This window comes from Ralstonia sp. GX3-BWBA (genome assembly GCF_003290055.1).
In the GTDB taxonomy this organism is placed as follows: domain Bacteria; phylum Pseudomonadota; class Gammaproteobacteria; order Burkholderiales; family Burkholderiaceae; genus Ralstonia; species Ralstonia holmesii.
Genome location: NZ_QMKS01000009.1, coordinates 55,463 through 113,133 on the forward strand (window position 1 = coordinate 55,463; position 57,671 = coordinate 113,133).

51 protein-coding genes (2 of these 51 running past the window's edge) are annotated in these 57,671 nt (G+C 64.3%); 21 read left to right on the plus strand and 30 right to left on the minus strand.

All coding sequences use genetic code 11. The features are described from left to right. The 3 genes from pyrH to rpsB all read right to left on the minus strand — a co-directional run. Nucleotides 1-311, minus strand: partial view of a UMP kinase gene (pyrH, locus tag DOD19_RS07760; protein WP_009238238.1) — the 5' portion only. The gene continues 400 nt to the left of window position 1, outside the view; the window shows 311 of its 711 coding nt (coding positions 1-311); its start codon is at nt 309-311; the stop codon falls past the left edge of the window. A 293-nt stretch (nt 312-604) separates the two neighbouring features. Then, nucleotides 605-1,483 (minus strand): translation elongation factor Ts, encoded by an 879-nt coding sequence (tsf, locus tag DOD19_RS07765; RefSeq protein ID WP_024975795.1) that lies wholly within the window; start codon nt 1,481-1,483, stop codon nt 605-607. 250 nt (nt 1,484-1,733) lie between these two features. After that, entirely contained in the window at nt 1,734-2,477 is a 744-nt protein-coding gene (rpsB, locus tag DOD19_RS07770) for a 30S ribosomal protein S2 (RefSeq protein WP_004626667.1), read from the minus strand. Nucleotides 2,478-2,781: 304 nt separating this feature from the next. Between rpsB and map the strand changes: the two genes are divergently transcribed. From map to DOD19_RS07785, 3 genes are all read left to right on the plus strand, one after another. Next, nucleotides 2,782-3,606 (plus strand): type I methionyl aminopeptidase, encoded by an 825-nt coding sequence (gene map / locus DOD19_RS07775; protein ID WP_024975796.1) that lies wholly within the window; start codon nt 2,782-2,784, stop codon nt 3,604-3,606. A 103-nt stretch (nt 3,607-3,709) separates the two neighbouring features. Beyond that, entirely contained in the window at nt 3,710-6,298 is a 2,589-nt protein-coding gene (locus DOD19_RS07780) for a [protein-PII] uridylyltransferase (RefSeq protein ID WP_112184984.1), read from the plus strand. Between the two features lie 25 nt (nt 6,299-6,323). After that, a complete protein-coding gene (locus DOD19_RS07785) occupies nt 6,324-8,522 on the plus strand; it encodes a pseudouridine synthase (RefSeq protein ID WP_112184987.1) in 2,199 nt (732 codons plus the stop codon). Between the two features lie 75 nt (nt 8,523-8,597). Here DOD19_RS07785 and DOD19_RS07790 read toward each other — a convergent pair whose 3' ends face one another. The 7 genes from DOD19_RS07790 to DOD19_RS07820 form a co-directional block, all read right to left on the minus strand. Further along, nucleotides 8,598-9,719, minus strand: a complete 1,122-nt coding sequence (locus DOD19_RS07790) for a hypothetical protein (RefSeq protein ID WP_112184989.1) — start codon at nt 9,717-9,719, stop codon at nt 8,598-8,600. A gap of 68 nt (nt 9,720-9,787) precedes the next feature. After that, complete coding sequence (gene def, locus DOD19_RS07795) at nt 9,788-10,321, minus strand: peptide deformylase (protein WP_024975800.1); 534 nt, start codon at nt 10,319-10,321, stop codon at nt 9,788-9,790. Continuing rightward, nucleotides 10,318-12,759 (minus strand): NAD-dependent DNA ligase LigA, encoded by a 2,442-nt coding sequence (gene ligA, locus DOD19_RS07800; RefSeq protein WP_112184991.1) that lies wholly within the window; start codon nt 12,757-12,759, stop codon nt 10,318-10,320. Before ligA ends, def begins: the two co-directional genes overlap by 4 nt. 10 nt (nt 12,760-12,769) lie before the next feature. Continuing rightward, complete coding sequence (locus DOD19_RS07805) at nt 12,770-13,984, minus strand: cell division protein ZipA C-terminal FtsZ-binding domain-containing protein (protein ID WP_024975802.1); 1,215 nt, start codon at nt 13,982-13,984, stop codon at nt 12,770-12,772. After that, nucleotides 13,985-17,500, minus strand: coding sequence for a chromosome segregation protein SMC (gene smc, locus DOD19_RS07810; RefSeq protein WP_112184993.1), 3,516 nt, complete (start codon nt 17,498-17,500; stop codon nt 13,985-13,987). A 249-nt stretch (nt 17,501-17,749) separates the two neighbouring features. Continuing rightward, complete coding sequence (locus DOD19_RS07815; RefSeq protein WP_024975804.1) at nt 17,750-18,796, minus strand: alpha/beta hydrolase; 1,047 nt, start codon at nt 18,794-18,796, stop codon at nt 17,750-17,752. Between the two features lie 37 nt (nt 18,797-18,833). Next, on the minus strand, nt 18,834-19,763 hold the full coding sequence (locus tag DOD19_RS07820) for a DMT family transporter (protein ID WP_112184995.1): 930 nt from the start codon (nt 19,761-19,763) through the stop codon (nt 18,834-18,836). Between the two features lie 152 nt (nt 19,764-19,915). Between DOD19_RS07820 and dapC the strand changes: the two genes are divergently transcribed. The 9 genes from dapC (at nt 19,916) to DOD19_RS07865 (ending at nt 27,220) form a co-directional block, all read left to right on the plus strand. Continuing rightward, nucleotides 19,916-21,115, plus strand: coding sequence for a succinyldiaminopimelate transaminase (dapC, locus tag DOD19_RS07825; RefSeq protein WP_112185975.1), 1,200 nt, complete (start codon nt 19,916-19,918; stop codon nt 21,113-21,115). Nucleotides 21,116-21,157: 42 nt separating this feature from the next. Beyond that, nucleotides 21,158-21,985 carry a 2,3,4,5-tetrahydropyridine-2,6-dicarboxylate N-succinyltransferase gene (gene dapD, locus DOD19_RS07830; protein WP_024975807.1) on the plus strand — a complete coding sequence of 276 codons (828 nt, stop codon included), beginning with the start codon at nt 21,158-21,160 and terminating at the stop codon, nt 21,983-21,985. A 60-nt stretch (nt 21,986-22,045) separates the two neighbouring features. Continuing rightward, nucleotides 22,046-22,459: a hypothetical protein gene (locus tag DOD19_RS07835; protein WP_112184997.1), complete on the plus strand. Its 414-nt coding sequence runs from the start codon at nt 22,046-22,048 to the stop codon at nt 22,457-22,459. Between the two features lie 14 nt (nt 22,460-22,473). After that, nucleotides 22,474-22,818, plus strand: a complete 345-nt coding sequence (locus DOD19_RS07840; RefSeq protein WP_112184999.1) for an arsenate reductase — start codon at nt 22,474-22,476, stop codon at nt 22,816-22,818. A 37-nt stretch (nt 22,819-22,855) separates the two neighbouring features. Beyond that, nucleotides 22,856-24,007, plus strand: a complete 1,152-nt coding sequence (gene dapE, locus DOD19_RS07845; RefSeq protein WP_024975810.1) for a succinyl-diaminopimelate desuccinylase — start codon at nt 22,856-22,858, stop codon at nt 24,005-24,007. A gap of 10 nt (nt 24,008-24,017) precedes the next feature. Continuing rightward, entirely contained in the window at nt 24,018-24,536 is a 519-nt protein-coding gene (locus DOD19_RS07850) for a class IV adenylate cyclase (protein ID WP_112185001.1), read from the plus strand. Nucleotides 24,537-24,555: 19 nt separating this feature from the next. Further along, nucleotides 24,556-25,458, plus strand: a complete 903-nt coding sequence (prmB, locus tag DOD19_RS07855; RefSeq protein ID WP_112185003.1) for a 50S ribosomal protein L3 N(5)-glutamine methyltransferase — start codon at nt 24,556-24,558, stop codon at nt 25,456-25,458. 329 nt (nt 25,459-25,787) lie between these two features. Further along, entirely contained in the window at nt 25,788-26,432 is a 645-nt protein-coding gene (locus DOD19_RS07860) for a DUF1326 domain-containing protein (protein WP_112185005.1), read from the plus strand. Further along, on the plus strand, nt 26,429-27,220 hold the full coding sequence (locus DOD19_RS07865; RefSeq protein WP_112185007.1) for a DUF2182 domain-containing protein: 792 nt from the start codon (nt 26,429-26,431) through the stop codon (nt 27,218-27,220). Before DOD19_RS07860 ends, DOD19_RS07865 begins: the two co-directional genes overlap by 4 nt. A 66-nt stretch (nt 27,221-27,286) precedes the next feature. Here the strand turns inward: DOD19_RS07865 and DOD19_RS07870 are convergent, their stop codons facing one another. From DOD19_RS07870 to DOD19_RS07910, 9 genes are all read right to left on the minus strand, one after another. Next, the gene (locus DOD19_RS07870; protein WP_024975815.1) at nt 27,287-27,646 is read right to left on the minus strand and encodes a chitin-binding domain-containing protein; all 360 of its coding nucleotides are present in this window, start codon (nt 27,644-27,646) and stop codon (nt 27,287-27,289) included. A 172-nt stretch (nt 27,647-27,818) separates the two neighbouring features. Next, complete coding sequence (locus tag DOD19_RS07875; protein ID WP_024975816.1) at nt 27,819-28,634, minus strand: M55 family metallopeptidase; 816 nt, start codon at nt 28,632-28,634, stop codon at nt 27,819-27,821. A gap of 9 nt (nt 28,635-28,643) precedes the next feature. Further along, nucleotides 28,644-29,669 carry a P1 family peptidase gene (locus tag DOD19_RS07880; RefSeq protein ID WP_112185009.1) on the minus strand — a complete coding sequence of 342 codons (1,026 nt, stop codon included), beginning with the start codon at nt 29,667-29,669 and terminating at the stop codon, nt 28,644-28,646. Nucleotides 29,670-29,678: 9 nt separating this feature from the next. Continuing rightward, nucleotides 29,679-30,578, minus strand: a complete 900-nt coding sequence (gene gsiD / locus DOD19_RS07885; protein ID WP_112185011.1) for a glutathione ABC transporter permease GsiD — start codon at nt 30,576-30,578, stop codon at nt 29,679-29,681. Nucleotides 30,579-30,588: 10 nt separating this feature from the next. Beyond that, nucleotides 30,589-31,512 (minus strand): glutathione ABC transporter permease GsiC, encoded by a 924-nt coding sequence (gene gsiC, locus DOD19_RS07890; protein ID WP_112185013.1) that lies wholly within the window; start codon nt 31,510-31,512, stop codon nt 30,589-30,591. A gap of 70 nt (nt 31,513-31,582) precedes the next feature. After that, complete coding sequence (gene gsiB / locus DOD19_RS07895; RefSeq protein ID WP_024975820.1) at nt 31,583-33,148, minus strand: glutathione ABC transporter substrate-binding protein GsiB; 1,566 nt, start codon at nt 33,146-33,148, stop codon at nt 31,583-31,585. A 50-nt stretch (nt 33,149-33,198) separates the two neighbouring features. After that, the gene (locus tag DOD19_RS07900; RefSeq protein ID WP_112185015.1) at nt 33,199-35,088 is read right to left on the minus strand and encodes a dipeptide ABC transporter ATP-binding protein; all 1,890 of its coding nucleotides are present in this window, start codon (nt 35,086-35,088) and stop codon (nt 33,199-33,201) included. Between the two features lie 39 nt (nt 35,089-35,127). Further along, complete coding sequence (locus DOD19_RS07905; protein ID WP_024975822.1) at nt 35,128-36,090, minus strand: isoaspartyl peptidase/L-asparaginase; 963 nt, start codon at nt 36,088-36,090, stop codon at nt 35,128-35,130. 17 nt (nt 36,091-36,107) lie between these two features. Next, nucleotides 36,108-37,097 (minus strand): MurR/RpiR family transcriptional regulator, encoded by a 990-nt coding sequence (locus DOD19_RS07910; protein WP_112185016.1) that lies wholly within the window; start codon nt 37,095-37,097, stop codon nt 36,108-36,110. Nucleotides 37,098-37,337: 240 nt separating this feature from the next. Between DOD19_RS07910 and DOD19_RS07915 the strand changes: the two genes are divergently transcribed. Together DOD19_RS07915 and DOD19_RS07920 are read left to right on the plus strand one after the other, a co-directional pair. Further along, on the plus strand, nt 37,338-39,275 hold the full coding sequence (locus DOD19_RS07915; RefSeq protein ID WP_204360045.1) for an ATP-binding cassette domain-containing protein: 1,938 nt from the start codon (nt 37,338-37,340) through the stop codon (nt 39,273-39,275). 31 nt (nt 39,276-39,306) lie between these two features. Then, nucleotides 39,307-40,413 (plus strand): CaiB/BaiF CoA-transferase family protein, encoded by a 1,107-nt coding sequence (locus DOD19_RS07920; protein ID WP_112185020.1) that lies wholly within the window; start codon nt 39,307-39,309, stop codon nt 40,411-40,413. Here the strand turns inward: DOD19_RS07920 and DOD19_RS07925 are convergent. The 4 genes from DOD19_RS07925 to alr all read right to left on the minus strand — a co-directional run bounded on the left by DOD19_RS07925 (nt 40,396) and on the right by alr (nt 44,084). Then, the gene (locus DOD19_RS07925; RefSeq protein ID WP_024975826.1) at nt 40,396-40,914 is read right to left on the minus strand and encodes a DUF523 domain-containing protein; all 519 of its coding nucleotides are present in this window, start codon (nt 40,912-40,914) and stop codon (nt 40,396-40,398) included. The two genes, DOD19_RS07920 and DOD19_RS07925, sit on opposite strands and share 18 nt — an antisense overlap. 16 nt (nt 40,915-40,930) lie before the next feature. Beyond that, nucleotides 40,931-41,410 (minus strand): disulfide bond formation protein B, encoded by a 480-nt coding sequence (locus DOD19_RS07930; protein WP_024975827.1) that lies wholly within the window; start codon nt 41,408-41,410, stop codon nt 40,931-40,933. A 110-nt stretch (nt 41,411-41,520) separates the two neighbouring features. Further along, on the minus strand, nt 41,521-42,891 hold the full coding sequence (radA, locus tag DOD19_RS07935; protein ID WP_024975828.1) for a DNA repair protein RadA: 1,371 nt from the start codon (nt 42,889-42,891) through the stop codon (nt 41,521-41,523). Between the two features lie 68 nt (nt 42,892-42,959). Continuing rightward, entirely contained in the window at nt 42,960-44,084 is a 1,125-nt protein-coding gene (gene alr, locus DOD19_RS07940; protein WP_024975829.1) for an alanine racemase, read from the minus strand. 646 nt (nt 44,085-44,730) lie between these two features. On the opposite strand from alr, the gene lplT reads away from it, so the two are divergent. Continuing rightward, nucleotides 44,731-46,047 carry a lysophospholipid transporter LplT gene (lplT, locus tag DOD19_RS07945; RefSeq protein WP_024975830.1) on the plus strand — a complete coding sequence of 439 codons (1,317 nt, stop codon included), beginning with the start codon at nt 44,731-44,733 and terminating at the stop codon, nt 46,045-46,047. Between the two features lie 27 nt (nt 46,048-46,074). Here the strand turns inward: lplT and DOD19_RS07950 are convergent, their stop codons facing one another. Genes DOD19_RS07950 through tsaB form a run of 3 tightly spaced genes read right to left on the minus strand, consistent with a single transcriptional unit; the run spans nt 46,075 to nt 48,139 of the window. Continuing rightward, nucleotides 46,075-46,878 carry a uracil-DNA glycosylase gene (locus DOD19_RS07950; protein WP_112185022.1) on the minus strand — a complete coding sequence of 268 codons (804 nt, stop codon included), beginning with the start codon at nt 46,876-46,878 and terminating at the stop codon, nt 46,075-46,077. Beyond that, nucleotides 46,875-47,402, minus strand: coding sequence for a ribosomal protein S18-alanine N-acetyltransferase (gene rimI / locus DOD19_RS07955; protein ID WP_024975832.1), 528 nt, complete (start codon nt 47,400-47,402; stop codon nt 46,875-46,877). Before rimI ends, DOD19_RS07950 begins: the two co-directional genes overlap by 4 nt. Then, nucleotides 47,399-48,139 (minus strand): tRNA (adenosine(37)-N6)-threonylcarbamoyltransferase complex dimerization subunit type 1 TsaB, encoded by a 741-nt coding sequence (gene tsaB / locus DOD19_RS07960; protein ID WP_112185024.1) that lies wholly within the window; start codon nt 48,137-48,139, stop codon nt 47,399-47,401. The genes rimI and tsaB overlap by 4 nt, the downstream gene beginning before the upstream one ends. A 173-nt stretch (nt 48,140-48,312) precedes the next feature. Between tsaB and DOD19_RS07965 the strand changes: the two genes are divergently transcribed. Next, nucleotides 48,313-48,582 carry an acyl-CoA-binding protein gene (locus tag DOD19_RS07965; protein ID WP_004626591.1) on the plus strand — a complete coding sequence of 90 codons (270 nt, stop codon included), beginning with the start codon at nt 48,313-48,315 and terminating at the stop codon, nt 48,580-48,582. Between the two features lie 45 nt (nt 48,583-48,627). On the opposite strand, the gene DOD19_RS07970 is transcribed toward DOD19_RS07965, so the two are convergent. The 4 genes from DOD19_RS07970 to DOD19_RS07985 all read right to left on the minus strand — a co-directional run bounded on the left by DOD19_RS07970 (nt 48,628) and on the right by DOD19_RS07985 (nt 53,245). Continuing rightward, on the minus strand, nt 48,628-50,085 hold the full coding sequence (locus DOD19_RS07970) for a DHA2 family efflux MFS transporter permease subunit (protein ID WP_024975834.1): 1,458 nt from the start codon (nt 50,083-50,085) through the stop codon (nt 48,628-48,630). Between the two features lie 84 nt (nt 50,086-50,169). Further along, on the minus strand, nt 50,170-50,640 hold the full coding sequence (locus tag DOD19_RS07975; protein WP_024975835.1) for an SRPBCC family protein: 471 nt from the start codon (nt 50,638-50,640) through the stop codon (nt 50,170-50,172). 240 nt (nt 50,641-50,880) lie between these two features. Continuing rightward, on the minus strand, nt 50,881-52,461 hold the full coding sequence (aceB, locus tag DOD19_RS07980) for a malate synthase A (RefSeq protein WP_045204146.1): 1,581 nt from the start codon (nt 52,459-52,461) through the stop codon (nt 50,881-50,883). A gap of 85 nt (nt 52,462-52,546) precedes the next feature. Next, nucleotides 52,547-53,245 (minus strand): haloacid dehalogenase type II, encoded by a 699-nt coding sequence (locus DOD19_RS07985; protein WP_012761859.1) that lies wholly within the window; start codon nt 53,243-53,245, stop codon nt 52,547-52,549. Nucleotides 53,246-53,463: 218 nt separating this feature from the next. On the opposite strand from DOD19_RS07985, the gene DOD19_RS07990 reads away from it, so the two are divergent. From DOD19_RS07990 to DOD19_RS08010, 5 genes are all read left to right on the plus strand, one after another. Next, entirely contained in the window at nt 53,464-54,393 is a 930-nt protein-coding gene (locus DOD19_RS07990; RefSeq protein ID WP_112185027.1) for a LysR family transcriptional regulator, read from the plus strand. 83 nt (nt 54,394-54,476) lie between these two features. Continuing rightward, nucleotides 54,477-54,911, plus strand: a complete 435-nt coding sequence (locus DOD19_RS07995) for a universal stress protein (RefSeq protein ID WP_024975839.1) — start codon at nt 54,477-54,479, stop codon at nt 54,909-54,911. 174 nt (nt 54,912-55,085) lie between these two features. Next, nucleotides 55,086-56,576, plus strand: a complete 1,491-nt coding sequence (locus DOD19_RS08000) for an NCS1 family nucleobase:cation symporter-1 (protein WP_112185029.1) — start codon at nt 55,086-55,088, stop codon at nt 56,574-56,576. A 25-nt stretch (nt 56,577-56,601) separates the two neighbouring features. Beyond that, on the plus strand, nt 56,602-57,336 hold the full coding sequence (locus tag DOD19_RS08005) for an aspartate/glutamate racemase family protein (RefSeq protein ID WP_112185031.1): 735 nt from the start codon (nt 56,602-56,604) through the stop codon (nt 57,334-57,336). Nucleotides 57,337-57,364: 28 nt separating this feature from the next. Then, nucleotides 57,365-57,671: the 5' end (the start) of a GntR family transcriptional regulator gene (locus DOD19_RS08010; protein WP_239497979.1), read on the plus strand. The gene runs 437 nt beyond the window's last position; only the first 307 of its 744 coding nucleotides appear in the window; the start codon lies at nt 57,365-57,367; its stop codon lies beyond the right edge, outside the window.

The window sequence follows — 57,671 nt, forward strand, 5'->3', positions numbered from 1 at the left end:
CGCAGCGCCGATTGCACGCGACCCTCGAGGTTGGCATGACGCATGGCGTCTTGCAGGGCCAGCGCATTCATCATGGTGGCCAGCATGCCCATGTAGTCGGCCGTGGCGCGATCCATGCCGGCGGCTCCGCCCGCAACACCGCGGAAGATATTGCCACCGCCGATCACCACTGCCACCTGCACGCCCAGCTTCACGATTTCGGCGATGTCGTTGACCATCCCTTCGATGGTGCTGCGGTTGATGCCAAAGGCATCGTCGCCCATCAGGGCTTCGCCGGAAAGTTTGAGTAGAACGCGCTTATAGGCAGGCATGGAGATCCTCGTGACGATTCCTGGTACGGGAAACAGGAAAGGGGGAAATGACGCTGCGGATATGACAACGACGAGCAAAGCGGGGACTTCGCACATCCCGCAACCTTCTTGCGCGGAAGCCGTCAGGAAATCCTCCCAACGATACCCGCGCAAGCAGGCTGCACCTGCAAACAGGGCACCTTTCGGTGCCCTGTTTGTTCGGCATTATACGGCTGCGCCAAGGGTGGAAACGACACCTCCCGGCCTGCGCCGGAGGGCGAATCGCCGCACCATCGGAAACGGCCGTCGCAGCATTACGCCTGTTGCTTGGCAGCGGCCACCTGGGCAGCCACTTCAGCAGCGAAGTCGTCTTGCTTCTTCTCGATGCCCTCGCCCACCACGTACAGCGTGAACGCCTTCACAGTCGTGTTGGCAGCCTTGAGCATCTGCTCAACGGTCTGCTTGTCGTTCTTCACGAACGGCTGGTTCAGCAGCGAGACTTCCTTCAGGTACTTCTGCACGCTGCCTTCCACCATCTTGGCAACGATTTCAGCCGGCTTGCCCGATTCCGCAGCCTTCTGCTCAGCAACGCTGCGCTCCTTGGCGACCAGCTCGGCCGGCACGTCGTCAGCCGACAGCGACACCGGCTTCATGGCGGCAGCCTGCATTGCTGCGTCCTTAGCCGCCACTTCGTTGCCCTCGAATGCCACCATGACGCCAATGCGGGTGCCGTGCAGATACGAAGTCAGCTGGGTGCCTTCGAAACGCTGGAAGCGGCGGATCGTCATGTTCTCGCCGATCTTGCCGATCAGGCGGGTACGCACGGCTTCAACCGTTTCGTCACCGATCGACAGGGCCGACAGGGCCGCCACGTCAGCCGGGTTCTTCTGAGCGATCAGCTTGGCAACATCGTTCGTGAAGGCCAGGAAATCGTCATTCTTCGAAACGAAGTCGGTTTCGCAATTCACTTCGACCAGGGCGCCCGTGGTGCCCTCGACGAACGCTGCGACCACGCCCTCAGCGGTGACGCGGCTGGAAGCCTTGCCGGCCTTATTGCCCAGCTTCACACGCAGGATCTCTTCGGCCTTTTCCAGGTTGCCTTCGGCTTCGGTCAGGGCCTTCTTGCATTCCATCATCGGCGCGTCGGTCTTCGCGCGCAGCTCTGCAACCATGCTTGCGGTAATTGCCGCCATTCTCATGCTCCTTGTTTCAGATCGTCGTCCGGTCGCAAGCGGATTTCTCGCCTCGCGCCGGCCTGTCGTCCGGTTTCCATCCGGCCGCCCCACGAAATACGACGCGCGTGGGGCATCCGCATGACAAATTTCAAAAAAAAGGGGCGTTTGTTACGCGCCCCTGTCTGGCCATCGGCCCTGATGCGTTTCATCAGGTGCGGCCTGGCACGCGTCCCGCGCAATCAAGCTGCGGGCGCACGCCTTCTTGTCTTTAGCCTTCTTGGACTTCGACGAAGTCGTCGCCACCGCGAGCGGCTTCAACCACTTCCTGGACCGCGTTGGCACGGCCTTCCAGGATCGCATCGGCCACGCCGCGCACGTACAGTGCAACAGCCTTGCTCGAGTCGTCGTTACCCGGGATGACGTAGTCGATGCCTTCGGGCGAGTGGTTCGTGTCAACCACGCCGATCACCGGAATACCCAGCTTGGCTGCTTCGGTCACGGCAATCTTGTGGTAGCCGACGTCCACCACGAAGATGGCGTCAGGAATGCCGCCCATGTCCTTGATGCCGCCAATGGACTTCACCAGCTTGTCCATTTCGCGCTCGAACATCAGCGCTTCCTTCTTGCTCATGGTTTCGGTCGCGCCGGCTTCCTTGGCGACTTCCATGTCCTTCAGGCGCTTGATCGAGGTCTTGACCGTCTTGAAGTTGGTCAGCATGCCGCCGAGCCAGCGGCTGTCGACGAACGGCATACCTGCGCGAGCCGCTTCTTCAGCCAGGATCTCGCGCGATTGACGCTTCGTGCCGACGAACAGAATGGTGCCCCGGTTGGCTGCCAGTTGGCGCACGTACTTCAGTGCGTCCTGGTACATCGGCAGCGTCTTTTCCAGGTTGATGATGTGAATCTTGTTGCGATGGCCGAAGATGAAGGGGGCCATCTTGGGGTTCCAGAAGCGGGTCTGGTGGCCAAAGTGGACACCGGCTTCCAGCATTTCGCGCATGGTCACGGACATGAAATTCTCCAATCGGGTTAGGTCTGAAGCCGCCTCAGACATCCGTTGCATGCGTTACGACGGACACCCGCGGTGAAGCGGCTCGCGATTTCAAGCGTCACCGGCCACACGACCAGCGACTGCTTAGCCAGCGATTATAGCGGCAAAAACCCAATCGACTCAAGACCTTCCGAGCATTCGCAGCAAACGGGCCGGGACTGGCGCCCGGCGCCCGAAAACCCCGGCCGGGGCGCTTTGGTGCGATAATTCACACTTTAGCCACGACGCGGCGCCTCGCGCGCCTGCGTGCAGAAAGAGTCACAGCATGGCCGTTACCATTCACACCGCCGAAGACATTGCGCAAATGCGCGTGGCCTGTCGGCTTGCGTCCGAAGTTCTGGATTACATCACCCCGTTCGTAACGCCCGGCGTGACCACGGGCAAGCTGGACCAGCTGTGCCACGCCTATATGCGTGACGTGCAAGGCACTGTGCCGGCACCGCTGAACTATGCGCCCCCTGGCTATCCGCCTTTCCCGGCATCGATCTGCACGTCCGTCAACGACGTGATCTGCCACGGCATTCCCGGCGACAAGGTGCTCAAGAGCGGTGACATCGTCAACCTAGACATCACCGTCATCACCAAGGAAGGCTATTACGGGGACACCAGCCGCACCTTCGTCGTGGGCGAAGGGTCGATCCTGGCCAAGCGCCTGACGCAGGTCACATTCGAATGCATGTGGAAGGGTATCGCGGCCGTGCGTCCCGGCGCACGCCTGGGCGACATCGGCCACGTGATCCAGCAACATGCTGAAGCCGCCGGCTATAGCGTGGTTCGCGAATATTGCGGCCACGGCATCGGCAAGAAATTCCACGAAGATCCGCAGATCCTGCACTACGGCCGCCCCGGCACCGGGATGGAACTGAAGGCAGGCATGATCTTCACGATTGAACCGATGATCAACGCGGGCAAGCGCGACATCCGCACGATGCCCGACCAGTGGACTGTCAAGACGCGCGATCGCAGCCTGTCTGCGCAGTGGGAACATACGCTTCTGGTGACGGAAACCGGCCACGAAGTGCTGACCGTGTCAGCATTGACGCCGCCGGCACCGGAATTCGTACACGAAGGCGCGCCGGCCACGGCCTGATCCTCGCGGGCGAGCCGCACCGTCACGCTGATCTCGCCCCGCACCGGCTCAACTCTTGCAGCGACCGGCTCGATCCGGTCGCTGTTTCATTCACGCTCCACTCATGCCCTCCGCTGCTGCCGCCCCTGCCGAAGAAGCCCACCCGCGCGACGCCCTGAAAGCTGAGCGCGCACACCTGTTCGCGCAGTTCGACCAGCACGCCAACGTTCAACAACTCGTGACCAAGCTGGCGCGCGCGGTGGACCGTGCGCTGGTGCGGCTCTGGCAGGAAGAGCAGATGCCCGCAACCTGCGCGCTCATTGCGGTGGGCGGCTACGGGCGCGGCGAGCTGTTTCCGCATTCCGATGTGGACATCCTCCTGTTGCTGCCGGGCACCGCAGACAAGGCATTGGAGACCCGGCTGGAGGCCTTCATCGGCCGCTGTTGGGACATGGGGCTGGATATCGGCTCGTCGGTGCGCACGGTCGACGAATGCATCAATGAAGCCGCACAGGACGTCACGGTGCGTACGTCGTTGCTGGAAGCGCGTCTGCTGACCGGCGACGAGGGCTTGTACCGCACGTTTGAGACGCACTATCAAGGCCACCTCGACGCGGCAGATTTCTTCCAGTCGAAACTGCTGGAAATGCGCCAGCGGCATGCCAAGTACCAGGACACGCCCTATTCGCTTGAACCAAACTGCAAAGAAAGTCCCGGCGGCCTGCGCGACCTGCAGGTCATTCTGTGGATGACGCGCGCGGCCGGCTTCGGTTCGAGCTGGAACGAGCTGCTTGCCAACGGCTTGCTCACGCGCCGTGAAGCCCAGGAGCTGGTGAGCAATGAGCGCCTGCTCAAAACCGTGCGGGCGCGCCTGCACCTGCTGGCCGGGCGTCGCCAGGACGTGTTGGTGTTCGACTTGCAGACGCAATTGGCCGAATCGTTCGGTTACCGCCCGACCACCGCCAAGCGCGCAAGCGAACAGCTCATGCGCCGCTATTACTGGGTGGCCAAGGCGGTCACGCAGCTCAATACCGTGGTGCTGCAAAACATCGAGGCAAAGCTGTTCCCGAGCGAGCTGGGTATCACGCGCAAGATCAACGATCGCTTTGTCGAACGGCAAGGCATGCTTGAAATTGCCGACGCCGATCTCTACCAGCGCGAGCCGACGGCCATTCTTGAAACGTTCCTGCTGTACGAGCAAACGCGTGGCATCAAGGGACTGGCGGCCAGCACCTTGCGCGCCCTCTACAACGCACGGACGTTGATGGACGCGAAATGGCGTAAGGATCCGGACAATCGCGCGCTGTTCCTATCGATCCTGCAGCAGCCGCAGGGCATCACACACGCACTGCGCCTGATGAACCAGACGAGCGTGCTCGGCCGCTACCTGGTCAACTTCCGCCGTATCGTGGGACAGATGCAGCATGACCTGTTTCACGTCTACACGGTCGACCAGCACATCCTGATGGTGGTGCGCAACATCCGCCGCTTCGCCATCGTGGAGCACACGCACGAGTTTCCGTTCTGCAGCCAGTTGATGGCGAACTTCGACAAGCCGTGGGTGCTGACCGTCGCCGCGCTGTTCCATGACATTGCGAAAGGACGCGGCGGCGACCACTCGGTGCTCGGCATGTCCGACGCGCGACGCTTCTGCAAGGAACACGGCATTGCCAAGGAAGACGCCGACCTGGTCGTCTGGCTCGTCGAACACCACCTGACCATGAGCCAGGTCGCGCAGAAGCAGGACCTGGGCGATCCGGAAGTCATCCGTCATTTCGCCGACTTGGTCGGCACCGAGCGTCGGTTGACCGCGCTGTATCTGCTGACCGTTGCCGACATCCGCGGCACCAGCCCGAAAGTGTGGAATGCCTGGAAGGGCAAGCTGCTGGAAGACCTGTATCGCATGACGTTGCGCGTGCTCGGCGGTGCCACCACGGACCCGCACGCCGTGCTCGAAGGTCGCAAGGAAGAAGCGCGCGCCCTGCTGCGCCTGGCCGCGCTGGACGACACCGCGCACGAGGCACTGTGGAAACAGCTCGACGTGGGTGTGTTCCTGCGCCACGACGCACGCGACATCGCCTGGTTCACGCGGCACTTCTACAACCGCGTCAACACCACGATCCCCATCGTGCGTGCGCGCATTTCACCGGCGGGCGTCGGCCTGCAGGTGGCGGTGTACTCGCCGGATCGGCCCGATCTTTTCGCACGCATCTGCGGCTACTTCGAGCGCAAGAGCCTGACGATTCTTGACGCCAAGATCCACACCACCAAACACGGCTACGCGCTCGACACCTTCCAGGTGGCCGACCCCAGCAGCGGCTTGGTGGAGCCCGGGCATTACCGCGACATCATCACGCTGGTCGAACACGAACTGGCTGAACAGATCTCGCGCGAAACCGCCCTGCCCGAGCCGCCGCGTGGGCGTATCTCGCGCCAGTCGCGCAGCTTCCCGATCAAGCCTCGTGTCGACCTGCGGGCGGACGAGCGCGGCCAGTATTACCTGCTCTCCATTTCTGCGACAGACCGCACCGGTCTGCTCTACGCGATTGCCCGCGTGCTCGCTCACCGTCGCGTGTCGGTGCACACCGCGCGTATCAACACGCTCGGCGAGCGCGTGGAAGACATCTTCCTGGTCGACGGCACCCGCCTGACCCAGGACAACAAACTGCAGCTCGAGCTTGAAAGCGAGCTGCTTGATGCGCTCGCCATCTGAGCGCCAGCCTTACCGGTCTAGATTCATGACTACCGATTCCGATGATTTCCCCGGCGACGACGACAAGCGCGGCGCCAGCGACCCGACTCAGCGCGCCACCCGCCCGGGCAAGCGTGCCACGCTCGGCGTGCGCCGAGACGACGAAGGCAATGCCGTACGTTCCACAGGCAAGCCGCTGCGCTCGTCTGACCTGAACCGCGAGCGCCAGCCGCTGCGCCAGCCGCTGCGCCCGTCGCAGCGCCGCCCCAAGCCGGAAGATGGTGCCGGTAAGCCGCCCCGCCCCGCACGTCCTCCGCGCCGCGACGACGACGGCCAGACGCGCGACGCCAAGCCGCGCCGCGTACAAGGCGATCGCCCACCGCGTCGTTTTGATGACGAGCGTCCTCCGCGTCGATTCAACGACGACCAGCGGCCGCCGCCCCGTCGCGCTGACGACGAGCGCCCGCCGCGACGCTTCGAAGATCGGCCGCCTCGCCGGTTCGACGACGAGCGCCCTCCACGCCGATTCGACAATGACCGCCCACCGCGACGCTTTGACGATCAGCGCCCGCCCCGTCGTTTCGATGACGAGCGCCCGCGCCGCCAAGGCGACGATCAACGCGCGCCCCGTCGTGAGGGCGATCAACGCCCGCCGCGACGCTTTGACGAGGCGCGCCCGCCGCGACGCTACGGTGACGACCCGCGCCCGCCGCGCCGATTCGACGATGAGCAACGCCCGCCGCGCAAGTTCAGCGACGATCAACGGCCGCCCCGTCGTTTCGACGACGAACGCCCGCGCCGCCAAGGCGACGATCAACGCGCGCCCCGTCGTGATGGCGACCAACGTCCTCCGCGACGCTTTGACGAGGCGCGTCCGCCGCGCCGTTACGGTGACGACCCGCGCCCGCCGCGCCGATTCGACGATGAGCAACGCCCGCCCCGTCGTCGTTTCGACGACGAACGCCCGCGAAGCTACGGCGATGATCAACGCGCGCCCCGTCGTGATGGCGACCAACGGCCTCCGCGACGCTTTGACGAGGCGCGCCCGCCGCGCCGTTACGGTGACGACCAGCGCCCGCCGCGCCGATTCGACGATGAGCAACGCCCGCCCCGTCGTTTCGACGACGAACGCCCGCGACGCTATGGCGATGATCAACGCGCGCCCCGTCGTGATGGCGACCAACGTCCTCCGCGACGCTTTGACGAGGCGCGTCCGCCGCGCCGTTACGGTGACGACCAGCGCCCGCCGCGCCGATTCGACGATGAGCAACGGCCGCCGCGCCGCTATGGCGATGACCGTCCTCCGCGTCGTTTCGATGACGAACGCCCGCCGCGACGCTTTGACAACGACCAGCCGCCGCGCCGCTTCGAAGATCGTCCGACACGTCCGCAACGGCCAGAGCGTGAACGCGAGGAACGCGCTCCGCGCCATGCTGAAGAGCGCGCACCCCGTCAGGCACCGCAAACGGAGTCGAGTGGTTTGGTCCGCCTGTCCAAGCGCATGTCCGAACTGGGTCTGTGTTCGCGCCGCGAGGCCGATGAATGGATTCCGCGCGGCTGGGTGCTGGTGGATGGCGAGCCCGTCACCGAGCTGGGTTCGCGCGTCAAGCCGGATGCGATCATCGAAATCCATCAGTCGGCGCGCTCCGAGCAAGGCGAGCGCGTGACCGTGCTGATGCACAAGCCGGTCGGCTACGTTTCGGGCCAGGCAGAAGACGGCTATCAGCCTGCCGTTTCGCTATTCGTGCCGGAAAACCAATGGGAAGGCGACCCCACGCGCAAGCGCTTCGCGCCTTGGCAACGCCGGGCGTTGGCGCCGGCCGGCCGACTGGATATCGACTCCACCGGCTTGCTGGTGTTGACGCAGGACGGACGCGTGGCGCGCCACCTGATCGGCGAGGATTCGACGGTCGAGAAGGAATACCTGGTGCGCGTGGTGTGGGATTCGCCGAACGGCCTGGTTGAGCGCGATATCTCCAAGGTCTTCCCGGAAGAGCTGATGGAGAAGCTGCGCTTTGGCCTGTCGCTCGACGGCGAAGAACTCAAGCCCGCGAAGGTGAGCTGGCAGAACGAAGAGCAGTTGCGCTTCGTGCTGCGCGAAGGCAAGAAACGCCAGATCCGCCGCATGTGCGAACAGGTGGGACTGGAGGTGGTAGGCCTCAAGCGCATCCGCATGGGCAGCATTGTGCTGGGCGACCTGCCGGTCGGCCAGTGGCGCTTCCTGGGGCCGTTCGAGAAGTTCTGAGGCTGCCTCTGCCCCAATGAAAAAACCGGTCAACGCATTGCGCGCTGACCGGTTTTTTTATGCCTGCCGTCCAGGTTACAGACGCGGAGCCTGGCAGGCGGCCCCGGTGGTGTTGGCCGATGCGGGCATGCCAAACACCGCTTGCGCGCCGCAGCGCGAGCCGAACATCTTCGCTTGGTCGTGGCCAACGCCAACCACTTCGTGCGCCTGGTGGTTGACGCGCCTGCGCCCCGCCATGTGGTGCTCGTAGCGCCAGTAGTTGCGTGCGCGATCCAGGCGCGTCGGGCCTTCGGCCTCGGCACCGCAGAGCTTGTCGAGCACGCGGTGGTTCGGATCGTTGTCGCTCGTGCCGGCCAAGTAGGTCACGTGGCGCTGCGCATATCGGTTGAACAACTGCCGGCCGGTCTTGCCAGCGGCATACGGGACCATGTCGACCATGCCGTACTTGTAGTGGTCATAGTCCGGACAAACGCTGGTGCTGTAGCGTGCAAAGCCCTTGCCGCGCGGACGCTCCGGCGTGAAGTACAGATATGACGACGGATTGGCGACCACGTAGCGCAGATCGATGCCACGCTTGCGGATCGCTTCGTCCACGTTGTTGAGGACGGCGTAGCGTTGCACGATCTGGCCACCGCCCGAATGGCCTGCCACCGTTACGCGCTTGACGTTGGGCGCACGCGCCGGGTCCGTCACGTAGCCGATCAGGTCATCAAGTACCTGGAGCGAACTCAGGTCCGTGTACGGCGCGTTGGTGGCGTTGAAGCCGCCGATCCAGCCATCCACCGACCACACCGGCATGCCGTCGAAACCCTTGCCCTCATCGGGCGTACCGGGAAAGTTCGGGGCAATCAAAAGGACTTCGTCGGGGTTGCGGCCGCTGGCCTGGAGCAGATCGGCGCCCGCGGTGTAGTAATCGTTGCCGTTGCGCTGCAGGCCGTGCTGCATGAATACGACTTCGCGGATGCCGCTCAGATCGCCATCGAGCGGATGGTTGGCGTAGACGAGGAAATCGTAGGCCACGGCATCCGCGCCCAGATGCACGCGTTGCCAGACCGGACCCTGAGGCTTCTGGGCAGCCGGTGCGGCCGCCGTGGTTTCGGGTGCCTGCGGCCCCGCGCACGCAGCCAACCCCAGCATCGCCGTCATGGCGACCCCAAGCGCCAGCCGGCGCCAGCCCCTCAAACCATCGCGCTTCATATCGTCTCCGTGGTGGATGAAACATGCGTCCACCCGCCCCCGCAGGTGCGACGCTCCCGCAGTCTCGATCAGTCGTCGTGATTGGCGGGCAATTCCGGGAACAGCACTTCGGTAAAGCCGAAGCGGGTGAAATCCTTCACGCGCATCGGATACAGCACGCCCTGCAGGTGATCGCATTCATGCTGCACGACACGGGCGTGGAAGCCCTCGGCAATGCGGTCGATGGCGTGACCGTGCTGGTCGAAGCCGGTATAGCGCAGGCGCGTATGGCGCGGCACGACGCCACGCAGGCCCGGCACCGAGAGGCAGCCCTCCCAGCCGTCTTCCATCTCGTCCGAAAGCGGCTCAATGGTGGGGTTGATCAATACCGTCTTGGGCACGGCCGGCGCATCCGGATAACGATCGTTGCGATCGAACCCGAAGATGACGACTTGGAGATCCACGCCGATCTGCGGCGCCGCCAGACCGGCACCCCGCGCCGCATCCATGGTGTCGAACATGTCTTCGATCAGGGCCGTCAGTTCGGGCGTGTGGAAACGCTCGACGGGCTTGGCCACGCGCAGCAGACGGCTGTCGCCCATCTTGAGGATGTTTCGGATCATGCCTGGTCTCCCGCCGGTTTTTTTAACAGCGCGAGCATACCCGCTTCGTCCAGAACCTTCACGTTCAATTCTTCGGCTTTAGCGAGCTTGCTGCCGGCTTCTTCTCCGGCGACAACATAGTCGGTCTTCTTCGACACCGAACCCGATACCTTGGCGCCCGCCGCTTCCAGCATGGCCTTAGCTTCGTCACGCGTGAGGTTGGGCAATGTGCCGGTCAACACGACCGTCTTGCCGGCCAGCACGCCTTCTTCGGTGGCTTCAGCCGGCATGGCGGCAAGCAGCTCGTCGCGCAGCGCGTCGAGCTGCTCCAGTTGCGCGCGATGGTCGTGCGAGCCCAGCCATTCGAGCAGCGACGCGGACACATCCGCCGGCAGCCCGGCCAACTGATCAGGCTCCACGCCGGCCAACTTGACTAGCGTCGGCGCCGCCACAGCCAATTGCTTAGCACGCGCGGCTGTCAGCTTGGGCACCCCAAGCGTGGCGTACAGCTCAACCGGCTCCAGTTTCTCGCGCAGCTTCGCGTTGGGCGCATGCTCGCCTTGCGGGGCGACGCCGGCTTCCAACAGCGCATCCAGCGCCTGCTGATTCTTCGGTTCGGCAAAGAAATCGGCAATGGCTTCAGCCACCGTGGCACCCACGTCGGGCAGCGCCAGCAGCAACGGTGCCGGCGCCCGCCGGATGATGGCAAGACTGCCGAGCCAGTCCGCAAGCGTCTTGGCGGTGGATTCGCCCACGTGGCGAATGCCCAGCGCAAACAGGAAGCGCGCCAGCGGCGGCGTCTTGCTGGCCTGGATACCCTCCAGCAGATTCTCAGCCCACTTAGTGGCGATCTTGCCAGCGGCGACGGTTTCCGGTGTCGCGCCATCGCGCTCATCGGCGCGGCGCTTCATCTCCAGGAAATCTTCGAGCTTGAGCTTGTACAGGTCGGCGATGCCGTGTACGTAGTCCAGTTCGACCAGGTTGTCGATGTAACGCTCGCCCAGGCCTTCGATATCCATCATGCGGCGGCCAGCAAAGTGGCGGATCGCCTCTTTTCGCTGTGCCGAGCAGAACAGCCCGCCTGAGCAGCGGGCCACCGCCTCGCCCTCTTCGCGCACGACGTGCGAGCCGCACACCGGGCACGTCTTCGGCAGTTCGAACGGCGGGTACTTCGGACGCTGCTGCGGATTGAACAAGTCGCTGCCCGGCACGTCATCCATCGGGCGGCGATCGAGCACCACGCCCACCACCTCGGGGATCACGTCACCCGCGCGGCGCACGATCACAGTGTCGCCAATGCGCACATCCTTGCGGCGTACTTCGTCTTCGTTGTGCAGCGTCGCGTTGGTGACCGTCACGCCGCCAACAAACACCGGCACCAGCCGCGCCACCGGTGTGATGGCGCCCGTGCGGCCGACCTGCACGCCGATGGACTCGACGGTGGTCAGCGCTTCCTGCGCCGGATATTTGTGCGCAACTGCCCAGCGCGGCTCGCGCGTGCGAAAACCGAGTTCGCGCTGCAACGCGAGCGAATTGACTTTGTAGACCACGCCGTCGATATCGAACGGCAGGCTGTCGCGCTTGGCGCCAATGGCCTCATGGAACTCGACGAGCCCGTCTCCTCCCTTCACAGCCGCGCGCTCCGAGCTGACCGGAAAACCAAATGCCTGCAGCGCATCGAGCATGCCGGAATGGGTGTCGGGCATGCCTTTCCAGCCGACCACCTCGCCCAGGCCATAGGCGAAGAACGACAGAGGGCGCTCCGCAGCCATCTTCGGATCGAGCTGGCGGACAGCACCGGCCGCGGTATTGCGCGGGTTGACGAAGGTCTTGTCGCCGCGCTCACGCTGACGGGCGTTGAGCTTTTCAAAATCGTCGCGGCGCATGTAGACCTCGCCGCGCACTTCGAGCACGTCGGGCACAACGCCATCAAGCGGATGCACGCCCAGCGGAATCTGCCGGATCGTGCGGATGTTCTGCGTGACGTCTTCGCCTGTGGTGCCGTCACCCCGCGTAGCCGCCTGCACGAGATAACCGCGCTCGTAGCGCAGGTTGATCGCCAGGCCATCGAACTTCAGCTCAGCGGCATATTCGACGGGCGGATCGGTGTCATCGAGGCCCAGTTCGCGGCGTACGCTGGTGTCGAACGCGCGGGCGCCGTTGGGGGTGGTGTCGGTCTCAGTGCGGATCGACAGCATGGGAATGACATGCCTGACCGCCGCAAATTCGGGCAGAACCGCCCCGCCGACCCGCCGCGTGGGCGAGTCCGGCGTCTTCAGCTCGGGATGTTCAGCTTCCAGCGCTTCCAGCTCGCGATAGAGCCGGTCATATTCAGCGTCGGGCACGCTGGGCTGGTCGAGCACGTAATACTCATGGGCGTAGCGGTTCAGCTCAGCGCGCAGCCAAGCTGCCCGCGCCTCGGACGTGGCACCGGACGCGGGTTCTGCAGTCTTGCTCATCGTGCGTCCGTCAGTGGCTGAACAAGCGCACCGCGGTGCTGGAACCGGCCGGGATGCCGCGCGATTCCAGCTTGTCATACAGCACGCGCAGATGCTTCTGGATAGCGACGAACGATTGCTCCGTCAGCGGACGCAGGTTGTCATCCACCACCTGCGCACCCATGCGCTGCGACAGCGTGTAGGCGTATTCGCACACCAGCTTGAACGGCTTGCTCGGCTCTTCCGCCACCGGCACATCGAGCAGCAGCGTGATCTGGCGGCCGGCCTTGACGGTCAGGTCATCGCGCAGGAAATTGGTGTCGCCAAACTGCAGCGTGAACAGTGCGCGCTGCACACCATCGGCGCCCGCATGGAAGCGCGTGAAACGCGTGCCGTCGCGCGAGAGCACAAGGCCGTCTTGCGTGGCCACCGTCTGCACGTACGCGGCCGACCAGGGCGCACCGTCGGAGATCACGCTCACGCCCAGTTGCACATCGCACTCGGCGGCAAACGCGTCGAGTTCGCGCGCATTGGAGATCGTCTCGTTCATGTCCGGCAGTTCCGGCACGGCATCGGCCGCTTCCGACAGCGGATCGATCGCGTTGATGAATTCCGAGAACTCCAGCGCATTCAGCGGGCCGGTGCGGTTGGCCAGTTGCACGGCCACTTGCACGTCGAGGTAGCGCTGACCGGCGCGAATGGCTTCCCATGCATTGGCGGCGGGGTTCAAACCTTCCACGTGGATCTGCTTGGTGCCTGCGCGGCGCAGCTTGGCCAGCGCCGGCAGCAGCCGGTCGCCCGACACTTCACGATCCGGATGCAGCGGCACGATGCAATCGATCAGCGGATCGATCACGCCATTGGCCGGCTCCAGCGAACCCGGGGCAGGTTCGGCAACCTCTTCCGTCTCGGCGGCTTCGAGCACGGCATCGTCGCCCGAAGGCGTGAGCTCAGCGCCGATCACGCCGGCTTCGGTGTCGGCACTGCCCGTGGCGGGAATGTGCGTCTTCGCCGAGAAACCGGGCTCAAGACGCGGTTCAACGCGGTTGGGTTCCTCACGCTCGCCACCCAGGGCGGGCTCGGCGCGCTCGGTCCAACCGTCGCCGCGCGGGGTCTCGTCGGCGGGCGGGTTGTACGCCTCGGGACGCCGCGCCTTGCGGATCTGCCACTGGTTGTACACAACGATCACCAGCACAAACACCACGCCGGCGCCCAGCAGGGCCATCACCAGGTTGTTGTCCTGCATTTATGCTGCCTCCGCCATGGTCAGTGCGGCATCCATATCCACTGCCACGATCCGGGACACACCTTGTTCCTGCATGGTCACACCGATGAGCTGTTGCGCCATTTCCATCGCAATCTTGTTGTGAGATATAAAAACGAATTGGGTCTTGTCGGACATGCGCTTGACCATGTTGGCGTAGCGCTCGGTGTTGGCGTCGTCCAGCGGCGCGTCCACCTCGTCGAGCAAGCAGAACGGGGCCGGGTTCAACTGGAACATCGCAAACACCAGCGCAATCGCAGTCAGCGCTTTTTCGCCGCCCGACAACAGGTGAATCGTCGAGTTCTTCTTGCCCGGCGGCTGCGCCATCACCTGCACGCCCGCGTCGAGAATCTCTTCGCCGGTCATCATCAGCTTGGCCTGGCCGCCGCCGAACAGTGTCGGGAACAGTTCACCAAAGTGATAGTTGACCTGGTCGAACGTACCTTGCAGCAACGCACGCGTTTCCTGATCAATCTTGCGGATGGCGTCTTCGAGCGTGGTGATGGCGTCGGTCAAATCGGCCGATTGGGCATCAAGGAAGCCCTTGCGCTCGCGCGCCGCAGCCAGCTCGTCGAGCGCGGCCATGTTGACCGGGCCGAGCGCGTTGATCGCGTTGTTGATGCGCGTGACTTCACCTTGCAGGTACGAAGGCTTCAGGTCGCCCGTCAGGCGTTCAGCCAGCACGGCTTCGTCCACGTTGGCAGCGGTGAGCTGCTCGGTGAACTGCTCTTGGTTCAGGCGCGCGGCCTGTTCCTTCAATTGCAGTTCGGTAATGCGATCGCGCAGCGGTTGCTGGGCGCGCTCGGCAGTCAGGCGTTGCTCGTCATGTGTGCGTAGCTGCGCCGTCAGCGCATCCAATTCCATGCGTGCCAGCGCGAGCTTTTCTTCCTTCTCGGCACGGCGCTCCAGCGCTTCCTGCAAACCGGTGTGCGCAGTCTGCTCGTTGATGGTTTCCAACTCGGCGCGCGCGTTCTCCAGCGTCAGCACGATCTGCTGCGCCTGATCGCTCGCCACCTGGATGTTGCGCTTCAGTTCCGCAATGCGGTTCTGCAGATTGCGCTCGGCAAAGTGCGCTTCCTGTGCGCCGCGCTCTTGGTCACGTAACGCGTTGCGCGCATCGCTCAGGCGAACTTCGAGTGCCTCGAACGCCTGCTGGCTGTCTTCAAAGCGCGCCTGCATGTCGGCGAGCGCCGCATCGTGCTGCTCGAACGTCGCCTCGGATTCCGCGCGGATGGCACGCTGCTCTTCGATCTGCGCGCGGATCTCATCCAACTCACTGTCGATCTGGCCACTACGCGCGTTGTATCGCTCCATCGCCTGCGACAGCTTGAGCACGTCCATCTGCAGCACGTGCACGCGGCGTGTGGCCTGCTCGGCGCGGGCGCGCACCTGCGTGAGGTTTTGGCTCGCTTGGCTGTAGGCCGCTTCGGCGCGCACGGCAGCGCTCTTGGCTTCGTCGGCCAGCAGCATCTGCGCACGCACCTGCTTGTGCAGGTTCTCGATTTCCTGGGCGCGAGCCAGCATGCCGGCCTGTTCGGAATCGGGCGCGTACAGCTGCACGGATGACCGGCCAATCAAGTGCCCTGCCTTGATGACAAACGTGCCGCCTTCCGGCAGCGTCTGGCGCGCAGCGAGCGCAGCCTGCATATCGTCGGCGATATAGACGTCGGCCAGCCAGTCTTGCAGCACGGCGCGAATGCCCGGCTCCGCTACCTGGACCAGCGACATCAGCGGACGCAACCCCGCCGGCGCCTCCACCGGAAGCGCTGCCGGCGGCGGCGCATAGAAGGCCAGCTTGGCGGGCGGCGCGTCGGCCGCAAACGCCTTGATCCAGTCCAGATTGGAGACTTCGAGCGCGCCCAGCTTCTCGCGCAGCACGGCTTCAAGTGCCGGCTCCCAACCCTGCTCGATCTGCAGCTTCTTCCAGAAGCGCGGCAGCTCGCTCAGTTCATGTTTGGCCAGCCATGGCTGAACCTTGCCGTCGGTCTGCACGCTCTCCTGCAACTGCTTGAGTGCCGCAAGGCGGGCTTCCAGGCTGGCAATGGTGGCGGCTTCCGATTGCACGCGGTCTTGCGCAGCACGGCGTGCCTCGTCGAGCTGCGGCACCTGCGTCTCGGCGTCTTCCAGCGCGGCTTGCGCTTCGGCCAGCACCTCTTCCTGTTCAGCCAGTTCGGCACGCAGCGTTTCGAGCTGCACGTCGTCCGGCTTATCGAGGCCGGATGACTCCTGCGTCAGACGTTCGCGGCGCTGGTCAAGCTGCAGCAAGGCCTGGTCGGCATTGCGCTGGTGCGCGGCTTCGAGTTTGAGCGCCTGTTCCGATTGCAGGATCGCAGCGCGCTGATCGTTCAGCGCGGTCTGCGCATCGCGCCATTGCGCTTCCATGCCAGGGAGTTCGTCGGCTTTGCGCGCAACGTCCTCGGCGGCCTGCGCGGCGCGCTCCTCGGCCATGGCCAACTCTTCCTCGGCCGCGGCAAGGTCTTCCTGCGCCTGCTCGCCCTGTGTATGCCACTGCTCTTGCTGCGCGGTCAGCGTGGCGATCTGCTGCTGGATGCGGTTGCGCGATTCCACCACGTAGCGGATCTCGGCTTCCAGGCGACTGACCTCGGAGTTGGCTTCGTACAGCGCACCCTGCGCGGCGTGCATCGCGTCCGACGACGCGTAATGCGCAACGCGCATCGTTTCGAGTTCGGCCTCGATATGGCGCAACTGTGCGGTCTGCGCTTCAAGGTCGATCTGCGCCTGTTCGATGGCGCGCTGATGGCGTTCCTGCTCGCCCTGCGCTTCACGCTTGCGCAGCAGCCACAGCAGGTGCTGCTTCTCTTCGCCGTCGGCCTGCAGTGTCTGGAAGCGCTGCGCGACTTCGGCCTGACCTTCGAGCTTTTCGAGGTTGGAGCCGAGTTCGCGCAGGATGTCTTCCACGCGCGTGAGGTTTTCGCGCGTATCGGAGAGGCGGTTTTCGGTTTCGCGGCGGCGTTCCTTGTACTTCGACACGCCCGCAGCTTCTTCCAAGAAGATGCGCATGTCATCGGGCTTGGCCTCGATGATGCGCGAGATCATCCCCTGCCCGATGATGGCGTAGGCGCGCGGCCCAAGGCCCGTGCCGAGGAAGATGTCCTGGATGTCGCGGCGGCGCACCGCCTGGTTGTTGATGAAGTACGACGAGGTGCCATCGCGGCTCAGCACGCGCTTGACCGCCACCTCGGCGTATTGGCTCCACTGGCCGGCGGCGCGGCCTTCCGCGTTGTCGAAGACGAGTTCGACGCTGGCCCGGCCAGCCGGCTTGCGCTGGGTCGAACCGTTGAAGATGACGTCCTGCATCGATTCGCCACGGAGTTCCGCAGCGCGTGACTCACCGAGCACCCAGCGCACGGCGTCGATGATATTGGATTTACCGCAACCGTTCGGGCCAACGATGCCGACAAGCTGGCCCGGAACATGAAAATTGGTTGGATCGACGAAAGACTTGAAGCCTGCGAGCTTGATCGAAGAGAGGCGCACGTTGTGTTCGTCTCGAAGGGATCAGAAAAGGGGATAAAGCGGGCGCCCAAGGAACGCGCCTTTGTCATCACATCTGCGCCGTGGAGCGCGAAGTGACAAGGCACGCCCAGGGGCGCGGATGGCGCCATCATACCATTCGCACCCGGTGCTCCCGCCAATCAAATCGCTACAAAAATGGACGAAATTTGCCGCGCAAGAGAGCAAATTGCTGCAAATTTGTAAGCAGTTTCGCCTTCGTGACAAATAGCGTCAGTCCGGGCGGCGCGTGCGCGAACGTTCCGGCGTGGTGAGCCATTCGAGCAGCGCATTGTGCAGCGCATCAGGATCCTGGATTTGGGGCGCATGGCCCGCATCGGGGAATTCCACCAGCGTGGCGCGCGGAATGGCCTTCGCCGCCGCCCGCCCAAGCTCCGGGTAATGACCAAGCTGCGCACGCGCCTCCGGCGGGGCTGCGTCCTTGCCGATGGCCGTGGTGTCTTTCTGGCCGATGAGCAGCAGCGTCCACGGGCGCAACTGGCCGAACTCATAGACGACGGGCTGTGTGTAGATCATGTCGTACAGCAGCGCGGAATTCCACGCCACCAGATCGCGCCCCGGGCCGCGGTACATCCCAGCCAACATCTGCACCCACGGTTCATATTGCGCGCGCCATTGCCCGGCGTAGTACGTGGACTGCTCATAGGCGCGGATGCGCTCGGCGGTGGTCTGCTTCTCGCGCGCGAACCACTGGTCGACGGTCATGGACGGCACGCCTTTGGCCTTCCAGTCTTCCAAGCCGATCGGGTTGATCATCACGAGCCGGGACACCGCGTTCGGATACATCAGCGCGTAGCGCGTCGCCAGCATGCCGCCTGTCGAATGGCCAATCATGATGGCCTGCTCGATCCCAAGCGAGGCCAGCAACGCATGCGTATTGCTGGCCAGTTGCTGGAACGTGTACTGATACGAACGCGGCTTGCTCGATTTGCAGAAACCGATCTGATCCGGTGCGATCACGCGGTAACCGGCACCCGTCAGCGCGGCGATCGTGCCTTCCCAGGTGGCGGCGCAGAAGTTCTTGCCGTGCAGCAGCACGGCCACCTGACCGTTCGGCTGCTTGGGCGCGACGTCCAGGTACGCCATCTCCAGCGCGTTACCCTGCGACTCGAACTTGAAGAGTTTGACCGGGGCCGGGTAATCGAAGCCTTCCAGCCGGGGGCCATACACGGGGCCAGCCTCTGCGGAAGCAGCGTGCACGGCCGTTGCGGCCATTAACAGCGCAACCGTCAGCGCCGTGGAAATCGAGCGAAGCAACATCCGCAACTCCTCGGTTGATTTGCGAAACACCGGCAGCCTACTTGCGCCGCGACAGCCCCGACAATGCGCCCGCCAGGATGATGCACGCTCCGCCCGCCATTTCCTGGGGGGATAGGCGTTCCGCCGTCAGCAGCGCCGACGACACGGCCGCCACCACGATTTCGAACAGCATCAGCAGCGCCGCGCGATTGGCCGGCAAGCGTTGCAGGCCGCGCTGCACCATCGCATTGCCGCCCACCAGCACGCAGGCCATGCCCACCAGCAGCAGCCACGTATTGCCCTGCGAAAAAGCAGCCGGCACCGCGTGCACGCCATCGAGCAGCAGCGCAGCCGGAAAGCCCACCAGCGCGCAGCCCGTGAAGACAACCACGGTGCGCATTTCCGGGCGCATGGTCGGGTGACGTTGCCCCGCCAAGCGCGACAGCACGTTGTTGCACGCAAAAGCGAGCCCTGCAATCAACCCTGCCCATTCCGCCGCTGAGCCCGGCCACGGCGTGCCGGCCTCGCCCGACCACAGCATCATCACCGCGCCCGACAGCGCCAGCGCGAGCAGCACACCGCCGCGCCAGCCCAGCCGCTCGTGCAGCCACAGGCGCGCCAGCAGGGCCGTCCACACGGGCGTCAGGTAGAACAGGAGCAGCACCCGCATGACGGTGCCGTGCACCGTGCCCCAGACGAAGCCCGCGTTGGTGATACCCGCCGCTATCCCGAGCGCCGGAATCAGCCACGACCACTGGAACGTTCCAAAGTGACGACGCAGCACCACCGCAGCCAGCACGGCCGCAGCCGCGCCCGTCATCGAAGAAGCCAGCATGCTGCCAAGCCCCCAGCCGGCCAGCAGGCGGTACGGATACCAGGAAATGCCCCAGACCGACGCGCCCAGGAGGATGAAGAGTGCCGCCGCCCATTGCGGTTCGTGGTGGCTGGCGCTATCCGCTGAGGGCGCCGAAGAAGCAATCGTTGTCATGTGACCAATAAAAAAACGGCGGGAATCCGCCGCTTCCTGCAATGTCCGAGGTGACTGGCCACGCGGCAAGCACACGTTGGCCGTATAATTTCGGGCTTCCCGGCAAGCGCCAAGCTTGCCCGCTGACCAGCCCAACACCGCCGCCCCACACCGTGAATCCGCGCCTGTCTGCCCTGCAGCCGTATCCGTTCGAGAAACTGAAAGCGCTCGTCAAGGACGTGACGCCCAGCGCCGTCCATACGCCGATCAGCTTCGGCATCGGCGAGCCCAAGCATCCGACGCCGGCCCTGGTGAAAGACGCGCTGACGGCAGCGCTCGGCGGGCTGGCGAATTATCCCACGACGCTCGGCTCCGATGCACTGCGACAGTGCATCGCCGCATGGCTGGAACGCCGCTACGGCTTGCCCAAGGTCGATCCGGCCACCGAGGTCATCCCGGTCAACGGCTCGCGCGAGGCGCTGTTCTCGTTCGCGCAGACCGTGATTGACGGCAGCAAGCCGGGCGCGCGCGTGCTGTGCCCGAACCCGTTCTACCAGATCTACGAAGGCTCGGCGCTGCTGGCCGGCGCCACGCCCCTGTTCGCGAACAGCGACCCGGCGCGCAACTACGCGCCCGATTTCGCGGCGATCACGCCGGAAGAATGGCGCAACGTGCAGCTCGTGTTCGTCTGCAGCCCGGGCAACCCGACCGGCGCCGTGCTCACGCTGGAAGACTGGAAACAACTCTTCGCGCTATCCGACGAATACGGCTTCGTCATCGCCTCGGACGAGTGCTATTCCGAAATCTATTTCGACGAGGCCAACCCGCCGCTGGGCGCGCTGCAGGCCGCGCATCAGCTGGGCCGCGGCTTTGACCGCCTGGTGATGTTCTCCAGCCTGTCCAAGCGCTCCAACGTGCCGGGCATGCGCTCCGGTTTCGTGGCCGGCGACGCCAAGCTGCTCAAGGCCTACCTGCTGTATCGCACGTATCACGGCAGCGCGATGAGCCCGTCGGTGCAATCCGCTAGCATCGCTGCGTGGAACGACGAGGCCCACGTGCGCGACAACCGCGCGCAGTACGTCAAGAAGTTCCAGCAGGTCACGCCGATGCTGGCCGAGGTGCTGGACGTGGCCCTGCCCGACGCAGCCTTTTACCTGTGGGCCAACGTAAAACGCACAGGTCTGTCGGACACTGAATTCGCACGCCAACTGCTGGCGGCCAAGAACGTCGCCGTGCTGCCGGGCAGCTACCTCGCTCGCGAGGCGCACGGCACGAATCCGGGCCAGGACTATGTGCGCATCGCGCTGGTAGCCGGCGTGGACGAATGCTTGGAAGGCGCCCGCCGCATCGTCGAGTTCTGCCAGCAGCGCTGACCCCTTACCCTTTTTCGAATTTCTCCTAGAGCGAACACAGCCATGACGCAACAACTGCAATCCCTGATCGATCAAGCGTGGGAAGACCGCGCCAACCTGTCGCCCAAGGCCGCTCCGGCCGATGTCCGTGAAGCCGTCGCCAACGTGATCGGCCAGCTCGATCGTGGCGCGCTGCGTGTGGCCGAGAAGAAGGACGGCGAGTGGATCGTCAATCAGTGGATCAAGAAGGCCGTGCTGCTGTCGTTCCGCCTGGAAGACAACGCCCCGATGGCTGCTGGTGGCTTTACGCAGTTCTACGACAAGGTGCCGAGCAAGTTCGCCAACTACACGGCTGAAGACTTTGCCGCTGGCGGCTTCCGCGTGGTGCCGCCGGCTGTGGCGCGCCGTGGCTCGTTCATCGCCAAGAATGCCGTGCTGATGCCGTCGTACGTGAACATCGGCGCTTATGTTGACGAAGGCACGATGGTCGACACGTGGGCCACCGTCGGTTCGTGCGCACAGATCGGCAAGAACGTTCACCTGTCGGGCGGCGTGGGCATTGGCGGCGTGCTGGAGCCGCTGCAGGCCAACCCGGTCATCATCGAAGACAACTGCTTCATCGGCGCGCGCTCGGAAGTGGTCGAAGGCGTGATCGTCGAAGAAAACTCGGTGATCTCGATGGGCGTGTATCTGGGCCAGTCGACCAAGATCTACGACCGCGAAACCGGTGAAGTCAGCTACGGCCGCATTCCCGCGGGCTCGGTGGTGGTGGCGGGCAACCTGCCGTCGAAGGATGGCACGCACAGTCTGTACTGCGCGGTGATCGTCAAGAAGGTCGACGCGAAGACGCGCGCCAAGGTTGGCCTGAACGAGCTGCTGCGCGGCGACTGAGCGCCAGCGCAAGGCATGCCTGCTAGGCTTGCAGGCATGCCAACCACTTGAAGCGCAGCCATGTCCGAACGCAATGCCATCGGCACCCGCTTCGGCAAGCTGCGCCAACGCATCATGGGTCTGGATCCAAACACCATCGGTACTGTCCTGTCGCTGCTGCCAACCATCCTGGAGCAGGCGAACAAGACCATCGACAAGTTCAAGAACCGCAAGAAGACCGGCGCCGACGCTGCCCGCGCAGAGGGCGCCGTGCCCGACCCGAATACACGGATTGCCGAGCTGGAAGCGGCGATCCTGCAGCAGGCCGAATCCGTCAAGCTGCTGGCCGAACAGCACGCCATCACCATCGACGCCCTGCGCGATGAAGCCGCGCGGCTGGAGCGCCGCCTCAAGCGCATGACGTGGCTGGCGTCTGTCGGTTTTGCACTGGCCGTTGCAGCCCTCTCCTTTGCCCTGCAAGCCTCTCGACACTGATAGCGAATCCCACCATGACGACCCTGCATGGCATCCCCAATTGCGACACCGTGAAGAAAGCCCGCACGTGGCTCGAATCGAACGGCGTTGCCTACACCTTTCACGATTTCAAGAAGCAGGGCGTGAGCGCCGACATGCTGGCCGGCTGGCTCAAGCATGTGCCGCTCACCACGCTGCTCAATCGCAAGGGCACCACGTGGCGCGCCCTGTCGGATGCCGACAAGACGCGTGCCGAAGACGAGGCTGGCGCCATCGCGCTGATGCAGGCCAACCCATCGCTGATCAAGCGTCCGGTGCTGGTGCACGGCAAGACCGTCAACGTCGGCTTCTCGGCGGATCAGTACACCGCCCTGTTCTAACCACAACAACATCACCGTGACCGTCGTCATGTCGAACATGCTGCCCACGCTTGCCCTCACCGAAGACCTGATCCGCCGCCGCTCTGTCACGCCCGAAGACAAGGGCTGCCAGGACGTGCTGATCGAACGCCTGACCGCTGCCGGCTTCGAATGCGAAACCGTGGTCAGTGGCCCGGACCACTTTCGCGTGACCAACCTGTGGGCCGTCAAGCGCGGCCGGGCTGGCACGGATGGCAAGCTGCTCGTCTTTGCGGGCCACACCGATGTGGTGCCCACCGGCCCGGTTGAGCAATGGCACTCCGATCCGTTCGAACCCACGCACCGCGACGGCAAGCTCTACGCGCGCGGCGCGGCAGACATGAAGACGTCGATTGCAGGCTTCGTGGTGGCATCGGAAGAATTCGTTGCCAAGCATCCCGACCACGCCGGCTCGATCGGCTTCCTGATCACCAGCGACGAAGAAGGCCCGGCGCACGACGGCACCGTCAAGGTGTGCGACCTGCTGCGCGCGCGCGGCGAGCGCCTCGATTACTGCGTGGTCGGTGAACCGACGTCGGTGTCGACGCTCGGCGACATGGTGAAGAACGGGCGACGCGGTTCGCTGTCGGGCAAGCTCACGGTCAATGGCGTGCAAGGCCACATTGCCTATCCGCACCTGGCCAAGAACCCGATCCACCTGGCTGCCCCGGCGCTGGCCGAACTCGCTGCCGCCAAGTGGGATGACGGCAATGCATACTTCCCGCCGACCACGTGGCAGATGTCGAACATCCATGGCGGCACGGGTGCGACGAACATCATTCCCGGCCATGTCACGATCGACTTCAACTTCCGCTTCTCGACCGCGAGCACGCCGGACGGGCTGAAGGCGCGCGTGCACAGCATCCTCGACGCGCACGGCCTTGACTACACGCTCGACTGGACGCTGGGCGGCGAGCCCTTCCTGACCGAGCGCGGCGACCTGTCCGAAGCCCTCTCCTCCGCCATCCAGGCCGAGTGCGGCGTGACCACCGAGCTGTCGACCACGGGCGGCACGTCGGACGGCCGCTTCATCGCCAAGATCTGCCCACAGGTGATCGAGTTCGGGCCGCCGAATGCGAGCATCCACAAGATCGACGAACACGTGGAGGTGGCTTTCATCGAGCCGCTGAAAAACGTGTATCGCCGCGTCTTGGAAACCTTGATCGCCTGAGGTTGCCCATATGGCGCGCAACGTCGAGATCAAGGCGCATGTGCGCGATGTGGCAGCCCTCATTGAGCGCGCGGCTGCCATTGCGGATTCGGGCCCCGAACGCATCGACCAGGACGATACGTTTTTCGCCTGTGCGAACGGACGCCTGAAGCTGCGGCAGTTCTCGCCCGAGCGCGGCGAGCTGATCCACTACTTCCGCGCTGACAGCGCCGGCCCGCGCGTGTCGAACTACCACATCGTTCCGACCACTGCGCCCGACGCCCTGCGCGACACGCTGGCCGCCGCCATCGGCACCGCCGGCCGCGTCATCAAGGTGCGCCAGCTGTATCTCGCCGGTCAGACGCGCATTCATGTGGATGCGGTGCAAGACCTCGGCGATTTCGTCGAGCTTGAGGTCGTGCTGCACGATACGCAATCCGAAGACGACGGTGTGAGGATCGCCCATCAACTGATGCACTCCCTCGGCATTGCCGAATCCGACCTGCTCGACGTAGCCTACGTCGACCTGCTCGCTGCCACCCCACGCTGAGCCACATTTCACGCCACCCATGACCACGCCTACCCTGCCCGCCTCCCACCCGTTCACGACGGTTCGCGACCTGCTGCGCTTTGCCGTGTCGCGCTTCACCGCCGCCGGCCTTGTTTTCGGCCATGGCAGCGAAAACGCCTACGACGAAGCCGCATACCTGATCCTGCACACGCTGCATCTGCCGATCGACACGCTGGAGCCGTTCATGGACGCGCGCCTGCTGCCCGAAGAAGTCGCTGCCGTGCTGAAGGTGATCGAGCGCCGCGCCGTCGACCGCGTGCCCGCCGCCTACATCACGCACGAAGCGTTCATGCACGGCATGCGCTTCTACGTGGATGAACGCGTGATCGTGCCGCGCAGCTTCATCGGCGAATTGCTCGAAGACGGGCTGGAGCCGTGGATTGATCAGGAGGACGGCCCGACCGATGTGCTGGAGTTGTGCACCGGTTCAGGCTGCCTGTCGATCCTGGCTGCGCTGCAGTGGCCCAATGCAACCATCGACGCGGTGGACCTGTCGCCGGACGCACTGGTGGTGGCCAATCGCAACGTCGCGGATTACCACCTGGAAGAGCGCATCCGCCTGCACGAAGGCGATCTGTATGCGCCGCTGCCGCCGGGCGTGCATTACGACGTGATTCTGACGAACCCGCCGTACGTGAACGAGACGTCGATGCAGGCACTACCGCCGGAATACCACGCCGAGCCGCGCATGGCCCTGGCAGGCGGCACCGACGGTATGGACATCGTGCGTCGCATTCTGGCCGACGCACCACGCCATCTGAAGCCGCACGGCGTGCTGGTGGTGGAAATCGGCAACGAGCGTGAAAATGTTGAAGCGGCGTTCCCCGATCTTGATTTGGTCTGGCTGCCCACAAGCGCCGGCGAAGACCAGGTATTCCTGGTCACGCGCGAGGCGCTTTAAGACGCTGCGCCAGGCGCGCCTCCTGCCATTGCAGCCGGCGCGTTCCGTATCGCTGGCAAGGCAGCATCCGCTGCCCGAACAGCCGCAACGGCTTCGCGCTTATGCATCGCGGATGCACCAAGCCTGGCGCCACAAGATGCAGCCGGGGCCAATCGCCTATGTGCCCCAATCCCTGTCTTGACTTCCCCTCGCCGTGCACTAGGGTCTGATTATGCGTGGAACGTGCGCACGCCATAAGCCAGCCGCCCGAGATTCAAGCCACGCAATCCGTCGTCCGACGACGACGCGCGTCAGGCGCGCACGCGCCTGGAAGCTCCGGGAGAACCACCATGACTCCGTGGGAAATCCAAGGGACTGAGCTCATCAACTGCAATTGCTCATACGGTTGCCCGTGCCAGTTCAACGCGCTGCCAACCAAAGGTATCTGCGAAGCGATGGGCGCGATCTCGATCGACCGCGGCTACCACGGCGATGTGCAACTCGACGGCGTGAAGATCGCGGTCTTGTTGCATTGGCCCGGCCCCATCCACGAAGGCAAAGGCAGATGTCAGCCGATCGTCGACGAGCGCGCCACCCCAGCGCAACGCGAAGCCATCCTGAAAATCATGGCAGGGCAAGATACCGAACCGTTCGCGACGATGTTTTCGGTATTCGCGTCGACGTTTGAGCAGGTATTCGATCCGATCTTCACGCAGATCGACTACGACGTCGATGTCGATGCCCGACGTGGCCGGATTCATGTCGATGGTGTATTCGATACCGTTGGCGAACCGATCCGCAATCCGGTAACGGGCGCCGAACACCGTGCCCGCATCGATCTGCCGCACGGCTTCGAATACGAACTGGCCGAGGTGGGCTCCGCCACAAGCCACTCACAGGGCAACATCGCGCTGGATCTCGAACATTCCTACGGGCAATTCGCGCGACTGCACCTGAACAACAAGGGACCGATTCGGCATCGCACCGCTGCATGAGCGGCCTCGAAAGCGTCCTCCAACGCGAGCGCATCATCACGGCGCTCGGCATCGTCGCCGTCGTCGCGTTGTCGTGGTGGTATCTGTGGACGGGTGCAGGCATGGGGATGTCTGCACTCGACATGACGGCACTCACGCTGTTTCCGCATCGATTGCCGGGCGCCATCGGCGGCATGGATACATCGCTGTCGACCGTGGCCTTGATGTGGTGGGTGATGATGACCGCGATGATGACGCCCAGCGCGGCGCCGCTCATCCTGCTGTATCGGCGTGTTCTACGGCACCACGGCACGGCCGAATCCAGGTCGGCAATCCTCTCGGTGTGTCTTCTGGCGGGTTACCAGACTGCGTGGCTCGCCTTTTCCGTGGGTGCGGCATCGTTGCAGATGGCGCTGCAGCCGACGGGCCTCATTTCACAAATGATGCTGTGGTCAAAGAGCGCGGTGCTCTCCGCAATAGTGCTAGCAGCGGCGGGGGCGTATCAGTTCTCTGCGCTCAAGCGCACGTGCCTGGCGCAGTGCCGCTCGCCGGTAGGCTTCCTGACCGCGCATTGGCGCCCTGGCGCTGCAGGCAGCTTCTTGCTGGGCATGCGCCACGGCGCGTACTGCGTAGGCTGCTGCTGGGTGCTGATGGCGTTGCTGTTTGTGGGCGGCATCATGAATCTCGTCTGGATTGCCGCTCTGTCCCTGGTCGTTTTTGTGGAGAAGATCCTGCCACGCGGCGCACAGGTCGGCCGCGTGCTGGGCGTTGTGCTGATTGCCTGGGCAGGTGCAACGCTGCTGGTTTGATCCCGTGCTGCTGGCATGCAGCGGCCCGAATACCGCGCGCATGACAGCCGTCAGACCGTCAGGCCATCAGGACGTCACCTCGTCACACGCATCCTTCACCACGCAGATACTAAAACGTTTGTCGAATACCTGGCCGCTCGGGCAATGGTCGAAGACCGCCTGCGACTGTGCGTCGCAGGTGGCGTAGGCAGTGGTGCAATTGGTGCGGACCGGTTGCTTGGGGCCACGGTTGGTGCCGTCGTCCAACATGAAGCGCGCGGATGGCCCGGGGCATTTGAACTCTGCGGCGGCCTTGGCCAGCGCGGCGGCCGCCTTTTCGGCTTTGGAAGTCTGCGGCGTCGGTGGGGTCGATGGCGACGGGCGGCGTTCGCAGGCTGTTAGCGCAAGCGCACAGAGCAGCATGCCGAGTGTGAGTGCGCGGGTCATGGGGGGCTCCTTCGGGGTTGGATATCCTGAAGTTTACGCTTGGGTAGGCGTTTTTTGGTCCATCCCTATTTCGTCCCCTGCCGGGACCGACCTCCTTTCTTTGTCTTGCCAAAGAAAGGTAGGCAAAGAAAGGCGCGCGTGGGATGGCGCCATGACTTGCGCCGCGCCTTTCTCAGCGCAGCATCGCGGACATGGCGGACAGGCTGTTGAGCATGCGTACGGCATGTTCGACGGAGTCGGCGGCGAAGCGCAGCATCGTGCCGTCTACGCGTTCCAAGGCGGGCCACTGGCAGAACAGGTCAGCCAGTGCCGGCGTTTGCGTTTGCAGGCGGCACACGATCGGGCCCCGGATGCGCAGCGGCATGCTGAAGTGCCCGCGCTGTACCGTTGCCTTCACCGCCGCATAGATGGCTTCGCACGACTGCTCTGGCGAGAGCGACGTCCCGGCGTTCTGCCCCTCGGCCTGCTTGGTCTCGACAAACGTGGTGTGCGGCAGCAGCGGCTTCGTTTCTCTGATGAACACATCGTCGCCGCTGGCAACGGCAACCGGCACGCCGCGCTCGCCAGCCAGGGCGCCATAGAGGCCGGCTTCGCCCAGTTCCTGCTCGTTGAACCAGACGCGCGCAAACGCAAAGCTGTTGATGGTGTGCGCCAGCACGCCACGGCTGCCAGCACGGGCGTGGTAGCCGATCATGCAGACGGCGTCGCAGCCGTCCACGCCGGCCATCATGCTCAGGTAACGCGGCTTGCCGAGTACGAAGCGTGCGCGGCGGTCGATGGAATCGGGGATGAGGTTGCGGAAACCACCGTGCGAATCGTTGACCAGTACGTCGGTGGCGCCGCCATCGAAGGCGCCACGGACGGCCGCGTCGGCTTCTGCGGTCATCCAGCGGCGGGCGCGTTCGTATTCAGCGTTACCGGCACGCGTTTGCTCGGGGTGGAACACGTTGGCTACGCCTTCGATGTCGGCGGAGATCAGGATTCGCATGGGGTCAGGTCAGAGCAATTCGGTCAGTGCGCGGCGCGTGTTGCCGTCGCGGCCGGTGACGGCCGTCGCGTGGAACAGGGCGTGCACGATGGCTTGTTCGACACTGTCGGCGGCGGCCTGGAACAGCGGGTCGAGATGCGATTCGTGCATCATGGCGACCGCCGGCATGGCGCGGCTGCCTTCGTGCGGCACGGTGTAGGCGGTGGAGAATGCCAGCGCGATGTCGCCGCTGCCATGACCGAAAACGGAGCCAGTGCGTGCCAGACCGGCGCCTGCGCGCAAGGCAAGACGGCGCAACTGGCGTGCATCCAGCGGCGCGTCGGTGGCGAGCAGCATGATGATCGAGCCTTTCTCCGGCTCCGGGGTGCCGGCGGCCAGCGCTTTCGCTAGCGCCGCACCGACGTGGCGCCCAGCAAGCGTCAGATTCTCAGTCACACCAAAGTTGGACAGCACCAGCGCGCCGACCGTGCGTTGCGCGCCGTCGGCGAGCGTCAGCACACGCGAAGCCGTGCCGATACCACCCTTCACGCCAAACGAAGACATCCCCCGCCCTGCACCGACCGCACCCTGCTCGAACATCTCGGCTGCCGCAGCGCAGGCCGCGTCGTAGTGAACGTCCTGCACAGCAAACGCCTGCAGGTCGTTCAGGTAGCCGTCGTTGCATTCGAAAACGAGCGGATTGACGGTCGACCATGCGCGACCGATCTGCGGGTTGGCCGCGATGGCCTGGCGGATCTGCGCCTGCGCCACGGCGCCCACGGCAAACGTGTTGGTCAGCGCGATCGGCGTTTCCAGCACGCCCAGCTCATCCACCTGCACCAGGCCGATGCTCTTGCCGAAGCCGTTGAGCACCACGCTGGCCGCAGGCACCTTGTCGCGGAACGGGTCACCCGCATGCGGGCGCACCACAGACACGCCGGTCTGGATGTCACCGCCGGCAATGGTGGCGTGGCCGACGGTCACCCCGGCCACGTCGGTGATGCTGTTGCGTGTGCCGGCTTGCAGCGCGCCGATATGCGGAAGGCTTAGAGACATGCGAACAACTCAGCGACGGTCGATCTTCGGGTCTAGCGCGTCGCGCAGGCCGTCGCCCAACAGGTTGAACGCCAGCACGGTCAGGAAGATCGCCAGGCTCGGGAAGATGGCCACGTGCGGCGCCGTCACCATGTCGGCGCGCGCCTCGTTCAGCATCGCGCCCCATTCCGGCGTGGGCGGTTGTGCGCCCAGGCCCAGGAACGAGAGGCTGGCCGCGGTGATGATCGAGGTGCCGATCCGCATCGAGAAATACACGACGACGGACGAGATCGTGCCCGGCAGGATGTGTCGCATGATGATCGTCCAGTCGGACGCGCCAATGCTGCGCGCGGCCTCCACATACGTCAGGTGCTTGAGCATGAGCGTGTTGCCGCGAACCAGCCGCGCAAATGCCGGAATGCTGAACACCGCCACGGCAAAGATCACGTTGATCATGCCGTTGCCCAGGATGGCCACGATGCCGATGGCCAGCAGAATGCCCGGGAAGGCGAACAGCACGTCGGAGATGCGCATAACGATGCGGTCCCACCAGCCTTCGTAGTAGCCGGCCAGCAGGCCGAGCATGGTGCCCACGATGGCGCCGATGATGACCGACACAAAGCCCGCTTCCAGCGAGATGCGCGTGCCCATCAGGATGCGGCTGAAGATATCGCGGCCCAGCGAGTCGACGCCAAACCAGTGCTGCGCCGACGGGCCCGCGTTGAGCGCGTCGTAGTCGAAATAGTTTTCCGGGTCGAACGGCACGATGTGCGGCGCGAGGATGGCGATCACCGCCAGCGCGATCACGAACACACCGGCGCCCATCGCCAGATGCTGCTTGCGGAACTTGCGCCAGAACTCTGTCCAGGGGGTGCGGACGGGTTCGGCAACGGTTTGCGGCGCGACCGCCGGGCTTGCGGCTTGTGTCATGGCGGTCTCCTTACTTCTTGTAGCGGATGGTCGGGTTGATCACGGTGTACAGCATGTCCACAACCAGATTGATCAGGATGAACTCCAACGAGAACAGCAGCACCTCGGCCTGGATGATGGGGTAGTCGCGCATCTCGACCGCATCCACCAGCAGACGACCGAGGCCCGGCCAGTTGAACACCTTTTCCACAACGATCGAGCCGCCGAGCAGGAAGCCGAACTGCAGGCCCATCATCGTCACCACCGGGATCATCGCGTTGCGCAGGCAATGCTTGATAACCACCACCGTCTCGCGCACGCCCTTGGCACGGGCGGTGCGCACGAAATCTTCCTGCAGCACTTCCACAAACGATGCACGCGTGAAGCGCGCCATCACGGCGGCCACCGCAGCGCCCAGCGTGAGCGAAGGCAGGATGTAGTGCCGCCAGGTGTCCGCACCGATGGCCGGCAACCAGCCAAGCTGCACCGAGAACACTTCCATGAGCAGCATGCCCAGCGCGAACGCAGGGAACGAGATGCCGGACACGGCGAGCGTCATGCCCAGGCGGTCCGGCCACTTGTTGCGCCATACGGCAGACGTGATGCCAATCACCATGCCGAAGATCACCGCCCACACCATGCTGGCAATCGTCAGGTTGAGCGTGGGCCAGAAGCGCTCGCCAATCTCTTGGCTCACCGGTCGCTTGGTGCGGATGGAGTTGCCGAACTCGCCGCGCAGCGCGTTGGCGAAGAAGCGCACGAACTGCTCGTGCATCGGCTTATCCAGCCCGAGGTCAGCACGGACAAGCTCGACGGTGGCCGGGTCCGCTTCGGGGCCGGCAGCCAGTCGCGCCGGGTCGCCCGGCAACAGGTGCACGAACAGGAACACCAGCACTGCCACGATCAGCAGTGTCGGGATCACGCCCAGCACACGTTTAATGAAGTAGTTCAGCATGGCAAATCCACCGCAGGCGGAAATTCAATGGCCCGCGCAACGGGTGCGCGGGCCGGTACGGCAATGAGACTTATTGCTTGATGTCGATGTCGTCGAAGCTGAACGAACCGTCCGGTGCCACGTAGGCACCCGACAGACGCTTCGAGCGCGCGTAGACGATCTTTTCCGTCACCAGGAAGGCCCACGGTGCGTCTTCCCAGATGCGCTTCTGTGCATCGGTGTAGAGCTTCGACTTCTCAGCGCGATCGGTCGTGCGCAGTGCGCCGGCGATGTCGGCATCCACCTGCTCGTTCTTGTAGTACGCGGTGTTGAACGACTTGGGCGGCATGGCTTCGGATGCAAGCAACGGACGCAGCGCCCAGTCCGACTCACCCGTCGACGACGACCAGCCTGCGTAGTACATGCGCACGCCGGCGTCTTCCGGCTTGGGTACGCTTTCCACACGCTCGACGCGCTGGCCGGCTTCCAGCGCCAGCACCGACGTCTTGATGCCAACCTGGGCCAGTTGCTGCTGCACGAACTGGATGATCTTCTGCGCGGTCGTGTGGTTATAGGCCGACCACAGTTGCGTCTCGAAGCCGTTCGGATAGCCAGCTTCCTTCAGCAGCTCTTTCGCCTTCGCCGGGTTGTACGGCCACGGGCCCAGCTTGACGGAGTAATCGACGCCCGGTGGCACCACGCCTTCGGCCGGCACGGCGTAACCCGCAAACGCCACCTTGGTCAGCGCATCCTTATTGATCGCGTAGTTGATGGCCTGACGCACCTTGGGATTGTCGAACGGCTTCACCTTGGTGTTGAAGCTGACATAGCGCTGGATGATCGACGGCGCGGCAATCAGATCAACCTTGGGGCTGCTCTTGAGCACCGCAGCCTGCTCGAACGGAATCGTGAACGCAAAGTCGGCCTCGCCCGTCTGCATGATGGTGGCGCGCGTGTTGTTGTCGACCACCGGCTTCCAGGTGATGGTGTCGACCTTCGGCAGGCCGTGCTTCCAGTAGCCGTCGAACTTCTTGCCCTTCAGGTAATCGGTCTGCTTCCACTCGACAAATTCAAACGGGCCCGTGCCAACCGGATGGAAAGCGATGTCCTTGCCGTACTTCTTGAGCGCCGTGGGCGAAATCATGGCCGCCGACGGGTGGGCCAGCACGTTGATGAACGGCGAGAACGGCTCTTTGAGCGTCACGCGTGCGGTGTACGGGTCAACCACTTCGGTTTTGGCCACGCGGTTGAACAGCACGAAACGCTTGAGCTTGTTGGCCGGGTCCGTCACGCGGTCCAGGTTTGCCTTGACGGCGTTGGCATCAAACGTGGTGCCGTCGTGGAACTTCACGCCCTTGTGCAGCTTGAACGTGTAGACCAGCCCGTCCTTGCTGACTTCGTAGCTGTCGCACAGCACGTTGACCAGCTTCATGTCCTTGTCGAAGCCGAACAGGCCTTGATAGAACGACTTGGCGGCGCTGAACGACAGCGTGTCGTTAGCGTCGTACGGGTCCATCGTGGTGAAGGTCGAGTAGACCGCCATCACGGCGTCCTTGGCGGCAAAGGCCGGCATGGTGAATGCCGCCAGCGCCAGGCCGCTGGCAACCATGGCTGCGCGCGGGGCCGAAGTAAGCCGATGCGAGAATCGATTGAACATGTCCTTCCTCCTCAAAGAAGTGTTTGGCTTCACTGCGTTCTTCATTGCTTTCAATACGCGCCGCCAATCGAATGGCGGGCAACAAAGTGGTCTGGCGCCACTTGCACCAACGGCTGCACCACCGGCATGTCGCCAATGGCACGGATCGGGCTGGGAATTTCGTGCGTGGAGAGTTCTCGCTTCAGATGGCGGCGCGCCGGGTCTGCAATCGGCACGGCCGACATCAGCTTCTTCGTGTAGGGATGCTGCGGGTTTTCAAAGATGGCGCGGCGCGGGCCGATCTCAACGATCTGACCGAGGTACATCACCGCCACGCGATGGCTGATGCGTTCCACCACCGCCATGTCGTGCGAGATGAACAGGAACGCGACGCCAAATTCCTTCTGCAGGTCGAGCATCAGGTTGACGATCTGCGCCTGGATCGACACATCCAGCGCCGAGACCGACTCATCGGCAATCACCACCTTGGGGTTCAGCGCGAGGGCGCGCGCAATGCAGATGCGCTGGCGCTGCCCGCCCGAGAACTCGTGCGGATAGCGCGATGCATGCGCGGCCTGCAGGCCCACCTTGTCGAGCAGCCACTCCACGCGTTGCTGTGCCTCTTTGCCGGAGGCCACCTTGTGCACCAGCAGCGGCTCCATGATGGAGTAGCCGACCGGCACGCGCGGGTCCAGCGAGGCGAATGGGTCCTGGAAGATGAACTGGATGTTTCGACGCAGCGTCTGGAGCGCGGGCCCCTTCAACTCGCCGATGTTCTGGCCGGCAAATTCGATGCTGCCGCTCTGGCACTCCACCAGACGCAAGAGCGACCGTCCCGTCGTCGACTTGCCGCAGCCCGATTCGCCGACCAGCGCCAGCGTCTCACCAGGGTAGAGATCGAAACTGACCTGCTCCACCGCATGCACCCGGCGCGTGACGCGGCCGAAGACGCCCGTGGGCACGTCAAAGCGCGTGACGAGATCACGTACACGCAAAATGGGTTGCACATCGTGCGACGCTGCCGGTTGCGGCGTCGTATCCACCGCAGCGGACGTGCCGTCCACGCGCAACAGCGGAAAACGCGCCGGGCCATCGGTGCCTTGCATCGAGCCCAAACGCGGCACGGCCGACAGCAGCGCATGCGTGTACGGATGCGCCGGTTGTGCGAACACTGTGGCAGATGGGCCCTCTTCCACGCGGTCGCCCTTGTACATGACGAGCACGCGGTCGGCCACTTCGGCCACCACGCCCATGTCATGCGTGATGAACACGACCGCCATCTGCAGCTCCTGCTGCAGCGCGCGAATCAGTTGCAGAATTTCCGCCTGGATGGTCACGTCCAGCGCAGTGGTCGGCTCGTCGGCAATCAGCAGCGACGGTTTGCATGACAGCGCCATCGCAATCATCACGCGCTGGCGCATGCCGCCCGACAGTTGGTGCGGATAGCGCCCCAGCACATTGCGCGCTTCAGGAATGTGCACCAGCTCCAGCATGCGCAGCGCCTCAGCTTTGGCCGCGCTGGCTGATTTGCCCTGATGCAGACGAATCGATTCGGCGATCTGCTCGCCCACGGTAAACACCGGGTTGAGCGAGGTCATCGGCTCCTGGAAGATCATCGCGATATCGGCGCCACGCACACCGCGCATGGCGGCGGAGCTGGCGTTGGCCAAGTCCAGCACTTCGCCGTTGCGGCGGCGCAAGTGCATCTGCCCGCCGACGATCTTGCCGCCACCGTGCTCCACCAGCCGCATCAGCGCCAGCGACGTCACCGACTTGCCCGAGCCCGATTCGCCCACCACGGCCAGCGTCTCGCCCCGGTCTACGTGGAACGACAGGTTGCGCACTGCGTCGACCGCGCGCTCAGACGTGGCAAAGCGCACGCTCAGGTCTTGCACCTGCACGATGCGCTGATCGGGCATCGCAATGACGCTGTTGGCACTTGGCTGTTTGGTTGCTGTCACGAAAACTCTCCTGCTGTCCTGCCTGGCGGCTTCGGCCTCTTACCGATAGATCGACACAACGGGCGCCTGCGCGCCGCGTGCGAACCCGCGGTACATCCCTTCTGTGTTGAACGGCAACGCGACGTTGCCTTGCGCGTCCACGGCGATCAGGCCGCCGCGGCCGTTGATGGCCATCAGCTTGCGCATGACCACGTCGTCGCTCGCGTCAGCCAGCGACTTGCCGGCGTATTCCATCTGCGCGGCAACGTCGTAGGCAGCCACGGCACGGATGAACATCTCGCCCGTGCCGGTGCACGACACCGCCGCAACGTGGTTCGCAAAGCAACCGGCGCCGACGATGGGCGTATCGCCCACCCGGCCGACCTTCTTGTTGGTGACGCCGCCCGTGGAGGTGGCAGCCGCCAGGCGCCCTTGCGCGTCGCATGCCACGGCGCCCACGGTGCCGAACTTGTTGTCCGGATCGATGGGTGCTGCTTCCTTGGCCACGAGCGACGCGGCATCGTGATCGAGCAGCGCCATGCCATCTTGCTGGCGGGCGCGCTGCCATTGGGCGTAGCGCGCTTCGGTGTAGTAATAGTCCGGCTCGACAAACTCGAGGCCCTGCGCTTGCGCGAACGCCTCGGCGCCTTCGGAGGTGAACAGCACGTGTTCGCTGCGCTCCATGACGGCGCGGGCTGCGAGGATCGGGTTGCGCAGACGCTTGACGCAGGTGACTGCGCCGGCAGCCAGCGTGGCGCCATCCATGATCGACGCATCGAGTTCGTACGTGCCGGCGCTGGTCAGCACCGCGCCCTTGCCGGCGTTGAACAGCGGGCACTCTTCGAGCAGACGCACGGCTTCGGTCACGGCATCCAGGGCGCTGCCGCCATCCACGAGGATGCGCTGCCCTGCGGCCAGGATGTCGTTAAGTGCCTGCTGGTAAGCGGCTTCCTTGTCGGCACTCATGGCCGTGCGGGTGATGGTGCCGGCGCCGCCGTGAATGGCGAGGATGGGCGTAGTCATGCGTGGCTCGATGTAAATCAGTTTTCAGCGGTGCGTTTGCGGCCGCGTCGGGTGGTTGACGGCGTGCCAGACGCGCTCGTTGCGTCATTGGCGCGCGGTACCTGGCTGGTGTGCAGCCACGGCAGTACGAATTCGGTCAGGCGCTCGGCAGACTCCAGCGAATGCGCCGAGCGATGCGCCACCGCACCGCACAGCGCTTCGAAAAGCGCCACGGCAGCGGTGTCAGACGTGGCAGAGAACTGCCGCTCCGGCCGTGCGTACAACGCAATGTCGGCCAGCGGCGCAAGCGGCGATGTAGGGCTGTCGGTCAGGGCCAGCAGTTGGCAGCCTTGCTTGCCCGCCTGCTTGGCCAGCGTGATGGTGTCTGCCGCATAGCGCGGGAATGCGATGGCGATCAGCAGATCCTTCGGTCCGATCTTGCGCAGGTGGCGCGCCGCATCGGATGCGCCGCCCGGCTGCGAAACGGAGATCACCGTGTCGCAGTACAGATCGAGCCCATGGCGCAGCAGCCCGGCCAGATAACCGCTGGCGCCAAAGCCCATCACGTAGATGCGCTGTGCGCCCAGGATGGCGTCTACCGCGCGTTCGCACGCTGCGGGGTCGAGCATGCGGCGCGTGGCGTCAAGGTTGGCGATGTCCTCGTTGAGCGAGGCGGCAAAGATCTCGGCACTGGTGGCGGGGCGCGCCAGCTCGTGGCGCAGTTTTTCCACCGGCGCGAGCGTCGCTTCGAAGCCGCGCAGCAGCCCGGCACGGAACTGCGGATAGCCGTCAAAGCCCAGCGCCAGCGCAAAGCGGTTGGCCGTGGCAATCGACATGTCCACCGCGGCGGCAAACTCGTCGATGCGCATGGTGGCAGCGCGGAACGGATTCGCCAGCACGTATTCCGCCATGCGCTGGTGCGCGGGCGTGAGCGTGGCAAGGGCCGCTCCAATGCGCTCGGAGACCGTCGCATCGGCGGCAAATGCGCCTTTCGACACATCCCTACGCTTGCTGGTGGATTTCGCCATCTTCCTGGGCCGTGAAAATTTTGTGTAAATGTATTTTCATGAATCGGCCGTGTAAAGAAAAAAACTTTCATAGAGGCCTATGGTTTTCCCTAGGTCGAAAGCCCGCGCACGAATCGGGGGCGGGCGCGTCCTCGTCATGGTGCAATGCACCCGTCCAAACGCCCGCGGTGCGCCAGGATCGTGCGACGCAGCACGCTACAATCGCACCCTTCTCCGATTTGCCTTCAAGCGCAGTTTTTCGTGATCCGATTCGACGACCTCGTCCTCCAGCGTGGCACCAAGGTGCTGTTCGACCACGCCACCGCCACACTCAACCCCGGTGAACGGGTCGGCCTTGTCGGCGTAAACGGCAGCGGCAAATCCACGCTGTTTTCCATGCTGCGCGGCGAGCTGCACGCCGACGGCGGCGAAGTCGCCATCCCGCCCACCTGGCAGGTCGCCCACGTGGCGCAGGAAACGCCGGCAGTCGACCGCAGCGCGCTCGACTACACACTCGACGGCGACACCCGCTTGCGCGACATCGAACGCCGCCTCGCAGTGGCCGAAGCTGCGCACGATGGCCACGCACAGGCCGAAGCCCACACCGCCTTTGCCGATGCCGACGGCTACACCGCCCCGGCACGCGCGCAGGCGCTGCTGCTCGGCCTCGGTTTCACGATGGCGCAGACCACGCAACCCGTGGCGAGCTTCTCCGGCGGCTGGCGCATGCGCCTGAATCTGGCCCAGGCGCTGATGTGCCCGTCCGATCTGCTGCTGCTCGACGAGCCGACCAACCACCTGGATTTGGACGCCGTGGTCTGGCTGGAAGACTGGCTGTCCCGCTACCCGGGCACGCTCGTCATGATTTCGCACGACCGCGAATTCCTCGACGGCGTCTGCACCGTCACGCTGCATATCGAGCACCAGAAACTCAAACGCTACGGCGGCAACTACACGCAATTCGAAACACAGCGCCTGCAGCAGATGGCGCTGCAAGAAGCGTCGTACGCACGGCAGCAGAAGCAGATCGCGCATCTCGAATCGTTCATCACGCGCTTCAAGGCCAAGGCCAGCAAGGCCAAGCAGGCGCAGAGCCGCGTCAAGGCGCTGGAGCGCATGGAGCGCCTCGCGCCCGTGCATGCGGCAGCGGGCTTCTCGTTCGAATTCCGCGAGCCCGATGCGGCGCCCAACCCCATGCTCACGTTCGAAGGCGTCGATTGCGGCTATCCCGGCCCAAGCGTCGACGAGCCCATCACCATCCTCAAACACCTGACGTTTTCGATCCAGACCGGCCAGCGCATCGGCCTGCTGGGTGCCAACGGCCAGGGCAAGTCGACGCTGGTGAAAACACTGGCGGAAACGCTGGCACCGCTGTCCGGCACGATCCGGCGCGGCAAGGGCCTGCAGATCGGCTACTTCGCTCAGCACCAGTTGGAAACGCTGGACGACCACGCCTCGCCGCTGCTGCACTTGGCGCGTCTGGCGCCTGACGTCCGTGAGCAGGAGCTGCGCGACTTTCTCGGCAGCTTCAACTTTCGCGGCGACATGGCAACCTCGCCCATCGAGCCGTTCTCGGGCGGCGAGAAGGCGCGCCTGGCGCTTGCCCTGATTGTCTGGCAGCGCCCCAACCTGCTGCTGCTCGATGAGCCGACCAACCACCTGGATCTCGACACGCGCGAAGCGCTGACGATGGCGCTGGCCCAGTTTGACGGCACGCTGATCCTCGTCTCGCACGACCGCCACCTGCTGCGCGCCACGACCGATCAATTTTTGCTCGTCGGCCAAGGCACCGTCGCCCCGTTCGACGGCGATCTGGACGATTACCGCGATTGGCTGCTCAAGCAAGCCGCGGCCAAGCGTGCGGCCGCCAGCGCGTCTGCGGCTCCGGCCGACGCGGATGGCGCACCGGCCGTCAATCGGCGTGACCAGAAACGCGAAGAGGCCGAACAGCGCCAACGCTTGGCCGCCCTACGCAAGCCGCTGCAGAAGAACGTCGACGCCATCGAGAAACGCATGGCGCCACTGCAAAAGGAAAAGGCCGACCTCGAAGCCTTCCTCGCCGACGGCGCCGCGTATGAAGAAGCCAACAAGACACGCATGATGGAAAGCCTGCGCCGCCAGGCAGAACTGAACGCCGAACTCGACGAGCTGGAAGAGCGCTGGCTCGAACTGCACGACCAACTCGAACAAATCAATTGAGGCTGGCGTGCCCGGCCAAGGAGACCTGTTGATGACATTGCCCTCGCCGGACACCGCCACGCACCAGCCACTGGCCGGCGTGCGCGTGCTCGACCTCACGCGCCTGCTGCCCGGCCCGGCCGCCACGCGCCACCTGGCTGACCTCGGCGCAGAAGTCATCAAGATCGAAGACCCCGGCCCCGGCGACTACGCCCGCGACATGATGCGCTCCTCCGCCGATCGCGCGGCCGAGCGCCCGAGCCTGTTCTTCCGCTCGCTCAATCGCGGCAAGACCGAAATGCGGCTCGACCTCAAGCGCGCCGAAGACCGCGAAGCCCTCATCGAACTCGTGCGCCACGCCGATGTGCTGATCGAAAGCTTCCGCCCCGGCGTCATGGCGCGTCTCGGCGTTGGCTGGGACACGCTGCGTGCGGCCAACCCCGCGCTCGTCATGTGTTCGATCAGCGGCTACGGCCAGGACGGACCGCTCGCGCAAGCCGCCGGCCACGACATCAACTACGTCGGCTACGCGGGCATGCTCGATCAGCTCGCCAGCGCGGACGGCACGCCCATCGTCCCGAACGTGCAGATCGGCGACCTGCTGGGCGGCGCGCTCACGGCGGTGATCGGCATCCTTGCCGCGCTGGTCGATGCGCGCGCCACCGGCCACGGCCGCTACGTCGACGTCTCCATGACGGACTCGGTGTTCGCGCACAACCTGATGGCGTTCTTTGCTGTCGGGACACGCGGCAAGGCCAGCCCAGCGGGCACCGATCTGCTCAACGGCGGCGTGCCGTGCTACGGCGTGTATCGCACGGCAGACGACCGCTTCATGGCCGTTGGCGCACTCGAATTGAAGTTCTGGCAGGTGATGTGCGACGTCATCGGCAAGCCCGCATGGAAAGACAGCCACTGGGCGCTCGGCCAGCGCGTTGGCAGCGATGAGGCACGCGCCATCCGCGACGAACTGGCTGCGCTTTTCCTGACCGCCACGCAAGCTGAATGGACCGAACGTTTTGCCGATGTTGATTGCTGTGTCACGCCCGTGCTGCGCATGGAGGAAGCGTTGCAGCATCCGCTCTTTACCGAGCGCAACAGCGTCGTGAAGGAGAACAGCGAGCCCGTGCAGCTCGCCCTGCCGCTACGGTTTGCCGATTGACGAATCCGCGCGATCCAGCGTATCGAGCAGGCGCGCGGCTTCTTCCAGTTGATGCTGGCTGAATACGCGGATGCCGTGCTGGCGCAGCAGCGCCGCAGTCACGCCCTCGCCTTGCTGCAGTTGGCTGGAAAACGTCCCGTCGTAGAGAAATGCAGAACCGCAGGACGGGCTGCGCTCGGTAAGGACGGCGACTTGCACGCCGGCCGCCTGCGCCGCCTCCAGGGCGCGTTGCGCACCCCGCACAAAGGCCTCGGTGACATCGTGGCCGTGGTGTTCGACGACACGGGCCGCGCCGCGCAGCACCGCCGCACCACCGCCTTCGCCGTGAATCTCCGCCGGCAGTCGCGGCACCGGCAAACCGCCGGCCATCTCGGGGCACATCGGCACGATGCGTCCTTCCATCTGCCAGCGCGCCAGGATGCCGCCTTCAGTGACGACCGTGCCGCCGTCATAGCGCACCGGCTGGCCCAGCAGGCAGGCACTCACCAGTACGCGTTGCATGATCCGCGGCTCCGGCTTAGCGGCGCTCGCGGCGGATCATTCCCACCACCAGCGTCAGCGAAAGAATCACCAGCCAGATCAGCGACCACACCGGCACCGACAGGCCCAGCACCGGCGGCATCGGCCCGACGCACAGGCCATCGGCTTCGAACACCTGCGGCAACCATTTGGCAGTAGGCAGCGCGTTGACCCAGTTCTCGATCGGGTCGATACCGCACGTTGCCTTCGGGTTCAGCAGCAGCGATACGTGATACCCCGCCACGCACAGGCCTGCCAGCCCCGACAGCATCCCCAGGCCATGCCACAGCAGCCGCGTGGCCGACGAAAGCGCCGCCAGCAGCGAGAACACACCAATGCCAAGGAAAGCGAACCGCTGCAAGATGCACAGCGGGCACGGCTGCAGCCCCTCGACGTGCTGCAGGTACAGCGCATAGCCGACCACCCCGAAGGAGATCACGGCAATCAGCAGGAAAAAGGCGCGCGAGTTGGCTTGCATGGCGGCGTCAGTTCAGAGGAGTCGTAGAGAAAAGTTGGCGGATTATCGCACCGCAACGGCACGCGCATTTTCAAATGGCACCCGCGATACCGTTGCGAAATTTTGAACGATCAAGCTTCCAGCGCCCGCACGCGGTCGATGGCCTGCTCAATGCGTTCGACGGCGATCACCTCCAGCCCGTCGATTGCCTGCTTCGGGGCGTTGGATTTCGGAATCACGGCAATCGAAAAACCCAGCTTGGCGGCTTCCTTCAGGCGCTCCTGGCCGCGCGGTGTCGGGCGGATTTCTCCTGCAAGGCCGATCTCGCCAAACACCACCAGCCCACGCGGCAGCGCCTTGTTGCGCATCGACGAATGGATCGCCAGCAGCACCGCCAGATCCGCCGCCGGCTCGGTAATCTTCACCCCGCCCACTGCGTTCAGGAACACGTCCTGGTCAAAGCACGCAATGCCGGCGTGGCGGTGCAGCACCGCCAGCAACATCGCCAGCCGGTTCTGCTCCAGGCCCACCGCCAGACGGCGCGGATTCGGCACGTTGGCCGTATCCACCAGCGCCTGGATTTCCACCAGCAGCGGCCGCGTGCCTTCCTGCGTCACCAGCACGCACGAACCCGGCACCACCTGCTCGTGCTGCGATAGAAACAGCGCCGACGGATTGGCCACGCCACGCAGGCCGCGCTCCGTCATCGCAAACACGCCCAGTTCGTTGACGGCGCCAAAGCGGTTCTTGAACGCGCGCACCAGGCGGTAGGCGGAATGCGTATCGCCCTCGAAATACAGCACCGTATCGACGATGTGTTCGAGCACACGCGGGCCCGCCAGCGCGCCTTCCTTGGTCACATGGCCGACCAGAATGGTCGTCACATCCAGCCGCTTGGCAATGCGCGTCAGTTGCGCCGCGCATTCGCGCACCTGGGCCACCGAGCCCGGCGCCGAAGTCAGCGCCTCCGAATACAGCGTCTGAATCGAATCGATGACGACCACCTCGGGCTTTTCCACCTCGATGGTCGCCTGGATGCGCTCAAGCTGGATCTCGGCCAGCAACGCCAGGTTCGGGCTCTCGATGCCCAGGCGGCGCGCGCGCAGCGCGATCTGTGATCCGGATTCTTCGCCGCTCACATACAGCACGCGCCGATCGGCCGACAGGTTGGACAACGCCTGCAGCAACAGCGTCGATTTGCCGATGCCCGGATCACCGCCGATCAGCACCACACCGCCGCTGACCAGGCCACCGCCCAGTACGCGGTCAAATTCGTCGATGCCGCTGGAGAAGCGCGGCACGTCCACCGCGTCGATGTCCGACAGCTTGCGCACCGTCGCGCTCGATGCCAGCGACTGGAAGCGCGCGCCGGCGCCAGACGTCGGCTGCGCAACTGTTTCCACCAGCGTGTTCCACTGCTGGCAATTCGGGCACTGCCCCGCCCATTTCGGCGCCGTGCCCCCGCACTCGGTGCACGTATAGACCGTCTTGCTCTTGGCCAAACCACCCCCTGCTTACGGCACCGCGCATGGGCGGCCGCCGCTTGATCTTTGTATTGACGATGCCGCGCTCAAGCGGCCTTGCCCAGGTCGCTGGCGTCTGCCGTGCTGACCGGTTCGACCGATACCGGCACACGCGGCGCCAGTGCGCACATCAGCTCATAACCGACCGTGCCGGAGGCCTGCGCAACATCGTCGATCGGCAAGCCTTCGCCCCACAGCGTGACGGGCGTGCCGACACGCGCCTCCGGCACGCCGGCCAGGTCAACGGTAATCATGTCCATCGACACGCGGCCCACGATGTGCGTGCGCACGCCATTGACCAGCACCGGCGTATGGTTGCCGTCCCAGCCCGGCGCATGGCGCGGGTAGCCGTCGGCATAACCGCACGCGACGATGCCGATGCGCATTGGGTGCTCCACGGTAAAGCGCGAGCCGTAACCAATCGTCGCGCCCGGCTGCAAATCCTGAATGGCGATCAGCTCGCTCTTGAGCGACATGGCGGGCATCAGGCCAGTGCCGTCAATGTCCGCCGCCACGCCCGTCGGCGACGCGCCGTACATGATCACGCCCGGGCGCACCCAGTCGCGATGCGCTTTCGGATGCCACAGCGTGGCCGCGGAGTTGGAAAGCGACGCCTCGCCCGGCAAACCTTGCGTGGCGTGTTCAAACGCGGTGAGCTGATGCTCAATGCCGCGCGGGCCATCGGCATCGGAAAAATGCGTCATGTGGACAATCGTGCCGACGCCCGAAATGGCTCGGGCGCGTTCCCATGCGGCGCGGTAAGCGGCAGGCGCGAAGCCGAGGCGGCTCATCCCCGTATTGATCTTGAGCTGCACGCTGATGGGGCCTTTCAGGCGCGCCAATTCCAGCATGCGCAGTTGCTCTTCGCAGTGAACGGTGGTGGTCAGGCGGTACTGTTCGACGACGGCCAGATCTTCCGGCTTGAAAAAACCTTCGAGCAAGAGAACCGGCCCCTGCCAGCCGAGTTGGCGCAGGCGGACGGCCTCGTCCAGGTCGAGCAGACCGAAACCATCGGTGTGGCGCAGGCCTTCATACACGCGTTCGATGCCGTGACCGTATGCATTGGCTTTGACGACAGCCCACACGCGCGAATTGGGCGCATGGCGGCGGGCAACCTGGAGATTATTGGCAAGTGCTGGGCCGTGGATGACGGCCTGGATGGGTCTTGGCATGACGGCAAACCTGCAAAAACGTGAATGCGATAGCGCGCTCGTGGCGCGGCGTCGGTGCTGCAATGCAACAGGCAAATTGGCTGTGAGCGGGCCGTGCGCCCGGCCTCACGCGGTGAGCGTTCTATTTGACCACAGGACGCCAACTGGTTCGCGCCTGTCATGAGCCTGCCAAAAAAGAAAGTGCGCCGCCGTCACCGGAAGCGCACAAGTTTCATGATATAAAGCCGTTCAATTTAGGCATGGGAAAACCGTCGTGATGCGCTGCCAGCATGGAGAAAGTTGGGCACCAGCCACTTCTTTTTGCGCGATGGCGTCACATACGGTTTGGCCATGCAAACAGGCGAGACCAAAACAAGCTGCGGGCGGAACGCATGGCCCGAACGCCTGTCAGTGAAGATTCCCGCGGTTGCCCGGCGATGCATCTCCTGCAGCACCGGACGGGCCCCGCCCAAGGGAACCACAATCCGGGGAGCCCGCGCGGGCGCTGGCATCAAGGCCGCCACCGCGCACCTGTGCGCTGCGCGGCCAGTCAGCCGACGCATCGCCTGGCCGGCACCTCCGGGGGGCGCTTCCGAGTGCCGGCACGCTGCCGGCAAGACGTGAAGACGAACATGGCACCGCGGTCTACGGGGACGAATTCGAAGGTATGAAGAAGGGCTTTTACACCATCATGGCGGCGCAGTTTTTTTCGTCGCTCGCCGACAATGCGCTGCTTATTGCCGCCATCGCCCTTCTGACAGAGATGCATGCGCCGCAGTGGATGACCCCGCTGCTCAAATTGTTCTTCGTGCTCTCTTACGTTCTACTTGCAGCCTTCGTGGGCGCGTTTGCCGATTCTCGGCCCAAGGGCAAGGTGATGCTTATCACCAATGCCATCAAGCTGATTGGTTGTGGCGTGATGCTTACCGGCCTGCACCCGTTGCTCGCCTACGGTGTGGTCGGCTTCGGTGCGGCGGCGTATTCGCCGGCCAAGTACGGCATCCTTACCGAACTCCTTCCCCCTGAAAAACTCGTCGCTGCCAACGGGTGGATCGAAGGCCTGACCGTGGGCTCGATCATCCTGGGCACCGTGCTGGGTGGGGCGTTGATCTCCAACCATGTCTCGGCATGGCTGCTGTCGTTCGACATTCCTGGGCTTGAGCGCATCGACACTCCGGCCGAAGCGGCCATGCTGGTGATCATGGTGATCTACCTGATCGCGGCGCTGTTCAACACGCGCATTCCCGATACCGGCGCGCGCTATCCGCAGCAGGAAAAGAATCCGGTACGTCTCATTTCGGAGTTTGCCGACTGCTTCAACGCTCTGTGGCACGACAAGCTGGGCCAGATTTCCCTGGCGGTGACGACACTGTTCTGGGGTGCCGGCGCCACGCTGCAATTCATCGTGCTGAAGTGGGCTGAGCAATCGCTGGAACTGAACCTCTCGCAGGGCGCCATTCTGCAGGCCGTCGTGGCCGTGGGGGTGGCTGCCGGCGCCATGGCTGCAGCCGTCAAAATCCCGCTGCGCCGCTCGCTCGACGTGCTTCCGGTGGGCGTGGCAATGGGCGCGGTGGTCATGCTGATGGCGTTCTACACCAAGCACACGATCCCGGAAATCACGTTCCACATCGGCGGGATGAAGCTGCCGCTGTACATGATGATCGCCTACCTGTTCCTGATGCTCGTGGGCGCCATGTCGGGCTTTTTCGTGGTGCCGATGAACGCGCTGCTGCAGCACCGCGGGCACGTGTTGCTCTCAGCCGGACACTCGATTGCGGTGCAGAACTTCAACGAGAATGTGTCTGTGCTGCTGATGCTGTGCCTGTACGCGCTGCTCATCAAGCTGAACGTTTCGGTGGGCGTGGTGATCGTGTCGTTCGGCATCTTCGTCTGTGTGACGATGGCGCTGGTGATGCGCCGGCATCGCCTCAACGAAAAGCTGTTCCACACCGCCGCGCTCATCGGCGAAGACAAGCACCACTGACGCAGTGCCCGCCCCGCCGGCCGGGGCTTACTGGCCGCCGCGCTCCGCGTAGATCTTGCGCGCCAGACACAGGTCTTCCCATGCACGCGCCTTGTCTGTCAGCGTACGCAGCAGGTAGGCCGGGTGATAGGTCACCACCACGGGTACGCCTTCCACTTCATGCACTTTGCCGCGCAACTTGCCGACAGCCGTCTGTGTCTGCAGCAGGTTTTGTGCGGCAATGCGGCCCAGCACGACGATGATGCGCGGCTTGACCAGGGCAATCTGACGCTTGAGATACGGATCGCACATCGCCGCTTCGTCCGGCTCCGGATCGCGATTGCCGGGCGGGCGGCACTTGAGCACGTTGGCGATGAATACACCCTTCTCGCGCGACAGGCCGATCGATCGCAGCATGCTGTCGAGCAGCTTGCCGGCCTGGCCGACGAACGGCTCGCCCTGCTTGTCTTCCTGCTCGCCCGGTGCCTCACCGATCAGCATCCATTCGGCCTGACGGTCGCCAACGCCGAAAACGGTGTTCGTGCGGCGCTCGCAGAGCTTGCACGACGTGCAGTTCGAAACGGCGGCTTCGAGCTGCGCCCAATCGAACGCGGCAATGCGCTGGGCGCGCGAGGCGGCCGAGTCCGACGGCGCCTCCATTACCGGTGGTTCGACTCGCGCAGCCGCGGGCTCCGCAGCCACAAACGAGGCGGCCTCAACCTCCACGGCGACCGGCTCGTTGACGGCGACCTCGGCCGCCTCGACGGCCTCCAACGCAGCCGGCTCAGCACCGCGCAATGTCCATTCGGTCGAAACGCCTAGCGCTTCCAGCATTCGGGATCGACGATTCATGCAGCCTCCACCCCGCTTGCCTCACACACCATGCGCATGACGAGCGCATCTTCGCGCGTGTTGTTTTCGGCCGGGTAATAGCGCTTGCGCCGGCCGATCTCCGCAAACCCGACACGGTGATACAGCGCAATCGCGCCGGTATTGGATGGGCGCACTTCCAGCAGCAGGCTGCCGAAACCATGCACCAACGTGAGTGCCGTGGCCAGACGCAGCAGCCAACGGCCCAGCCCTTGCCGCTGCCACGCCGGCGCCACCGTCACATTGAGCAGGTGCATCTCGTCGACCACCGGCATGAGGATCAGGTAGCCCGCGACCTCGTTGCCGCCGTCACGCAGAACAATGCCGATGTGGCCGGACTTGAGCGAATCCTCAAAGTTACCGCGGGACCAGGGAAACGTGAACGCCGCCTGCTCGATCGCTGCGACGCCCGCTAGATCGAGGGCGGTCATGCGCTCGGCGCGCCAGCCCGCAGGCAACGGCGCTTGCGCGATGACGCCGGCCAGCGCGTTCTCGATCAGGCTCATGGCTGTGCACCTGCGGCGGCAGCCTTGGCCTGCTGCACAGCCTGCCGCTCTTCAATGGTGAGCGCGACCTTGTCACGCACATAGAGCGGCGCCGCGTCTTCGGGGCGCACCGTATGGCCGGCAGCCAAAAGGCGCAGACCCACGGCGATGATCTCGCGAGCGTGCGGCGCGACTTCCGGCAACACAGCAGCGGCACCTGCCGCAATGCTCAACTGATCGCCGAACACCGCTGCGGCATTGCCCGCCAGCCAGTACGGCTGCGTTGGCGCGGCAACGCGCTGCGGCCCACTCACCTGAATAGCGGAAAGCGCGTGCCAGCCGGAGGCATCCTGCGCCGCATCAGCGGGCACGAAGCTGGCCCAGTAGCACTCGTCCATGCGCGCATCGAGGGCGATGGTCACGGCTGTGCCGGCCGGCAATGTTGCGCGCGTCTGTTCCGCGCAGGCGACGAGGGAATTGACTGGCACGACGGGCAAGTCCGCACCGAACGCCAAACCCTGCGCCACGCCGCACGCCGTGCGCAGTCCTGTGAACGAGCCAGGGCCGGCGCCAAAGGCAATCGCCGCGCAATCGGCCAGGGCGATACCCGCCTCGGCCAACAATTCGGAAGCCGCCGGCAGCACGCGGCTACTGGAGCGCGGGCCGGTGTGTTCATGACGGAACAGCGTGCGCGTGCCGTCACCAAGGGCGACGGAGCAGAACTCGGTGGAGGTGTCGAAAGCAAGAATCCAGGGCATGGCGGCATTGTACCGGCTGGTGTGGTGCCCGAAGGCGCAAACCCGTGGCCGCCCATGGGGAAAACGCGCTAAAAATCCACCGGAAAACCGAAGCCATCCTCGAATTCAAACGGCCCGGCCATACAACCCCGGCGCTATCATCGCCAGACCATTGTTTTCAGCCGGGAATCATCATGAGCGACCTGCAAGCCCGTTTCGACCAAGCCCAAATCGATGTCAAAGGCCTCTCCGAACGCCCCGCCAACATGACGCTGCTGCGCCTCTACGCGCTGTACAAGCAAGGCGCCGAAGGTGACGCGCATGGCGACAAGCCTGGCTTTACCGACATCGTCGGCCGCTACAAATTTGAAGCGTGGGAAGGCCTCAAGGGCACGTCGCAAGACGAAGCCAAGCAAAAGTACATCGACCTCGTCGAAGAGCTGAAAAGCGGCGCAACGACCTGATCGTCGAATCGCCACATGAAGAACCGGGCCTTGCGCCCGGTTTTTTTATTGCGCTGCAGGAATGGCGGACGGCAGCTCTCGGCGGCGCATGCGCCACGCTGCCAGCACGGCCAATGCACACAGCGTGCCGAGAAAGATGAACGTCTCGTCGAAGGCCAGGATGCGTGCCTCGGGGTCGACCGCGGCGCCATGCACGGTTTCGATACCGCGTGTGGCGAGCCGCCATTGCAGAAAAATGCCTGTAGCCGACACACCGATCGCCCCACCCAGTTGACGCAGGAAATTGACGGCGCTGGAGCCTTGCGGGATCAAGGTGAAATCGACACCGCGCATGGCGCCCAGACTCAGCGACGGCAGCACAAAACCGAGCCCGATCCGCCCGACGATGGCAATGGCAATCAACAGCAGGTAGCTGGTGGCACGCGTGTTCGTTGCCATCAGGAAGAATGAAAGCGCCAGCGCTGCCAGACCGAACGAGACCAGCCGGAACGGCTCGATGCGATTGGTCAGCCGCCCCGCAAGCATGATCGTCACGGCCAGCACCAGCCCTGCGGGCAAGAGCACGAGCCCCGCGCGCGACGGCGCATAGGCCAGCGCCACCTGCATATACACGGGCACCAGATACGTCGAACCGTACAGCCCTGCCCCGTAAATGAAGGCCACCACGGCCCCCATCGCAAACTGTCGGTAGCTGAAGAGGCGCAGGTTCAGCAAGGGCGACTCCACCCGCTGCTGCCAGAATACGAAGCCCGCGACACACACGGCTGATACGAGCATCAGCACGATGCCGTGCGTCGCGTCGCTGTGCAGCGCGACCAGCCCGTTAAGCAGCGTGACCGTCGCGCCGCCGATGAGCAGCAGGCCGCGCCAATCAAGCGGTTTGGGCTCGCCCGCCATCGACGAGTTGACGGCCATGAAGCGCCGCGCCATTGCCCACCCAATCAGCGTGAACGGCATCACCACGAAGAAGATCGAGCGCCAGCCGAACAGCTCCACCAGGAAGCCACCCACGCTCGGGCCCACGGCCGGCGCCAGCACGACGCCAAAACCGAACAGGCCGAAAGCCTTGCCCTGCTCTCGTTCGGGAAACACGCGCAGGATCAGGATGTTGGGCAGCGGCTGCATGATGCCGGCCGCAATGCCCTCCACGACCCGCATGGCGATCATCACTTCGTAATTGGGCGACAGGCCGCCAGCCAGCCCGCCCACGCCCAGCAGCAGCAACGCGCCGATGAACGTGCGCCGCAGCCCGAAACGCAGCAGCAGCCAGGGCGTCAGCAGCATCGATAAGGTCATCGCCACCATGAAGCTGGCCGACACCCATTGCGCGCGTTCCTGCCCGAGCACAAAGTGCCGGCTCAGATCGGGAATCGCCACGTTGACGATGGTGGCCGAGATGACGGACGACACCGCCCCGACCATCAGCGTAAAGAGCACGAGCCACTTGAAGCGCTCGCCGTAACGCGCGCGCAGGGCCTCCAGGGTGGGCGTGAATGTCGTCATGGTCTCGTTGTAGTGATGTGTGAGACGACCAGGGGAGCGAAAACCTGGCCGGCGCCTCCTCCAGCGCCGGCCAGGCGGGACACGTCAGCCGAGGCGGCCGGTGGCGGCGATCTCGCGGATGCGGCGCACGGTGTCGATGTCGGATTCGCGATAGGCGGATTTGACGATCTCGGCATAGCGCGTGTCGCCGGTTTCGTCGGCGTTGGGCAACGTGGTGTCGTAGACGAAGCGGATGAACGCGGCGTTGACCTCGTTGCTCTCGATCGTCATGGTCAGCGATCCGCCGGCGTGTTCGCCGGTGGCTGCGGTGGTGTAAGTCACGCGCTTGTGCGGCTCGAGCGTCACGCGATCCTGGATGCGCGCCTTGCCGAAGACCAGTTCGCGCTCGACCCAGCCGTCACCCTCAGCGGTGATGATGCATTCGTCCAGGCTTTCGACAAATTCGGTTTGCTCCCGCACGCGCAGCACCAGGCCTTGCCAGATCTGGTTCAGGGTCAGCGTGTCGATGAGGGGGTTCAGTGGATCGTTGACTTCCACCAGGTGTTCAAAGCGCAAAGCGGCCTCCGCAAGTTTTCGTGACATTATCGCGCGGCTTCGCCAGCCTTGCGCCAAATGAAAAAACGCCGGCGGGTTGCCCCAGCCGGCGTTTTCCTCTGCGCGCCTTCAGCGTCGCTTAAACCTGTTCACGATCCGTAGCGAGCGGTCCGAGGTTGGCTCGAGAAGCGCAGCCGTACACGGGTACGGCGAGCATCACAGGGCCAAGATCGGGGCGCGCAGTAGGATCGTGGGCAGGTTTTAGATTTCTTCGTACAGCGGCAGCGTCAGGAATTCCGCAAAGTCTTCCGACGTCGACATCTGTTCGAAGATTTCTGCAGCACGGTCAAAGTGGCCCACCGCGCCCGTCTCCTTCACCTTGGCCAATTCTTCCGGGATCAGCTTGCGCACCAGCTCAGCCGTGACCTTGGTGCCGTCTTCCAGCTTGCCCTTGGGCGAGCGGATCCACTGCCACACCTGCGAGCGCGAGATCTCGGCCGTGGCGGCATCTTCCATCAGGTTGTGGATCGGCACGCAACCGTTGCCGGCCAGCCACGCACCCAGGTAGTGGATGCCAACGTTGATGTTCATGCGCAGGCCGGCTTCGGTGATCGGCGTTTCCGGCTGGAAGTCCAGCAGGTCAGCCGCCTTCACTTCCACGTCCGGGCGTTGCTTCTCGAACTGGTTGAGCTTGTCGCCCAGCACTGCCACGAATTCCTTCATGGCCGGCTCGACCAGGCCCGGGTGAGCCACCCAGCCGCCGTCGTAGCCGTCGGTCGCGTCGCGCTTCTTGTCGCCGATGATGCCAGCCATGGCGATGGCGTTCTTCTCCGGATCGTTCTTGATCGGGATCAGCGCGCTCATGCCACCGATGGCGGGCGCACCACGCTTGTGGCAGGTCTTGAGCAGCAGCAGCGCGTAGGCGCGCATGAACGGCGAGGTCATCGTCACCTTGGCGCGGTCAGCCAGGCAGAAGTTCTTGTCGACCTTGAACTTCTTGATGCACGAGAAGATGTAGTCCCAGCGGCCGGCGTTCAGGCCTGCGCTGTGCTCACGCAGTTCGTACAGGATTTCTTCCATCTCGAATGCAGCGAGGATGGTTTCGATCAGCACGGTGGCCTTGATCGTGCCTTGCGGCAGGCCGATCTCGTTCTGCGCCATCACGAAGATGTCGTTCCACAGGCGCGCTTCCAGGTGGCTTTCCATCTTCGGCAGGTAGAAGAACGGGCCGGCGCCACGAGCGATTTGCTCCTTGGCGTTATGGAACAGGAATAGCGCAAAGTCGAAGATGCCGCCGGAAACGCGTTCACCGTCGATCAGCACGTGCTTCTCGTCCAGGTGCCAGCCGCGCGGGCGCACTTGCAGCGTGGCGATCTTGTCGTTGAGCTTGTAGGTTTTGCCGTTCTGCTCCAGCGTGAGCGTGCGGCGAATGGCGGCCTTCAGGTTGACCTGGCCCTGGATCTGGTTGTGCCAGCTCGGCGAGTTCGAATCTTCGAAGTCGGTCATGTAGCTGTCCGCGCCCGAGTTGAACGCGTTGATGACCATCTTGGCATCGACGGGGCCGGTGATTTCCACACGGCGGCAGTGCAGTGCCGGCGGAATCGGAGCAACCTTCCAGTCGCCTTCACGCACAGCCTTCGTTTCAGCCAGGAAATCCGGGCGCTCGCCAGCGTCAAGGCGCTTGGCGCGCTCAACACGGGCCGCCAGCAGCTCTTTGCGACGCGGCTGGAAGGCACGGTGCAGCTTGGCAACCAGCGCCAGTGCTTCGGGGGTCAGAATGTCTTCGTAGGCCGGCAGAATCTCAGCCTTGATCTCCATGCCTTGGGGCAGCGTGAGCGCCATGGTGTTCTCCAGAGAATTGATGTGAGGGTTGAACGCGTTTTGGTCTGACTTTGGCCCTATGGCTGGGCCGATTGAATGCAATGCCTTATGTCGCTTGTGTTGCTTGCACGAACTGCAGCAGATCGCGCATGTCGTGGCCGGCCGCGGTGGGCGCCACGTCGAGTGCCTCGGGCGGATGCCCCAGGCGGTTGATCCAGAACGTTGTGAAGCCGTACCAGGTCGCGCCGCAGGCATCCCAGCCATTGGACGACACAAACAGAATCTGTTCCGCAGGCACACCAAACGCTTGTGGTGCCAGCGCATAGGCTTGGGGTGCGGTCTTGTAGAGCTTGACCGCATCGACCGACAGCACGTGATCGAACAGCCCGGACATCCCGGCACTCTTCACGGCAATGTCGAGCATCTGCGGGTTGCCGTTGGAGAGGATGCCGAGCGGGAGCCCCATCTCGCGCAGGCGGCGCAGCGCGGGCACGTTCTCCGGAAACGCCGACAGGCACGCATATTCGCGCATCAGCGTGGCTTCGTCGTGGGCGGAAAGCTCTACGCCCAGGCGCGCCGCCGCATAGCGCAGCGCATCGACGGTGATATCCCAGAACGGCTTGTAGTGCTCGCCCGAGGGGCCGGCCAGCGAGCGGATGCGCGTGTAATCGATCTGCTTGTCGCGCCAGAGCACCGAGAGCGCTTCGCCCTTGCCGGCAAACAGTTGCTCGGCGCGCGCGGCCACGGAATACACGTCGAACAACGTGCCATAGGCATCGAAAACCACCGCGCGAATCGAACTCATCAGAAGCTCCACGGACCCGAAGGTCTCGCACTTGCGCGTTCCATTACGCAGAACGCCTTGCCGACCTTCGCAACGAGGGCCATTGTAGAAAAGCTGACGCACCGCACAAAGACGGCAATGGTCACTTGATCTTTGACTTTTACTGATGGAATGACGAGTGATAACCTTTATATTCGTCACAATCCCGCAGACCCCGGTTGCCACGGTATATATCAGGCATGGATCATTTCAAGCAGCTCGAAACCTTTGTCGCCGTCGCAACACGCGGCAGCCTATCCGCCGCCGCCGCCGCTGAGGGCGTGGCGCCTGCCATCATCGGGCGCCGCATCGACGCGCTGGAAGAACGCTTGGGCGTCAAGCTCCTGGTGCGCACCACGCGGCGCATCACCCTCACGTTCGAGGGTTCGGCGTTCCTGGAGGATTGCCAGCGCGTTCTCAATGATCTGCACAACGCAGAGGCCAGCGTTTCGGCCGGTGGCGTGAAGGCCAGCGGGCACCTGCGCGTGACCGCCCCCGCCGGTTTTGGCCGCCGCCACGTCGCGCCGATGGTGCCGGACTTTATCGAAACGCACCCGGATGTCTCGATGACGCTGGACCTGGGCGACCGGGTTGTCGACCTCGTCAACGAAGGCTTCGATTGCGCGATCCGCCTGGGCGACCTGCCCGATTCGAGCCTCGTGTCGATCCGCCTGTGGGAAAACCGCCGCGTGGTGGTGGCTGCGCCGTCGTACCTGGAGCGCCGGGGCGTTCCAACCCAGGTGGAGCAGCTTTCGACGCACAACTGCCTGGCCTTCGGCGCCAGCGCCAACGTGCAGCGCGGCTGGGTCTTCCAGCAAGGCGGCAAGGCCGTCACCGTGAAGGTGTCCGGCACGATGGAATGCACCGATGGCGCCGTGCTGCGCGAGTGGTGCTTGCAAGGCTATGGCCTGGCGTGGCGCTCGTGGTGGGAGGTCGGACATGACATTGCCACGGGCAAGCTGGTGACAGTGCTCGATGCCTTCGAAGCACCACCGATCGGCATCCACGCGGTGTTTCCGCAGCGCAAGCACCTGCCGCTGCGGGTGCGTCTGTTTATCGATTTCCTCAAGAACACGTATGGCAACCCGGCCTACTGGCGCCGGGCGGACGCCGTTATCGGGATCGATTAGCAATCACCCCGAGTGGGTGAAACACCGCGCGCGGCCTACAATCAAGACAAGAACGTCTTCCGCATCCCGCCTCAGGAGGCCGCATGTTCAAGCACATCCTCATCCCGACCGATGGTTCCGAGCTATCGCGCAAGGCGGTGGCAGGGGCGCTCGACTTTGCCAAGACGCTGGGCGCGCGCCTGACGGCCTACACCTGCCTTGAGGAATACCCCTACACGCCGTTCTCCGAGATCGTCGTCGAGACCCCGCAGGCGTTCAAGGAGCGCGTCGAAGCGCAGGCCCGCGTGGTGCTCAAGGACGTGGAAGACGCCGCCGTCAGCGCCGGCATCAGCTGTGACACCGACATGAGCTGCTTTGCCGTGCCCTACATGGGCATCATCGACGCGGCCGAACGCCATGGCTGCGACGTCATCTTCATGGCATCCCACGGCCGGCGCGGGTTGGCCGGGCTGCTGCTCGGCAGCGAAACGCAGAAGGTGCTCACGCATACGGAGATTCCGGTGATCGTCTATCGCTGAAATCCCCTTCTGCCCGCACGATATCCAGCCGCCTTTTCAGGCGGCTTTTTTTCTCCTTGACTCTTGTCTTGCTGGCGCATACAACTTTGTACACAAAACAAAAACATCTTGTGTACATTTTTGCGCACAAAGACTGCACGGTCTTGAAACCGGCAAAAAATCAAAGGAGACAGCATGACCAGCACTACCGCTTCGGCGGCGCAGGCGGTTGATTCGCCACACGCGCATCCCAACGTCGTCCTCAAGCCGCACTACGACCCGCGGCTTACCAACGAAGATCTCGCCCCGTTGCGCAAGCAGACCTGGGGAACGTACAACATCTTCGCGTTCTGGATGTCCGACGTGCATAGCGTGGGCGGATACCTGACGGCAGCGAGCCTGTTCTCGCTGGGCCTGTCGAGCCTGCAGGTGCTGTTTGCGCTGCTGGTGGGCATCGTGATCGTGCAGGTGTTCTGCAACCTCGTCGCCAAACCCAGCCAGGCGACCGGCACGCCGTATCCGGTGATCTGCCGCGCGTCGTTCGGGGTGCTGGGCGCGAATATTCCAGCCATCATCCGCGGATTGATTGCGGTGGCGTGGTACGGCATCCAGACCTATCTGGCATCCAGCGCGTTCCTCGTGCTGGCATTGAAGTTCATGCCGCAACTCGCGCCGTATGCAGACGCCACGCAGCACGGCTTTGTCGGCCTGTCGACGCTCGGTTGGTCGGCCTTCATGCTGCTGTGGGTGCTGCAAGCGTTCGTGTTCTGGCACGGCATGGAATCGATCCGCAAGTTCATCGACTGGGCGGGCCCGGCGGTGTACGTGGTGATGATTGCGCTGGCCGCATGGCTCGTGCACAAGGCGGGCTGGAACAACATCAACCTGACGCTTTCCTTCCTCAAGTACGAAGGCTGGGATGCCGTGCCGGTGGTGCTGGGCGGGATCGCGCTGGTGGTCTCGTACTTCTCGGGCCCGATGCTGAACTTCGGTGACTTCTCCCGCTACGGCAAGGATTTCACCTCGGTCAAACGTGGCAACTTCTGGGGGCTGCCGGTCAACTTCCTCGGCTTCGCGCTGCTGACTGTCATCACCACGTCGGCCACGCTGCCGGTGTTTGGCGAGATGATTTCCGACCCGGTCGCCGTCGTTGCGCGCATCGACAACATCACAGCCGTCGTGCTGGGCGCGCTCACGTTCATGATCGCGACCATTGGCATCAACATCGTGGCCAACTTCGTGTCACCGGCATTCGACTTTTCCAACGTGGCGCCGCAGCACATCAGCTGGCGCACGGGCGGCATGATTGCGGCGGTGGCGTCGATCTTCATCACGCCCTGGAACCTCTACAACAACCCCGAGGTGATTCACTACACGATCGACGTGCTGGGCGCGTTCATCGGTCCGCTGTTCGGCATCCTGATCGCCGATTACTACTTCGTGCACCGCCAGCAGGTGCATGTGGACGATCTCTACACGCTGCGCCCCACGGGCCGCTACTGGTATCGCAACGGCTACAACCCGGCTGCCGTCTGGACGCTGATCCCGTCCGCGCTGATCCCGATGGCATGCGTTGTCTTCGAACGGCTACACGCACTGGCCAACTACAGCTGGTTCATCGGCGTGGGCATCGCGCTGGCGCTCTACACCGCGCTCAGCCGCAAGCAAGGCACCCTCACCCGCTAATCCGCGTCATCCACGCATCAGGAATATGGACATCCGCATCATCAATCCCAACACCACGGCGAGCATGACCGCGCTCATTGGCCGCTGCGCACAAGCGGCGGCCGCGTCGGGCACGCGCATCACGGCAGTGAGCCCGAAGATGGGCCCGGCTTCCATCGAGAGCCACTACGACGAGGCCCTCTCGGTGCCCGGCATCCTGGAGGAAATCCGCCACGGCGAATGCGATGGCGCCGACGCTTACGTCATCGCCTGCTTTGGCGACCCGGGGCTCTACGCTGCACGCGAGCTGGCGCACGGCCCCGTGATCGGCATCGCTGAAGCCGCCATGCACATGGCGAGCCTGATCGGCAACAGCTTCAGCGTGGTGACGACGCTGGAACGCACCGTCGGCATGGCTTGGCACCTGGCCGAGCGCTACGGCATGCGGCATGCGTGCCGCAACGTCCACGCAAGCGACCTGCCCGTGCTTGACCTGGAGAAACCCGGCTCCAACGCCCGCCAAATCATCCTGGAAGCGTGCCGCAGCGCGCTCGCACAAGACCGCAGCGACTGCGTCGTGCTCGGGTGTGCCGGTATGGCAGACCTGTGCGAAGACCTGAGCACCGAGCTGCGCGTGCCTGTCATCGACGGCGTGGTTGCGGCGGTGAAACTGGTCGAGGCGCTGGTCGGCATGCGGCTTTCCACCAGCAAGCGCGGCGATTGGGCCCGGCCGCTTCCGAAGCCCTATACCGGAATGCTTGCTCCGTTTGCACTGGCGTAGTGCAAAGCGGAGTGGCGCATTTGCTACCATGCACCACTCCGCTTCTTCTTCTTCTGCACTGCCACCTGCCATGCCCGCACCCGCACGGGAACCTGCCGACGGCCAACCGGCCGCCGAACCGATCTACCAGGGCCTGCTGACGGCCATCATGGAGCACCGACTGCCGGCCGGCACCAAGCTGGTCGAAGAGCGGCTGTGTGAAGCCACCGGCGCGGGCCGGCCGCGCATCCGCCAGGTGCTGGCTCGGTTGGCGCATGAGCATCTGGTGACCCTCGTGCCCAACAAGGGCGCTTTCGTCGCGCAGCCTTCCGTGAAAGAGGCGCGCGACGTTTTCC

Coding starts and splice junctions, on each gene's coding strand:
- alr (WP_024975829.1), bottom strand. CDS start 44,084: ATGCCAAGACCCATCCAGGCCGTCATCCACGGCCCAGCACTTGCCAAT.
- aceB (WP_045204146.1), bottom strand. CDS start 52,461: ATGGCGCTCACGCTGCCCCAAGGCATGGAGATCAAGGCTGAGATTCTG.
- gsiB (WP_024975820.1), bottom strand. CDS start 33,148: ATGTTCAATCGATTCTCGCATCGGCTTACTTCGGCCCCGCGCGCAGCC.
- lplT (WP_024975830.1), top strand. CDS start 44,731: ATGAAGAAGGGCTTTTACACCATCATGGCGGCGCAGTTTTTTTCGTCG.
- DOD19_RS07950 (WP_112185022.1), bottom strand. CDS start 46,878: ATGAATCGTCGATCCCGAATGCTGGAAGCGCTAGGCGTTTCGACCGAA.
- DOD19_RS07805 (WP_024975802.1), bottom strand. CDS start 13,984: ATGCAGGACAACAACCTGGTGATGGCCCTGCTGGGCGCCGGCGTGGTG.
- DOD19_RS07820 (WP_112184995.1), bottom strand. CDS start 19,763: ATGACAACGATTGCTTCTTCGGCGCCCTCAGCGGATAGCGCCAGCCAC.
- def (WP_024975800.1), bottom strand. CDS start 10,321: ATGATCCGAAACATCCTCAAGATGGGCGACAGCCGTCTGCTGCGCGTG.
- prmB (WP_112185003.1), top strand. CDS start 24,556: ATGACCACGCCTACCCTGCCCGCCTCCCACCCGTTCACGACGGTTCGC.
- DOD19_RS07930 (WP_024975827.1), bottom strand. CDS start 41,410: ATGCAAGCCAACTCGCGCGCCTTTTTCCTGCTGATTGCCGTGATCTCC.
- DOD19_RS07865 (WP_112185007.1), top strand. CDS start 26,429: ATGAGCGGCCTCGAAAGCGTCCTCCAACGCGAGCGCATCATCACGGCG.
- DOD19_RS07850 (WP_112185001.1), top strand. CDS start 24,018: ATGGCGCGCAACGTCGAGATCAAGGCGCATGTGCGCGATGTGGCAGCC.
- dapE (WP_024975810.1), top strand. CDS start 22,856: ATGCTGCCCACGCTTGCCCTCACCGAAGACCTGATCCGCCGCCGCTCT.
- DOD19_RS07910 (WP_112185016.1), bottom strand. CDS start 37,097: ATGGCGAAATCCACCAGCAAGCGTAGGGATGTGTCGAAAGGCGCATTT.
- rpsB (WP_004626667.1), bottom strand. CDS start 2,477: ATGTCCGTGACCATGCGCGAAATGCTGGAAGCCGGTGTCCACTTTGGC.
- DOD19_RS07780 (WP_112184984.1), top strand. CDS start 3,710: ATGCCCTCCGCTGCTGCCGCCCCTGCCGAAGAAGCCCACCCGCGCGAC.
- tsf (WP_024975795.1), bottom strand. CDS start 1,483: ATGGCGGCAATTACCGCAAGCATGGTTGCAGAGCTGCGCGCGAAGACC.
- DOD19_RS08005 (WP_112185031.1), top strand. CDS start 56,602: ATGGACATCCGCATCATCAATCCCAACACCACGGCGAGCATGACCGCG.
- DOD19_RS07785 (WP_112184987.1), top strand. CDS start 6,324: ATGACTACCGATTCCGATGATTTCCCCGGCGACGACGACAAGCGCGGC.
- DOD19_RS08000 (WP_112185029.1), top strand. CDS start 55,086: ATGACCAGCACTACCGCTTCGGCGGCGCAGGCGGTTGATTCGCCACAC.
- DOD19_RS07970 (WP_024975834.1), bottom strand. CDS start 50,085: ATGACGACATTCACGCCCACCCTGGAGGCCCTGCGCGCGCGTTACGGC.
- DOD19_RS07835 (WP_112184997.1), top strand. CDS start 22,046: ATGTCCGAACGCAATGCCATCGGCACCCGCTTCGGCAAGCTGCGCCAA.
- DOD19_RS07880 (WP_112185009.1), bottom strand. CDS start 29,669: ATGTCTCTAAGCCTTCCGCATATCGGCGCGCTGCAAGCCGGCACACGC.
- dapD (WP_024975807.1), top strand. CDS start 21,158: ATGACGCAACAACTGCAATCCCTGATCGATCAAGCGTGGGAAGACCGC.
- ligA (WP_112184991.1), bottom strand. CDS start 12,759: ATGAGCAAGACTGCAGAACCCGCGTCCGGTGCCACGTCCGAGGCGCGG.
- DOD19_RS07965 (WP_004626591.1), top strand. CDS start 48,313: ATGAGCGACCTGCAAGCCCGTTTCGACCAAGCCCAAATCGATGTCAAA.
- gsiD (WP_112185011.1), bottom strand. CDS start 30,578: ATGACACAAGCCGCAAGCCCGGCGGTCGCGCCGCAAACCGTTGCCGAA.
- DOD19_RS07990 (WP_112185027.1), top strand. CDS start 53,464: ATGGATCATTTCAAGCAGCTCGAAACCTTTGTCGCCGTCGCAACACGC.
- tsaB (WP_112185024.1), bottom strand. CDS start 48,139: ATGCCCTGGATTCTTGCTTTCGACACCTCCACCGAGTTCTGCTCCGTC.
- DOD19_RS07995 (WP_024975839.1), top strand. CDS start 54,477: ATGTTCAAGCACATCCTCATCCCGACCGATGGTTCCGAGCTATCGCGC.
- rimI (WP_024975832.1), bottom strand. CDS start 47,402: ATGAGCCTGATCGAGAACGCGCTGGCCGGCGTCATCGCGCAAGCGCCG.
- DOD19_RS07985 (WP_012761859.1), bottom strand. CDS start 53,245: ATGAGTTCGATTCGCGCGGTGGTTTTCGATGCCTATGGCACGTTGTTC.
- DOD19_RS07840 (WP_112184999.1), top strand. CDS start 22,474: ATGACGACCCTGCATGGCATCCCCAATTGCGACACCGTGAAGAAAGCC.
- DOD19_RS07905 (WP_024975822.1), bottom strand. CDS start 36,090: ATGACTACGCCCATCCTCGCCATTCACGGCGGCGCCGGCACCATCACC.
- DOD19_RS07790 (WP_112184989.1), bottom strand. CDS start 9,719: ATGAAGCGCGATGGTTTGAGGGGCTGGCGCCGGCTGGCGCTTGGGGTC.
- DOD19_RS07875 (WP_024975816.1), bottom strand. CDS start 28,634: ATGCGAATCCTGATCTCCGCCGACATCGAAGGCGTAGCCAACGTGTTC.
- DOD19_RS07925 (WP_024975826.1), bottom strand. CDS start 40,914: ATGCAACGCGTACTGGTGAGTGCCTGCCTGCTGGGCCAGCCGGTGCGC.
- map (WP_024975796.1), top strand. CDS start 2,782: ATGGCCGTTACCATTCACACCGCCGAAGACATTGCGCAAATGCGCGTG.
- DOD19_RS07815 (WP_024975804.1), bottom strand. CDS start 18,796: ATGTTGCTTCGCTCGATTTCCACGGCGCTGACGGTTGCGCTGTTAATG.
- DOD19_RS07870 (WP_024975815.1), bottom strand. CDS start 27,646: ATGACCCGCGCACTCACACTCGGCATGCTGCTCTGTGCGCTTGCGCTA.
- DOD19_RS07860 (WP_112185005.1), top strand. CDS start 25,788: ATGACTCCGTGGGAAATCCAAGGGACTGAGCTCATCAACTGCAATTGC.
- DOD19_RS07920 (WP_112185020.1), top strand. CDS start 39,307: ATGACATTGCCCTCGCCGGACACCGCCACGCACCAGCCACTGGCCGGC.
- gsiC (WP_112185013.1), bottom strand. CDS start 31,512: ATGCTGAACTACTTCATTAAACGTGTGCTGGGCGTGATCCCGACACTG.